At 67.2% G+C, this 54,355-nt stretch carries 58 protein-coding genes and 1 pseudogene (1 of these 59 cut by a window edge); 25 read left to right on the top strand and 34 right to left on the bottom strand.

What is annotated here, in order from left to right; translation table 11 throughout:
• From rpoN to ACLJK8_RS09655, 3 genes are all read left to right on the top strand, one after another.
• Positions 1 to 984, top strand: partial view of an RNA polymerase factor sigma-54 gene (gene rpoN, locus ACLJK8_RS09665; RefSeq protein ID WP_413149999.1) — the 3' portion only. 336 nt of this gene lie to the left of the window's left edge; the window shows 984 of its 1,320 coding nt (coding positions 337–1,320); the start codon falls outside the window, past its left edge; its stop codon occupies positions 982 to 984.
• A 130-nt stretch (positions 985 to 1,114) separates the two neighbouring features.
• A complete protein-coding gene (gene hpf, locus ACLJK8_RS09660; protein WP_413149998.1) occupies positions 1,115 to 1,696 on the top strand; it encodes a ribosome hibernation-promoting factor, HPF/YfiA family in 582 nt (193 codons plus the stop codon).
• A gap of 30 nt (positions 1,697 to 1,726) precedes the next feature.
• Positions 1,727 to 2,191 (top strand): PTS sugar transporter subunit IIA, encoded by a 465-nt coding sequence (locus ACLJK8_RS09655; RefSeq protein WP_413149997.1) that lies wholly within the window; start codon positions 1,727 to 1,729, stop codon positions 2,189 to 2,191.
• Between the two features lie 581 nt (positions 2,192 to 2,772).
• Here ACLJK8_RS09655 and galU read toward each other — a convergent pair.
• The 3 genes from galU to cysQ form a co-directional block, all read right to left on the bottom strand.
• Positions 2,773 to 3,684 carry a UTP--glucose-1-phosphate uridylyltransferase GalU gene (galU, locus tag ACLJK8_RS09650; RefSeq protein ID WP_413149996.1) on the bottom strand — a complete coding sequence of 304 codons (912 nt, stop codon included), beginning with the start codon at positions 3,682 to 3,684 and terminating at the stop codon, positions 2,773 to 2,775.
• A gap of 141 nt (positions 3,685 to 3,825) precedes the next feature.
• Entirely contained in the window at positions 3,826 to 4,626 is an 801-nt protein-coding gene (locus ACLJK8_RS09645; RefSeq protein ID WP_413149995.1) for a 3-deoxy-manno-octulosonate cytidylyltransferase, read from the bottom strand.
• A gap of 17 nt (positions 4,627 to 4,643) precedes the next feature.
• The gene (cysQ, locus tag ACLJK8_RS09640) at positions 4,644 to 5,444 is read right to left on the bottom strand and encodes a 3'(2'),5'-bisphosphate nucleotidase CysQ (RefSeq protein ID WP_413149993.1); all 801 of its coding nucleotides are present in this window, start codon (positions 5,442 to 5,444) and stop codon (positions 4,644 to 4,646) included.
• A 149-nt stretch (positions 5,445 to 5,593) separates the two neighbouring features.
• On the opposite strand from cysQ, the gene yciA reads away from it, so the two are divergent.
• Complete coding sequence (gene yciA / locus ACLJK8_RS09635) at positions 5,594 to 5,977, top strand: acyl-CoA thioester hydrolase YciA (RefSeq protein WP_413149992.1); 384 nt, start codon at positions 5,594 to 5,596, stop codon at positions 5,975 to 5,977.
• Between the two features lie 40 nt (positions 5,978 to 6,017).
• Entirely contained in the window at positions 6,018 to 6,653 is a 636-nt protein-coding gene (locus ACLJK8_RS09630; RefSeq protein WP_413149991.1) for an SH3 domain-containing protein, read from the top strand.
• Positions 6,654 to 6,682: 29 nt separating this feature from the next.
• Here ACLJK8_RS09630 and ACLJK8_RS09625 read toward each other — a convergent pair whose 3' ends face one another.
• Positions 6,683 to 7,297 carry an alpha-ketoglutarate-dependent dioxygenase AlkB family protein gene (locus tag ACLJK8_RS09625; protein WP_413149990.1) on the bottom strand — a complete coding sequence of 205 codons (615 nt, stop codon included), beginning with the start codon at positions 7,295 to 7,297 and terminating at the stop codon, positions 6,683 to 6,685.
• Complete coding sequence (locus tag ACLJK8_RS09620) at positions 7,294 to 8,544, bottom strand: DUF2254 domain-containing protein (protein ID WP_413149989.1); 1,251 nt, start codon at positions 8,542 to 8,544, stop codon at positions 7,294 to 7,296. The genes ACLJK8_RS09625 and ACLJK8_RS09620 overlap by 4 nt, the downstream gene beginning before the upstream one ends.
• Positions 8,545 to 8,798: 254 nt before the next feature.
• Between ACLJK8_RS09620 and dnaK the strand changes: the two genes are divergently transcribed.
• Both dnaK and dnaJ read left to right on the top strand, forming a co-directional pair.
• Complete coding sequence (gene dnaK, locus ACLJK8_RS09615) at positions 8,799 to 10,715, top strand: molecular chaperone DnaK (protein WP_413149988.1); 1,917 nt, start codon at positions 8,799 to 8,801, stop codon at positions 10,713 to 10,715.
• A 74-nt stretch (positions 10,716 to 10,789) separates the two neighbouring features.
• A complete protein-coding gene (gene dnaJ, locus ACLJK8_RS09610; protein ID WP_413149987.1) occupies positions 10,790 to 11,932 on the top strand; it encodes a molecular chaperone DnaJ in 1,143 nt (380 codons plus the stop codon).
• A gap of 48 nt (positions 11,933 to 11,980) precedes the next feature.
• On the opposite strand, the gene ACLJK8_RS09605 is transcribed toward dnaJ, so the two are convergent.
• The 3 genes from ACLJK8_RS09605 to ACLJK8_RS09595 form a co-directional block, all read right to left on the bottom strand.
• Positions 11,981 to 12,406 (bottom strand): VOC family protein, encoded by a 426-nt coding sequence (locus tag ACLJK8_RS09605; RefSeq protein WP_413149986.1) that lies wholly within the window; start codon positions 12,404 to 12,406, stop codon positions 11,981 to 11,983.
• Between the two features lie 86 nt (positions 12,407 to 12,492).
• On the bottom strand, positions 12,493 to 12,708 hold the full coding sequence (locus ACLJK8_RS09600; protein ID WP_413149985.1) for a hypothetical protein: 216 nt from the start codon (positions 12,706 to 12,708) through the stop codon (positions 12,493 to 12,495).
• Position 12,709: 1 nt separating this feature from the next.
• Positions 12,710 to 13,027, bottom strand: coding sequence for a hypothetical protein (locus tag ACLJK8_RS09595; RefSeq protein WP_413149984.1), 318 nt, complete (start codon positions 13,025 to 13,027; stop codon positions 12,710 to 12,712).
• A 398-nt stretch (positions 13,028 to 13,425) separates the two neighbouring features.
• Here ACLJK8_RS09595 and mutS point away from each other — a divergent pair, with 398 nt between their 5' ends.
• Both mutS and ACLJK8_RS09585 read left to right on the top strand, forming a co-directional pair.
• On the top strand, positions 13,426 to 16,059 hold the full coding sequence (gene mutS / locus ACLJK8_RS09590) for a DNA mismatch repair protein MutS (RefSeq protein WP_413150043.1): 2,634 nt from the start codon (positions 13,426 to 13,428) through the stop codon (positions 16,057 to 16,059).
• Complete coding sequence (locus tag ACLJK8_RS09585; protein WP_413149983.1) at positions 16,056 to 16,673, top strand: DedA family protein; 618 nt, start codon at positions 16,056 to 16,058, stop codon at positions 16,671 to 16,673. Before mutS ends, ACLJK8_RS09585 begins: the two co-directional genes overlap by 4 nt.
• Positions 16,674 to 16,727: 54 nt before the next feature.
• Here the strand turns inward: ACLJK8_RS09585 and grpE are convergent, their stop codons facing one another.
• Together grpE and hrcA are read right to left on the bottom strand one after the other, a co-directional pair.
• Entirely contained in the window at positions 16,728 to 17,315 is a 588-nt protein-coding gene (grpE, locus tag ACLJK8_RS09580; RefSeq protein ID WP_413149982.1) for a nucleotide exchange factor GrpE, read from the bottom strand.
• Positions 17,316 to 17,326: 11 nt separating this feature from the next.
• Positions 17,327 to 18,373 carry a heat-inducible transcriptional repressor HrcA gene (gene hrcA / locus ACLJK8_RS09575; RefSeq protein ID WP_413150042.1) on the bottom strand — a complete coding sequence of 349 codons (1,047 nt, stop codon included), beginning with the start codon at positions 18,371 to 18,373 and terminating at the stop codon, positions 17,327 to 17,329.
• Between the two features lie 248 nt (positions 18,374 to 18,621).
• On the opposite strand from hrcA, the gene rph reads away from it, so the two are divergent.
• From rph to hemW, 3 genes are read left to right on the top strand one after another with little or no spacing between them, the layout of a single operon-like run.
• Positions 18,622 to 19,335 carry a ribonuclease PH gene (gene rph / locus ACLJK8_RS09570; RefSeq protein WP_413149981.1) on the top strand — a complete coding sequence of 238 codons (714 nt, stop codon included), beginning with the start codon at positions 18,622 to 18,624 and terminating at the stop codon, positions 19,333 to 19,335.
• Positions 19,332 to 19,949: an RdgB/HAM1 family non-canonical purine NTP pyrophosphatase gene (gene rdgB, locus ACLJK8_RS09565; RefSeq protein WP_413149979.1), complete on the top strand. Its 618-nt coding sequence runs from the start codon at positions 19,332 to 19,334 to the stop codon at positions 19,947 to 19,949. The genes rph and rdgB overlap by 4 nt, the downstream gene beginning before the upstream one ends.
• A gap of 38 nt (positions 19,950 to 19,987) precedes the next feature.
• A complete protein-coding gene (hemW, locus tag ACLJK8_RS09560; protein WP_413149978.1) occupies positions 19,988 to 21,205 on the top strand; it encodes a radical SAM family heme chaperone HemW in 1,218 nt (405 codons plus the stop codon).
• Positions 21,206 to 21,262: 57 nt separating this feature from the next.
• Here the strand turns inward: hemW and ACLJK8_RS09555 are convergent, their stop codons facing one another.
• From ACLJK8_RS09555 to hemJ, 7 genes are all read right to left on the bottom strand, one after another.
• The gene (locus ACLJK8_RS09555; RefSeq protein ID WP_413149977.1) at positions 21,263 to 22,153 is read right to left on the bottom strand and encodes a ParB/RepB/Spo0J family partition protein; all 891 of its coding nucleotides are present in this window, start codon (positions 22,151 to 22,153) and stop codon (positions 21,263 to 21,265) included.
• Positions 22,154 to 22,164: 11 nt separating this feature from the next.
• Positions 22,165 to 22,953, bottom strand: a complete 789-nt coding sequence (locus ACLJK8_RS09550) for a ParA family protein (RefSeq protein ID WP_413149976.1) — start codon at positions 22,951 to 22,953, stop codon at positions 22,165 to 22,167.
• Positions 22,954 to 22,975: 22 nt separating this feature from the next.
• Positions 22,976 to 23,590, bottom strand: a complete 615-nt coding sequence (gene rsmG, locus ACLJK8_RS09545; RefSeq protein ID WP_413149975.1) for a 16S rRNA (guanine(527)-N(7))-methyltransferase RsmG — start codon at positions 23,588 to 23,590, stop codon at positions 22,976 to 22,978.
• Positions 23,587 to 25,455: a tRNA uridine-5-carboxymethylaminomethyl(34) synthesis enzyme MnmG gene (gene mnmG, locus ACLJK8_RS09540; RefSeq protein WP_413149974.1), complete on the bottom strand. Its 1,869-nt coding sequence runs from the start codon at positions 25,453 to 25,455 to the stop codon at positions 23,587 to 23,589. The genes rsmG and mnmG overlap by 4 nt, the downstream gene beginning before the upstream one ends.
• A 3-nt stretch (positions 25,456 to 25,458) precedes the next feature.
• Positions 25,459 to 26,754 (bottom strand): tRNA uridine-5-carboxymethylaminomethyl(34) synthesis GTPase MnmE, encoded by a 1,296-nt coding sequence (gene mnmE / locus ACLJK8_RS09535; protein WP_413149973.1) that lies wholly within the window; start codon positions 26,752 to 26,754, stop codon positions 25,459 to 25,461.
• A gap of 30 nt (positions 26,755 to 26,784) precedes the next feature.
• Positions 26,785 to 28,068 (bottom strand): transcription termination factor Rho, encoded by a 1,284-nt coding sequence (rho, locus tag ACLJK8_RS09530; RefSeq protein WP_413149971.1) that lies wholly within the window; start codon positions 28,066 to 28,068, stop codon positions 26,785 to 26,787.
• A 116-nt stretch (positions 28,069 to 28,184) separates the two neighbouring features.
• Positions 28,185 to 28,637 (bottom strand): protoporphyrinogen oxidase HemJ, encoded by a 453-nt coding sequence (gene hemJ, locus ACLJK8_RS09525; RefSeq protein WP_413149969.1) that lies wholly within the window; start codon positions 28,635 to 28,637, stop codon positions 28,185 to 28,187.
• Between the two features lie 565 nt (positions 28,638 to 29,202).
• On the opposite strand from hemJ, the gene ACLJK8_RS09520 reads away from it, so the two are divergent.
• The 4 genes from ACLJK8_RS09520 to dnaQ are packed head-to-tail and all read left to right on the top strand — an operon-like array spanning position 29,203 to position 31,958.
• Complete coding sequence (locus tag ACLJK8_RS09520) at positions 29,203 to 29,820, top strand: Maf family protein (RefSeq protein WP_413149968.1); 618 nt, start codon at positions 29,203 to 29,205, stop codon at positions 29,818 to 29,820.
• A complete protein-coding gene (locus ACLJK8_RS09515; RefSeq protein ID WP_413149967.1) occupies positions 29,817 to 30,656 on the top strand; it encodes a shikimate dehydrogenase in 840 nt (279 codons plus the stop codon). The genes ACLJK8_RS09520 and ACLJK8_RS09515 overlap by 4 nt, the downstream gene beginning before the upstream one ends.
• Positions 30,653 to 31,276, top strand: coding sequence for a dephospho-CoA kinase (gene coaE / locus ACLJK8_RS09510; RefSeq protein WP_413149966.1), 624 nt, complete (start codon positions 30,653 to 30,655; stop codon positions 31,274 to 31,276). Before ACLJK8_RS09515 ends, coaE begins: the two co-directional genes overlap by 4 nt.
• Positions 31,269 to 31,958 (top strand): DNA polymerase III subunit epsilon, encoded by a 690-nt coding sequence (dnaQ, locus tag ACLJK8_RS09505; RefSeq protein WP_413150041.1) that lies wholly within the window; start codon positions 31,269 to 31,271, stop codon positions 31,956 to 31,958. The genes coaE and dnaQ overlap by 8 nt, the downstream gene beginning before the upstream one ends.
• Positions 31,959 to 31,995: 37 nt before the next feature.
• Here dnaQ and secB read toward each other — a convergent pair whose 3' ends face one another.
• Entirely contained in the window at positions 31,996 to 32,496 is a 501-nt protein-coding gene (gene secB / locus ACLJK8_RS09500) for a protein-export chaperone SecB (RefSeq protein ID WP_413149965.1), read from the bottom strand.
• Positions 32,497 to 32,681: 185 nt separating this feature from the next.
• Entirely contained in the window at positions 32,682 to 33,248 is a 567-nt protein-coding gene (locus tag ACLJK8_RS09495) for an FxsA family protein (RefSeq protein WP_413149964.1), read from the bottom strand.
• A 134-nt stretch (positions 33,249 to 33,382) separates the two neighbouring features.
• Here ACLJK8_RS09495 and ACLJK8_RS09490 point away from each other — a divergent pair, with 134 nt between their 5' ends.
• The 5 genes from ACLJK8_RS09490 to ACLJK8_RS09470 all read left to right on the top strand — a co-directional run bounded on the left by ACLJK8_RS09490 (position 33,383) and on the right by ACLJK8_RS09470 (position 37,261).
• Positions 33,383 to 34,045, top strand: a complete 663-nt coding sequence (locus ACLJK8_RS09490; protein WP_413149963.1) for a Tim44/TimA family putative adaptor protein — start codon at positions 33,383 to 33,385, stop codon at positions 34,043 to 34,045.
• A 91-nt stretch (positions 34,046 to 34,136) separates the two neighbouring features.
• Positions 34,137 to 34,703, top strand: coding sequence for a Smr/MutS family protein (locus ACLJK8_RS09485; protein ID WP_413149962.1), 567 nt, complete (start codon positions 34,137 to 34,139; stop codon positions 34,701 to 34,703).
• A gap of 27 nt (positions 34,704 to 34,730) precedes the next feature.
• Entirely contained in the window at positions 34,731 to 35,522 is a 792-nt protein-coding gene (locus ACLJK8_RS09480) for an inositol monophosphatase family protein (protein WP_413149961.1), read from the top strand.
• Complete coding sequence (tsaA, locus tag ACLJK8_RS09475) at positions 35,519 to 35,974, top strand: tRNA (N6-threonylcarbamoyladenosine(37)-N6)-methyltransferase TrmO (protein ID WP_413149960.1); 456 nt, start codon at positions 35,519 to 35,521, stop codon at positions 35,972 to 35,974. The genes ACLJK8_RS09480 and tsaA overlap by 4 nt, the downstream gene beginning before the upstream one ends.
• A gap of 6 nt (positions 35,975 to 35,980) precedes the next feature.
• Entirely contained in the window at positions 35,981 to 37,261 is a 1,281-nt protein-coding gene (locus ACLJK8_RS09470) for a hypothetical protein (protein ID WP_413149959.1), read from the top strand.
• A 15-nt stretch (positions 37,262 to 37,276) separates the two neighbouring features.
• Here the strand turns inward: ACLJK8_RS09470 and ACLJK8_RS09465 are convergent, their stop codons facing one another.
• Together ACLJK8_RS09465 and ACLJK8_RS09460 are read right to left on the bottom strand one after the other, a co-directional pair.
• Positions 37,277 to 37,675, bottom strand: coding sequence for a DUF305 domain-containing protein (locus tag ACLJK8_RS09465; RefSeq protein ID WP_413149957.1), 399 nt, complete (start codon positions 37,673 to 37,675; stop codon positions 37,277 to 37,279).
• Positions 37,676 to 37,833: 158 nt separating this feature from the next.
• Positions 37,834 to 38,232, bottom strand: coding sequence for a hypothetical protein (locus ACLJK8_RS09460; RefSeq protein WP_413149956.1), 399 nt, complete (start codon positions 38,230 to 38,232; stop codon positions 37,834 to 37,836).
• A gap of 345 nt (positions 38,233 to 38,577) precedes the next feature.
• Between ACLJK8_RS09460 and ACLJK8_RS09455 the strand changes: the two genes are divergently transcribed.
• A complete protein-coding gene (locus ACLJK8_RS09455) occupies positions 38,578 to 39,624 on the top strand; it encodes a LacI family DNA-binding transcriptional regulator (protein ID WP_413149955.1) in 1,047 nt (348 codons plus the stop codon).
• Positions 39,625 to 39,705: 81 nt separating this feature from the next.
• On the opposite strand, the gene ACLJK8_RS09450 is transcribed toward ACLJK8_RS09455, so the two are convergent.
• From ACLJK8_RS09450 to ACLJK8_RS09420, 7 genes are all read right to left on the bottom strand, one after another.
• Entirely contained in the window at positions 39,706 to 40,074 is a 369-nt protein-coding gene (locus ACLJK8_RS09450; RefSeq protein ID WP_413149954.1) for a PRC-barrel domain-containing protein, read from the bottom strand.
• Between the two features lie 358 nt (positions 40,075 to 40,432).
• Complete coding sequence (locus ACLJK8_RS09445; protein WP_413149953.1) at positions 40,433 to 40,969, bottom strand: hypothetical protein; 537 nt, start codon at positions 40,967 to 40,969, stop codon at positions 40,433 to 40,435.
• Between the two features lie 20 nt (positions 40,970 to 40,989).
• Positions 40,990 to 41,259: a hypothetical protein gene (locus ACLJK8_RS09440; RefSeq protein ID WP_413149952.1), complete on the bottom strand. Its 270-nt coding sequence runs from the start codon at positions 41,257 to 41,259 to the stop codon at positions 40,990 to 40,992.
• 164 nt (positions 41,260 to 41,423) lie between these two features.
• A complete protein-coding gene (locus tag ACLJK8_RS09435; RefSeq protein ID WP_413149951.1) occupies positions 41,424 to 44,561 on the bottom strand; it encodes an efflux RND transporter permease subunit in 3,138 nt (1,045 codons plus the stop codon).
• Between the two features lie 118 nt (positions 44,562 to 44,679).
• Positions 44,680 to 45,834, bottom strand: a complete 1,155-nt coding sequence (locus ACLJK8_RS09430) for an efflux RND transporter periplasmic adaptor subunit (RefSeq protein WP_413149950.1) — start codon at positions 45,832 to 45,834, stop codon at positions 44,680 to 44,682.
• A gap of 359 nt (positions 45,835 to 46,193) precedes the next feature.
• Complete coding sequence (locus ACLJK8_RS09425) at positions 46,194 to 46,586, bottom strand: DUF2934 domain-containing protein (protein WP_413149949.1); 393 nt, start codon at positions 46,584 to 46,586, stop codon at positions 46,194 to 46,196.
• Positions 46,587 to 46,673: 87 nt separating this feature from the next.
• Entirely contained in the window at positions 46,674 to 47,564 is an 891-nt protein-coding gene (locus ACLJK8_RS09420; protein ID WP_413149948.1) for a transglutaminase family protein, read from the bottom strand.
• A 263-nt stretch (positions 47,565 to 47,827) separates the two neighbouring features.
• Here ACLJK8_RS09420 and ACLJK8_RS09415 point away from each other — a divergent pair, with 263 nt between their 5' ends.
• A complete protein-coding gene (locus ACLJK8_RS09415; RefSeq protein WP_413149947.1) occupies positions 47,828 to 48,013 on the top strand; it encodes a hypothetical protein in 186 nt (61 codons plus the stop codon).
• 72 nt (positions 48,014 to 48,085) lie between these two features.
• Here the strand turns inward: ACLJK8_RS09415 and ACLJK8_RS09410 are convergent, their stop codons facing one another.
• The 3 genes from ACLJK8_RS09410 to ACLJK8_RS09400 form a co-directional block, all read right to left on the bottom strand.
• A complete protein-coding gene (locus tag ACLJK8_RS09410; protein ID WP_413149946.1) occupies positions 48,086 to 48,346 on the bottom strand; it encodes a hypothetical protein in 261 nt (86 codons plus the stop codon).
• 121 nt (positions 48,347 to 48,467) lie between these two features.
• The gene (locus ACLJK8_RS09405; RefSeq protein WP_413149945.1) at positions 48,468 to 49,544 is read right to left on the bottom strand and encodes a sensor histidine kinase; all 1,077 of its coding nucleotides are present in this window, start codon (positions 49,542 to 49,544) and stop codon (positions 48,468 to 48,470) included.
• A 187-nt stretch (positions 49,545 to 49,731) separates the two neighbouring features.
• Positions 49,732 to 50,526, bottom strand: a complete 795-nt coding sequence (locus ACLJK8_RS09400) for a response regulator (protein ID WP_413149944.1) — start codon at positions 50,524 to 50,526, stop codon at positions 49,732 to 49,734.
• A gap of 174 nt (positions 50,527 to 50,700) precedes the next feature.
• Between ACLJK8_RS09400 and ACLJK8_RS09395 the strand changes: the two genes are divergently transcribed.
• Together ACLJK8_RS09395 and ACLJK8_RS09390 are read left to right on the top strand one after the other, a co-directional pair.
• The gene (locus ACLJK8_RS09395; RefSeq protein WP_413149943.1) at positions 50,701 to 50,883 is read left to right on the top strand and encodes a NepR family anti-sigma factor; all 183 of its coding nucleotides are present in this window, start codon (positions 50,701 to 50,703) and stop codon (positions 50,881 to 50,883) included.
• On the top strand, positions 50,873 to 51,427 hold the full coding sequence (locus ACLJK8_RS09390; RefSeq protein ID WP_413149942.1) for a sigma-70 family RNA polymerase sigma factor: 555 nt from the start codon (positions 50,873 to 50,875) through the stop codon (positions 51,425 to 51,427). Before ACLJK8_RS09395 ends, ACLJK8_RS09390 begins: the two co-directional genes overlap by 11 nt.
• A gap of 104 nt (positions 51,428 to 51,531) precedes the next feature.
• Here ACLJK8_RS09390 and ACLJK8_RS09385 read toward each other — a convergent pair whose 3' ends face one another.
• From ACLJK8_RS09385 to ACLJK8_RS09375, 3 genes and pseudogenes are all read right to left on the bottom strand, one after another.
• Positions 51,532 to 51,861, bottom strand: coding sequence for a hypothetical protein (locus ACLJK8_RS09385; protein ID WP_413149941.1), 330 nt, complete (start codon positions 51,859 to 51,861; stop codon positions 51,532 to 51,534).
• A 60-nt stretch (positions 51,862 to 51,921) separates the two neighbouring features.
• Positions 51,922 to 53,589, bottom strand: coding sequence for a CHASE domain-containing protein (locus ACLJK8_RS09380; protein ID WP_413149940.1), 1,668 nt, complete (start codon positions 53,587 to 53,589; stop codon positions 51,922 to 51,924).
• 665 nt (positions 53,590 to 54,254) lie between these two features.
• Positions 54,255 to 54,355: pseudogene (locus ACLJK8_RS09375) on the bottom strand (IS5/IS1182 family transposase); the annotation flags it as partial.

Here is a 54,355-nt window from a genome sequence, read left to right as displayed (position 1 = left end):
GACGGCTATCTCAGGGTGAGACCGGAAGAACTGATCGCCCGGCACCGCCTGCGCCCGTCGGAGATCGCGCGCGGCCTCGCGCTCGTGCAGGCCTGCGAGCCCGCGGGCATCGGCGCGCGGTCGCTCTCCGAATGCCTCGCGCTCCAGCTCCGCGAGCTCGACCGGCTCGATCCGGCGATGCAGGAGCTTCTGCGGAACCTCAAGCTCGTCGCCACCGGCCATCACGCTGAGCTCCTGGCGATCTGCGACGTGGACGAGGAGGACCTCGCCGAGATGCTCGCCGAGATCCGCGCGCTCGATCCGAAGCCGGGGCTCCGGTTCTCGCCGCCCGCCGTGGAACTCGCCGTGCCCGATGTCTTCGTGACCGAGGCGCCCGGCGGCGGCTGGCAGGTCGAGCTGAACGGGGACACGTTGCCGCGGGTGCTGACCAACAACCAGTACGCCGCGGAACTCGGAGGCGGCGACGCCGCGGCCCGCGCCTTCATCTCGGAATGCGGCGCCAATGCGAACTGGCTCGTCCGCAGCCTCGAGCAGCGGGCCCGCACGATCCTGCGGGTCGCAACCGAGATCGTGCGGCTGCAGGAGGAGTTCCTCAGCTTCGGCATCGGCCGGATGCGGCCCCTGACCCAGCGGGCCCTCGCCGAGCGGCTCGGCCTTCATGAGTCGACGATCAGCCGGGTGACGGCGAACAAGTACATGGCCTGCGCGCGCGGGAATCTGGCGATGCGCTTCTTCTTTTCCTCCGCGCTCGAGGCGCTGGACGGGGAGGCCAGCTTCTCCTCCACCGCCGTGCGGGAGCGGATCAGACAGCTCATCGAGGCCGAATCCGCCACCCGCGCGCTGTCGGACGACAGGATCGTTACCCTGTTGCGCGCCGAGGGGATAGATATTGCACGGCGGACAGTTGCGAAATACCGTGAGGGGATGGGTATTCTGTCGTCTGTCGAGCGCCGGCGCCGGAAAGCCAATCTGGCCCGGGTGTGAAACCCCCGGTTTTCAAGGCCTCCGCGCGGCGCGTTGACAAGGGCTGCGTACCCGTCCTAAGGCTCCGCCCGGTTGTGGCGGACCCGTCCGGAATCCGTCGGGAGTGACCGACGTAAATAAGGGGCTAATCATGCGCATTCAGGTCAGCGGGAAGCACATCGACATCGGGGACGCGCTTCGCACCCATGTCGAGGACCGGCTGTCGGAGTCGGTCGGCAAGTACTTCGATCGTCCCGTGGACGCGGTGGTAACCTTTTCGAAGGACCGCCACGAATTCGTTTCTGACAGTTCCGTACACCTGCCGACGGGCCTGATCGTCCAGGCCAAGGCCCGGGCGGGGGAAGTCTACGCCTCCTTCGAAGGCGCGCTCGACCGGATGGAAAAGCAGCTTCGCCGCTACAAGCGCCGGCTCCGCGACCATCACCGCTCGCGGGAGGAGCCGATCACCGCGATGGAGGCGCCGACCTACATCCTCGACGGTGGACCGGACCACGGCCCGGACTATGACGAGCCGGAGAGCCTGCAGCCGGTGATCGTGGCCGAGATGGAGACCAAGGTTCCCCATCTCTCGGTCGGCGAGGCGGTGATGCAGATGGAACTCGCCGGCGCGCATTTACTTGTCTTCAGGAACGACGCCCACGGCGGCGTGAATGTTGTGTACACTCGCGATGATGGAAACATCGGCTGGATCGACCCGCGCGGGACCCAGTAACCACACGTCATCGTCTAGGGAGACCCCGTTGTGGAGCTTTCTGAGATCATTAGCACCGACGCCGTTCGGGCGCCGGTGAAGGCGACCAGCAAGAAGCGTCTGCTGCAGGACCTCGCCGACATGGGGGAGCAGGTCTACGGGCTTCCGTCGGCGCTGGTCTACAAGTCACTGATGGACCGGGAGGCGCTCGGGCCAACCGGTGTCGGCCGGGGCGTCGCTATCCCGCACGCGCGCTTCGCGGGCGTCGAGCGCATGGTGGGCCTGTTCATGCGGCTGGAGAAGCCGGTGGATTTCGATTCGATCGACCGCCAGCCGGTGGACCTCGTCTTCGCCCTCTTCGCGCCCGAGAACGCGGGCGCGGAGCATCTGAAGGCCCTCGCACGCGTGTCGCGGACGCTGAAGAACGAAGCGATCTGCGCGAAACTCCGCTCGACCTTCGATCCGTCGGCGATCTACGCGATCCTGACGGAAGGAAAGACCGAGAAGGCGGCCTGAGCCGCCGCGGACCGACCCCTCCGGGGCGTCCGCGGCGGCGCCCGCGCGCAAGCCGCGCCTCCCATCGCTCGGGGCAGTTCCATCAGACGGATCAACTGGCCTTGGGCGGACTCCGGTGTCTCGGAACCGCGCACCTGAACCAATCATCGAGCGGCCCGGTCCAGCGATCCGGCGGAATCAGGGTCCGCAGAGGGCCGAGCGACCCGCGGACACTCAGGGGCGCGGGTCGGCGGCTCACGGCCGGCCAACTCTCGGCAACCGGCAGGATTCCGGTCCGGTTCGCACGATCGCTCGCCTCGCACTTCGCATCGACAGGCGCCCCGGTGGGCCCGGTGCGATCATCTCAAGCTGAGAACGGAACGATGGTCTCGGTCGGGGACGGTACCTTCAGGCCTGCGAGCAACGCTCTCCGGCGCGCCGTTCGTTCGCGGAGCCTCGCCCCGCAGGGCTGACCGCCGCCCGCGAGGCGCGCGCGTCGGGACGAAAGATCCCCGCCGGTCGATTGTCGTCAAGAGCAGGTCGCGCGCTCGCACGCATCGGGGAACGGCCCCGAACCAGTTCGGAGCCGTTCCCCGGAGTGATCAGCCGCCGGCCGCGACCTTGTTCGCCGGGAGTTCGGGCTCCAGGAAAGAGCGCAGGAATTCGAGGAATTCGCCGCGCAGATCCTGCCGCGCGAGGCCGAAGGAGACCGTCGCCTGCAGATAGCCCGCCTGCGAGCCGCAGTCGAAGCGGCGGCCCTTGAAGCGGAAGCCGTGAACGTTGTCGTTCTTGGCGATCTCGGCGGCTATGGCGTCGGTGAGCTGGATCTCGCCGCCCGCGCCTTCCTTCATGTTGTTGAGGTTGTTCAGCACCTCGGGCGACAGGATGTAGCGGCCGATGACCGCGAGATTGGACGGCGCCACATCGGGCTTCGGCTTCTCGACCATGCCGCGCACCTTCATCGCGGAGCCGGTCTCGCCGCCGACATCGAGGATGCCGTAGGAGGAGACATTGGCCGCGGGAACTTCCATCGCGGCGACCATGTTGCCGCCAAGCTCCTGATAGGCCTCGACCATCTGCTGCAGGCAGGGAGTCTCGGCATCGATCACGTCGTCGGGCAGCAGCACCGCGAAAGGCTCGTCGCCGATCAGCCGCCGGGCGCACCAGACCGCGTGTCCGAGGCCGCGGCGCTCCTGCTGCCGGACATAGGCGACGGCGCCGCTGTCCATGTCGGTCTGCCGCAGGACGTCGAGCAGGTGGGTCTTCTTGCCTTCATGCAGCGCGGTTTCAAGCTCGGGGGCGCTGTCGAAATAGTCCTCGAGCGCGCTCTTGCCGCGGGAGGTGACGAAGATGAATTCCTTGATCCCGGCCGCGCGCGCCTCGTCGATCGTATACTGGATCAACGGGCGGTCGACGAGCGGAAGGATTTCCTTCGGCACCGACTTCGTCGCCGGCAGAAACCGCGTTCCAAAGCCAGCCACTGGCAGAACCGCCTTGGTGACCTTGTTCTTCATAGAGATCCCCATACCACACCTGATACCCGGAGTTGCGGACCCCAAGGTCCGCGTGAAAACCTGCTCTGTCCTACCACAGATTTTTCCGTGGCGACAATTCCTTCGCGATTAGGCTAACGGCGGCCTTTCGCCGGGCGGGCCTCAGTCGACGCCCATCTTCCGCAGAATCGCCTCGATCCGGGGGATGTCCGACGGGTTGTTCAGCTCCCAGAACGCCTGCCCCCGCGCCTCGACCTCGACACAGCGCACGGGCAGCCCGTTCTCCATGAAGCGGAGCTGTTCGAGCCCCTCCCAGGTTTCGAGCCGGCCCATCGGCCAATCGAGATAGGCCGCGAGCGCCGAGGGCCGGTAGGCGTAGACGCCGACATGGTGGAAGACCGGGATCTCCTCCTCCGGGCCGATCGGCCGCCCGGTATAGGGCAGCACCTCCTTGGAGAAGTAGAGCGCGCGCTCGGCGACGTCGAAGACCGCGGTCGTGGCACCGACCCGGCCATGACGCCGGTCGTCCAGAAAGCCCTCCAGCGCCTCCGCGTCGCAGCGGAGCACCGGCGTCGCCACCTGCGCCCCGGGATCGTCGCGCATCGCATCGACCAGCGCCGAGACGAACCAGGGCGGCGTCAGCGGCGCGTCGCCCTGGAGATTGACGATGATGTCGTAATCGTCACCCAGTTCCTCGATCACGGCGGCGCAGCGCTCCGTGCCGTTGCGGCAGGTCGACGGCGTCATGACCACCTCGGCGCCGAAGGCTTCGGCGGCCTCGGCGATGCGGGTGTCATCGGTGGCCACGACGACGCGGTCGATGCCCTCGACCTGACGCGCGGCGTCCCAGCTGCGTTGGATCAGGCTGCGCGGCACACCCGAGGCGCCCCGCAGCTCGGCGAGCGGCTTGCCCGGGTAGCGCACCGACGCATAGCGCGCCGGGATGACGATCAGGACCGGCATGTGTCAGTTGCCCTCTGTCAGTTGCCCTCGGCGAGCTTCACGCCCGGAACATGGGCGATGAAGAACGGATTCTCGAATTCCGGCTTGCCGTAGACCAGCGGCCTCAGATCGTCGAAACGGACGACTTCGCCGCCGGCGCCCATCAGCACCGCCTGACCGGCCGCGGTGTCCCATTCCATCGTCCGGCCGAGCCGGGGATAGAGGTCGGCCTCGCCCGCGGCCACCAGGCAGAACTTGAGCGACGAGCCCGCGGAGCGGAAATCGCTGACCGGATAACGGGCGATGTAGTCATCCGTCGCCTGATCGCGATGCGACTTCGACGCGACGACCACCAGACCGTCCGGGTCCGGCACGGAGACCTTGAGCGGCGCGAGGTCGCCGACCGCCTCGGCGACAAAGGGCCCCGCCTCCTCGACCGAGCGCCCCCTGGCGTCGGTATAGAAGAGCCGGCCCTTCGCCGGCGCGTAGACCACGCCCCGCGTCGGCACGCCATTTTCGATCAGAGCGATATTGACGGTGAAATCGCCGCGGCGCTGGATGAATTCCTTGGTCCCGTCGAGCGGGTCGACGAGGAAGAAGACCTCCGCGGCGACCTTGTGGCTCTCGCTCTGCTCCTCGGTCACGGCCGGGATCTCGGGGAAGGCCTTGGCGAGACCGGCGGCGATCAGCCTGTCGGCGCGCTCGTCCGCCTCCGTCACGGGCGAATCGTCGGACTTCGACTTCACCTCGAAGTCGGGGCCATCGTAGACGGTCATGATCTCGGCGCCCGCTTCCAGCGCGAGCGACCGCAATGTCGCGGTGATCTTCGCGTAATCCATGTACTCTATGTCTCCAACACCGGGGCGCGGTCCTCGGGCGCCCCGGTGATCGGATATGACCCCGGCCCCGCGGCTTGTAAACCGCGACCCGCTTGAAATCGACGCCGTGATCGGGTGCATGATCGGATAGCAGCCGAGGGAGAGGGGCCATGCAGGACAAACCGAAGGGTACGCTCGCCCTCCAGACGATCGCGATGCCCGCGGACACCAATGCCAACGGCGACATATTCGGCGGCTGGCTGATGTCGCAGATGGATCTCGGCGGCGCCGTGCTCGCCTGGGAGCGGGCGCGGGGGCGGGTCGCGACCGTCGCGGTCGAAGCCATGACCTTCCTCGGCCCCGTGCGGGTCGGCGACATCGTCTCGTTCTACGCGACGATGGCACGGGAGGGTACGACATCGATGACCATCGAGATCGAGGCCTGGGTCCGGCGCCATCCGATGGAAACGCTCACCAAGGTCACCGACGCGCGGTTCATCTATGTCGCGATCGATGACTCCGGCCGCAAGCGGCCCCTGTCCCCGGTCGAGTGAAATCCGGACCGGATCGGGACAACAGCCTCGGAGGAAACGCATGCGCCGGCTTCTCACCACGATCACTCTCGCCGCGGTCGCGCTCATCGCCGCCAACCTGCCCGCCGCCACGCCGCGCGCCCGGGCGCAGGACCTGCCGCCCGGCCTCTACGACGTCGCCCGCGTTCAGACGCGGCTGAACGTCCGCGCCGCGCCGGCGCTCGATGCGCCGGTGATCGGCTGGCTGGCGCGGGACGCGGCGGGGATCGAGGTGGTGGCCCGCGACGCGGCCGGAGCCTGGGGCCGGGTCAATCTCATCGAACGATCCGGCTGGGTCAGTCTCGACTACCTCGATGCGCGGGAGGATGATCTCTGGGCGGCCAACGCGCTTCCCGCGACGCTGCGCTGCTTCGGGACGGAGCCGTTCTGGGACCTAAGCCACGAGGGCGAGCGGCTGATCGGCGACGGCGTCGACGAGGCGGCGAAGCGCGAGTTCATGATCGACGGGGTGGCCGGCGCGGCGGGGGCCGCCTCCCGCGTCGTCGTCGCACGCGATCAGCACGGGACGGTCACGCTCGGGATCGCGCCCGAGGAATGCGGCGACGGCATGTCGGAACGGGTCTACGGTCTCGGCGCGCGGCTGAGCGAGGGCAACGCGCCGACGCGCACGGGTTGCTGTTCGATCGCCGCGCGCTAGCAGGATTGCCCGGTCCCGGAAATTCCGCGTCAGTCGACGACCCGGCAGGTGAGGTTGATCCGCCCACCCTTCGGAAGCAGCGTCGAGCCCATGAAGCGGATGCGGTCCACGCCGTGATAGCAGAGGCGCGCGGCACCCCCCATGACCACGACATCGCCGCTTTCGAGCGGGACCGAACGGGTTGGATCGCCCCGCTCCACCCCGCCGACGCGGAAGACGCCCGGGTCGCCAAGGCTGATCGAGAGCACGGGCCAGGAGAAATCCGCCTCGTCCGCGTCGCGGTGCAGCCCCATCCGCGCCTTCTCGCCGTAGAAGTTGACGAGGCAGCAGTCGGGCATCCGATCGTCGGGCACGAAGGCCCGCCAGACATCGAGCACCGAACGCGGGATCGGCGGCCATTCGCTTCCCGACGGATGCCGGGGCGCGTAGTGATAGCCGCCCTTGCCCGTCATCCAGCCGTATTTGCCGGCGGCGGTCATCCTCACCGACATCGGCTTGCCCCAGGGCGTCATGGGCTGGAAGAACGGCGCCGCCTCGGCGACGCGGCGGATGTCGGCGGCCATCGCCTCCTGGCCCGCGCGGTCGAGCCAAGCCTTGTGGATCTCGACGCCGTTGAGAATGATCGCGCTGCTGGTCCCGGTCACGCGGGCATCTCCTCCAGCCCGATCCCGCGACGGGCGAGCGTCAGGGCCTCGCGGTCGGAGGCGTGTTCCATCGCCTCCCGCGCGCGCTCGGCGCTTTCGTCGGCCATGTCGAGGAAGACCTTCGGGTCCGGCGCGAAGGGGGCGAGCGCCGCCAGCGTCTTCTGCAGGCGGATCTGCACCTCGATATTGCCGGCGCCGTCGCGCGCGATCGGCCGATAGGCCGCCTCGACGAGTTCCTCCAGCGTCAGCTCCGGCACGAAGAGCCGCGGCGAAGGCTCGGCGCGGTCGGTCTCGTCGGGATCGAACAGCGCGAGGAACACGCGCTGCGTCGCATTCAGCACCGCGATCGCGGTTCCGGGGTCGTTCACCGCCGGCGACAGCGCCCGCGAGGCGATCTCCGAGAGCGCGATCAGACCGAGCCGCGGGTCCTGATCGAAGTCCCGGTGCGGCTCGATGGTGAAGGCCGAGATCAGCCCGTCGCGCGCCGCCGCGTCCACCGCGCCATCGACCCAGAGCAGTGGCCGCCCCGGATGCACCATCGCCCCGGGCAGCGCCTCGACGTGGAGGTAGAGGTCGTAGCCCTCGGCGAGCCGCGCCAGTTTCGCGCTGTCGATCAGCGTCACATAGCCCGTCTCCCGCGGCCGCACCGGGACCGCGTCCGGCTCCGGCGGCCGCGCCGGCATCCCGCCGAGCCGGGGCTCCGCCGCCTGGCCCCGCATCGCATCGGTCGCCGCCTCCTCCACCCGGTCGATCACGTCGTTCATCCGCCCGAACCCCGTGACATGCGCGATCCAGCGCAGGAGCGTGATGGCTATGATCGCGATCACGGCGACGGTGCCGAGAAAGAGGATGGTCCGCGCCTTGGGATCGTAATAGCCGGTCGAAAGCGCGACGATGCCGACGATCGAGAACAGGAATCCGCCGAGAAAGGTCGAGAGCGCGTTCTGCGACGTGTTGTCGGCGAGCATGAGCTGCGTCGCCCGCGGCGTGCCCTGCGTCGTCGCCGAGGAATAGGCCTGCACCATCGCGGTCAGCGAGAAGGTCGTGACGGCGAGCATCGAGGAGGCGAGGATCTCGAGGATCTGATCGACCGAATCCTGCCCCATGTTGCTGGAGAAGACATCGGGCATGATCGGCGCCAGCACCCGCGCGGCGAGCGCGAGCAGCACGGCCCCGAGACTGAACAGGGCCGCCCGGAACCAGATCTTGCGCGCGGCCCGCCGCAGGACATGACGCCACAAACTCATGCTTCGCTCCCAGCCTTCGGCCCCGCCCGCGTAGATCCGGTACCGGGGAGTTCTCACCCGTCGCGGAGCGGCCCGGAACTCCCGGAGAACGCCGCTTTTTATCCCCAACGGGCTGCTTGCAGGGCTTTGGCCCGCTCCCTATATAGCTGCCAAAGTCGCGACGGCCAGAACTTCGGGCTGCCGCGACAGGGATCAGAGGCCGGGGGCCTTGTCATGGACCCGGCATGGAAAATCGCCGCTTGAAAGGAAACTTCATGTCCAAAGTCATCGGTATCGACCTCGGCACGACCAACAGCTGCGTCGCCATCATGGACGGCAGCCAGGCGAAGGTCATCGAGAACTCCGAGGGCGCCCGAACGACTCCGTCGATCGTCGCCTTCACCGACGACGAACGCCTGGTGGGGCAGGCCGCCAAACGGCAGGCCGTCACCAATTCCGAGAACACCCTCTTCGCCATCAAGCGCCTGATCGGCCGCCGCTACGACGACCCGGTGACCGCCAAGGACAAGGAGATGGTGCCCTACAAGATCGTGCCGGGCGCGAATGGCGACGCCTGGGTCGAGGTGAAGGGCGAGAAATACTCCCCCAGCCAGATTTCCGCCTTCATCCTGCAGAAGATGAAGGAAACCGCCGAATCCTACCTCGGCGAGAAGGTGACGCAGGCCGTCATCACCGTCCCCGCCTATTTCAACGACGCCCAGCGTCAGGCGACCAAGGACGCCGGCAAGATCGCCGGTCTCGAAGTTCTGCGCATCATCAACGAGCCGACCGCGGCCGCGCTCGCCTATGGGCTGGAGAAGACCGGCACCAAGACCATCGCGGTCTATGACCTCGGCGGCGGCACCTTCGACATCTCGATCCTCGAGATCGACGACGGCCTCTTCGAGGTGAAATCGACGAACGGCGACACCTTCCTCGGCGGCGAAGACTTCGACATGCGCATCGTCGAATACCTCGCGGCCGAGTTCAAGAAGGAGAATGGCGTCGATCTGACCAAGGACAAGATGGCGCTGCAGCGGCTGAAGGAAGCCGCCGAGAAGGCGAAGATCGAACTGTCCTCCGCGAGCCAGACCGAGATCAACCAGCCGTTCATCTCGATGGACCCGAAGACGCATCAGCCGCTGCACCTCGTGCTGAAGCTGACGCGCGCCAAGCTCGAATCGCTCGTCTCCGACCTGATCGCCCGTTCGATGAAGCCCTGCCAGGCCGCGCTCAAGGACGCCGGTCTCTCCAAGGCCGACATCGACGAGGTCGTGCTCGTCGGCGGCATGACCCGCATGCCGAAGGTCTTCGAGGAAGTGGCCAAGTTCTTCGGCAAGGAGCCGCACAAGGGCGTCAACCCCGACGAGGTCGTCGCCATGGGCGCCGCGATCCAGGCCGGCGTGCTGCAGGGTGACGTGAAGGACGTGGTCCTGCTCGACGTGACGCCGCTCTCGCTCGGCATCGAGACGCTCGGCGGTGTCTTCACGCGCCTCATTGACCGCAACACGACGATCCCGACGAAGAAGAGCCAGATCTTCTCGACCGCCGAGGACAACCAGAACGCGGTGACGATCCGTGTCTTCCAGGGCGAGCGCGAGATGGCCGCGGACAACAAGCTGCTCGGCCAGTTCAATCTCGAACAGATCCCGCCCGCGCCGCGTGGCGTGCCGCAGATCGAGGTGACCTTCGACATCGACGCCAACGGCATCGTCTCGGTCAATGCCAAGGACAAGGGCACGAACCGCGAGCAGAAGATCACGATCCAGGCTTCGGGCGGGCTGAGCGACGCGGACATCGACAAGATGGTGCGCGAAGCCGAGGAGAACGCCGAGGCGGACAAGGAGCGGCGCGAGCTGGTCGAGGCCAAGAACGAGGCCGAAAGCCGCATCCACTCCACCGAGAAGGCCGTCACCGATCACGGCGACAAGGTCGACCCGACCACGGTCGAGGCGATCCAGCTGTCGATCAAGACGCTGAAGGAAGCGATGGAAGGCAACAGCGCCGAGAAGATCCGCGCCCGGAGCCAGGATCTGGCCGAAGCCGCGATGAAGCTCGGCGAGGCGATCTACAAGGCGGAGCAGGAAGCTCAGGCCGCGAAGACGCAGTCCGACGATGCCTCGCCGAACCAGGACGACGATATCGTCGACGCCGATTTCGAGGATCTCGGCGGCGGCGACAAGAAATCCTGAGGACGACGCAGCGCTGAGTTGGATGGCCCGCCCGCAGGCGGGCCATCCGCCGTTTAGAGAGACACGGGGCTCGGATGGCCAAACGCGATTACTACGAAATGCTCGGCGTCGGACGCGAGGCATCGGACGCGGAGATCAAGAAGGCCTATCGCAAGAAGGCCATGGAGCATCATCCGGACCGGAACGCGCAGGATCCGAACGCGGAGGCGCGCTTCAAGGAAGTCAACGAAGCCTATGATGTGCTGAAGGACTCGCAGAAGAAGGCGGCCTATGATCGCTTCGGCCACGCCGCGTTCGAGAACGGGCATGGCGCCGGCGCGCGCGGCGGCTTCCAGGGCGGCGGCGGCGATTTCGCATCGGCCTTCTCGGACGTCTTCGAGGACCTGTTCGGCGATTTCATGGGCGGTCAGGCCCAGGGCCGGACGCGGCGGGCCCGCGGTTCCGACCTGCGCTACAATCTCAAGATGTCGCTCGAGGACGCGTTCAACGGCAAGAAGGCGACGATCGACGTTCCCGGCAGCGCCGCCTGCGAGGTCTGCTCGGGCACCGGCGCCGAGGGCGGCGCCGAACCGCTGACCTGCCCCACCTGCTCCGGCCATGGCAAGGTCCGCGCGCAGCAGGGATTCTTCACCGTCGAGCGCACCTGCCCGACCTGCTCCGGCCGCGGGCAGATCATCAAGAACCCCTGCCACGCCTGCGGCGGCTCGGGCGTGGTCCGCAAGGCCCGCACGCTCAACGTCAATATCCCCGCGGGCGTCGAGACCGGCACGCGAATCCGCCTCGCGGGCGAGGGGGAGGCCGGGTTGCGCGGCGGCCCGCCGGGCGATCTCTACATCTTCGTCGAGGTCGAGGCGCATCCGATCTTCCAGCGGGAGGCCCAGGATCTCTACTGCCGGATTCCGGTCTCGATGACGACGGCCACGCTCGGCGGCGAGATAGACGCGCCGACGATCGACGGCGGCCGCACGCGGGTCAAGGTTCCGGTAGGCGTGCAATCGGGCAAGCAGCTGCGCCTGCGCGGCAAGGGGATGCCGGCGCTGCGGGCGACGACCACGGGCGATCTCTACATCGAACTCGCGGTCGAGACGCCGGTGAACCTCTCGCACAGACAGAAGGAACTGCTGCGCCAGTTCGATGAGGAAGGGCGCGACAACAGCCCGGAAACGCAGGACTTCTTCTCCCGCGTGAAGGGATTCTGGGACGGGATGAAGGGCTGAGTCCGTCTCCCCTGCCCCGGACGACTGCCCGGAGGCGCTACCTGAGGGTCACCAGTCCGCTTCGCGATCGCCGCCGGTGAACTGCGCGCTCTCCGGCGTATACTCGAAAAGCTCGATCCTCACCCCGTCCGGATCGGCGGTCCAGGCCTGCCAGGTATTGTCGCAGCCCTTGTGCTTGTCGGTCACCGCGACCCCAGCCGCGCGGATATGCGCGACCGCCTCGTCGAGGCTTTCGACCTCCAGGCAGAGATGATTGATGTTCTGGCTCTCGGCGAAGCCGCTGGCGCCGTTTTCGAACACCTCGATGTTCGTCCGCCCGCCAGCGTCGAGATAGAAGCCGAAGATCCGGCCGTCGCGGGTGAAGTTGAACCGTGTCTCCATGCCGAGAACGTCACGATAGAACGCCCTCGTCGCCTCGAGGTCACGCGCCAGGATACAGACATGCGCGACCTGCCTGACCTTCATCGCCGCCATCTCCCAGCCTCCAGAACGCCCGAACGGCTGGAGTCTATCGCGGCCCTCGCCCGTGTCGAGATGTCTTTCGGCGCCGGTTCCGACTGCTACGCGACGGCCAGGCGCCGCGCGTCCCGGCGACGGATCGAACCGGTCATAACGGCGATGCTCCCGAGGACGAGGAAGACGGCGGGCAAGGCACCCTCCGCGCCGATCTCCGGCACCTGGACCGGCGACAGGCTGCCGGTGAAGGTGACACCGGTCGCGTGCTGAGCCGCGGCGTCGAGGTAATAGATGATCGAGAACGGGGCGGAAATGCTCACGTCATTGATCACGCCGCCCGCGAAAGGAGATGGGCGAGGTTCCCGAATAGAAGCCGTAGGAGGTATCCGCCACGTCGATTCCGAACCGCACGCGCGACAGATCCTCGCCTCCGCTGAATCCCGTCCCCGAGAAGGCGAGGTCGAGGACGAACCTGTCCGGCGCGTTCACGGTATAGGAGGTCGTCCAGGTCTCGCCCGGACGCAGGATCTTCGCCTCGAAGAGCTGCGTCTCACCGGAGATGACGGTGGCTGCGAGGCCCGAGACCGGCATCAGCGAAGCGGCGCCCATCAGGAGCGCGGCTGCGAAGGACTTCATCATACTCGATACTCCCTTGGTACGAGCGGACACGAACCGACCCCTCCCGACTTCGCCGGTTGTTTACTCCGAGTCAACGAAGATTCTACCGGGAGGCTGTGTTTCTGGCTTCAGCTTGCATGTTCTGCCCGATTTTTACGCGAAGGACGAGTATGATCCAGCGGGCGAGGGCATCCGACGCGCCCCCGCGGCTGAATCGCGCCGGGGATGACGCGGCGCACAAGCGTGACCGGGTGAGGTTTCCGGACGACACTCCGCCCGATCGCCGCCCGATCGCCGCCCGCGCGGATCGGACGACCCGCGACCCCTGTCGGCCCCTTTCCAAGCGTCGCGCCAGCCGGTAGACGGATCTCTCCAAAGTCCGGAGGAACTTCGTGACCGCCGAGAGCCCCGTCTCGCCGATGATGGCGCAGTATCTCGCCATCAAGGCGGATCATCCCGACGCGCTGCTCTTCTACCGGATGGGCGATTTCTACGAGATGTTCTTCGAGGATGCCGAGGCCGCGGCCGCCGCGCTCGATATCGCACTGACCAAACGCGGTCAGCATCTCGGGCGCGACATACCGATGTGCGGCGTCCCGGCGCATTCGGCGGAGGGCTACCTGCTCACGCTGATCCGGAAAGGCTTCCGGGTCGCGGTCTGCGAGCAGATGGAGGACCCCGCCGAGGCGAAGAAGCGCGGGTCGAAATCGGTGGTCCGGCGCGAGGTGACGCGGCTCGTGACGCCGGGGACGCTCACCGAGGACAGCCTGCTCGATTCGCGGCGCAACAATTTCCTCGCCGCTTTCGCGGAGATCCGCGGCGAGGGGGCGATCGCCTGGGTCGATGTCTCGACCGGCGATGTGACCGTGGCACCCTGCGCGCGCGTGACCCTCGGGCCGATGCTGGCCCGGATCGCACCGCGCGAGGTGCTGGTGCCCGATCATCTGGAGCCTGATCTCGACGGGCTCATCGCCGAGGCGGGCGCGGTGACGACGCCGCTCGCGCGCGCGAGTTTCGATTCCACGGCCGCCGAGGCGCGGATCGGCGCGCTTTACGGCGTCGCGTCGCTCGAAGGCTTCGCGGCTTTCGAGCGCGTGGAGATCGCGGCGCTCGGCGGGATCATCGACTATCTCGAACTGACACAGAAGGGCCGGCTGCCGCTCCTGCGCCCGCCCGCGCGGGAGACCGCCGGGGGCCTGATGCGTATCGACGCCGCGACGCGCCGCAATCTGGAGCTGACGCGCGCTCTCTCGGGCGGCCGTGACGGATCGCTGATCGCGGCCATCGACCGGACGGTGACGGGCGGCGGCGCGCGGCTGCTCGAGCTTCGCCTGAACGCGCCTTCCGCGCATGTGCCGACCATCCGCGGGCGGCAGGCGGCCGTCGCATTCTTCGTGGAGGCGCCCGAGACGGCGCGGGCGGCGCGCGAGCGGCTGCGGCGCGTGCCCGACATCGAACGCGCGCTGTCGCGGCTCGCGCTCGACCGGGGCGGTCCCCGGGATCTCGGCGCGATCCGCGACGGGCTGGCCGAGGCCGGGAAGCTCATCGGCACTCTCTCCGCGGCCGATCTGCCCGAGACGCTGGGCAGGGCGGTCGCCGCGCTCGGCGGGCATGAGGAGCTCGCGCACCTTCTCGCCGCGGCGCTCGTCGCCGAACCGCCGCTCCTGCTCCGCGACGGCGGCTGTGTCGCGGCGGGGTTCGAGCCGGAACTCGACGAGACGCGGCGGCTCAGGGACGAGGGCCGCGGCGTGATCGCCGGGCTCCAGACCGAATATGTCGGCCTCTCGGGCATCAACGCGCTCAAGGTGAAGCACAACAACGTCCTCGGCTATTTCGTCGAGACCCCGGCCACGCACGCCCAGAAGATGCTCGCGGAACCGCTCAGCGAAACCTTCAAGCACCGGCAGACCACGGCGAATGCGGTCCGGTTCACGACGCTCGCGCTCGCGGAGATCGAGACGAAGATCCTGAACGCCGGCGGCCATGCGCTCGATCTGGAGCGGCGGATCTTCGCGGATCTCCGCCGCGCGGTGCTGGAGCGCTCCGGCCCGGTCGCCGAGGTGGCCCGGGCGCTCGCCGAAATCGACCTGGCGGCGGGGCTCGCCGATCTCGCGATCGACCGCGACTGGGCACGTCCGGAGGTCGATGAGAGCCGGGGCTTCGAGATCACGGGCGGCCGGCATCCGGTGGTCGAACAGGCGCTGGCCCGCGAGGGAGCGAGCTTCGTCGCCAATGATTGCGATCTCGCGGCGGATGGGCCCGGGGCGCGGCCGATCTGGCTCCTGACCGGGCCGAACATGGCGGGCAAATCCACCTTCCTGCGCCAGAACGCGCTGATCGCGCTGTTGGCACAGGTCGGGGCCTATGTGCCGGCGGCGCGGGCGCGGATCGGCGTGGTAGACCAGCTCTTCAGCCGCGTCGGCGCGGCCGATGACCTTGCCCGCGGCCGGTCGACCTTCATGGTCGAGATGGTGGAGACGGCGGCGATCCTGAACCAGGCCGGCGAACGCGCGCTCGTCATCCTCGATGAGATCGGCCGCGGCACGGCGACCTATGACGGGCTCTCGATCGCCTGGGCGACGCTCGAACACCTGCATGACACAAATCGCTGCCGGGCGCTCTTCGCCACGCATTACCACGAGCTGACCGCGCTGGCGGAGAAGCTCGCCGGGCTCCGCAACGCCACGGTCGCGGTCCGGGAATGGGAGGGCGAGGTCATTTTCCTGCACGAGGTCCGGGAGGGCGCCGCCGATCGGTCCTACGGCGTGCAGGTCGCCCGTCTCGCCGGGCTCCCGAAGGCGGTGGTGAACCGCGCGCGGGTGGTGCTCGACGCGCTCGAACAGGGTGAGCGCGAGCCGGGCGGCAAGGCGAAGGCGCTGGTCGACGACCTGCCGCTCTTCAGCCTCGCGGCGCGGTCGCCCGCCCCGGAGCCCGCGCCAGAGGTGCGCGAAGGCTCGCCCGCGGAGGAACGGCTGCGGGCGGTGCATCCGGACAATCTCACGCCGCGGGACGCGCTGGCACTGGTCTACGAGTTGAAAGGCCTGCTCGGGTGAGCGGGTTCCTGGCGGGATTCGAGCAGCTGCTGGCCGAATACGGCGTCGCGGCGCTGTTCGTGACCGTCACGCTCGAATCCCTCGGCGGGCCTCTGCCCGGGGAATCGGCGATCGTCGCGGCGGCGGCCGGGGCCGCGCTCGGCAAGGTCTCGATCGTGCACGTCGCGCTCGCCGCCTTCCTCGGGTCCGTGCTCGGCGACAACATCGGCTATCTGATCGGTCGCAAGTTCGGACGGCCGGTAATCCTGCGCTACGGGAGACGGTTCGGCATCACCGAGGCCGCGGTCGCCAGGGCCGAGGACATCATGCGCCGGCGCGGGCCGATCATCGTCGTCGTCGCGCGCTTCGTCGTACTGCTGCGGCAGTTGAACGGCCTTGTCGCCGGCACGAGCCGGATGCCCTGGACGCATTTCCTCGCCGCGAATGTCGTGGGCGCGGCGCTCTGGGTCGGGGTCTGGACCACGCTTGCCTACCGGCTGGGCCGCGAGGCGGACGCGCTGCCCTGGATCTGGCACCACCTCGGGCTCATCGCCGCGGTCGTGGTGCCAGGGCTGATCCTCGTCCTGCTGCTCGCCTGGGCATTCGGGTGGGCATTCGGGCGCGGGCGGCGGTGAGGGAGAAGGCGGACGGAAACGTCCGCCTCCTTGCGTGGCGCTACTCGGATCGGGCTACTTGGGCGGGACGGCGGGCCCTCCGGAGGAGACGCCGACCTGGGCGGGGCGGAGCAGCCGTTCGCCGATCATGAAGCCCTCGCCCATCACCTGAATGATGTCCCCGGCCTTGGTGCCGGGCACCGGCGCCTCGAACATCGCCTGATGCAGCTTCGGATCGAACCGGTCGCCGGCGGCGGGGCTGATCTTCACGATCTTGTTCTTCTCGAAGGCCGAGAGCAGGCCGCGCTGCGTAAGCTCGATCCCCTCGATCAGCCCGGGCGCCGCCTCGCGCACCGCGTCGGTCACATTGCCGAGCGCCCGGTCGAAATTGTCATGCACGCCGAGGAGATCGCGCGCGAGACGCGTCGCGCCATAGATCTCGGCGTCGCGCCGCTCCCGCTCGGCCCGCTTGCGGAGGTTCTCCGCCTCGGCGAGGCTGCGCAGCAGCCGGTCCTTCAGCTCGGCCACCTCGGCGCGAAGCGCGCTCGTCTCGTCGGCCGCGATTTCCTCGGCGTCCGGCTCGTAATCCTCTTCCTCGAAGAGATTTTCCGGATCGTCGAGAAACTGCTCCTCGAGATCATGCTTGTTCTTGTCTTTCGCCATGTTCTTCCGTCCTAGCCCTTGCTCCGGCTCGAAACCAGCCGGCCGACCAGTTGCGCCGTGTAATCAACGATCGGCACGATCCTGCCATAGTTGAGCCGCGTCGGCCCGATGACCCCTACCGCGCCGATGATCTTTCGGTCCGCATTCATATAGGGAGACACGACGAGAGAGGAACCGGAAAGTGAGAAAAGCTTGTTCTCCGAGCCGATGAAGACCCGGACGCCGTCGCCGCCCTCGGTCAGTTCGAGAAGCTGGGCCAGATCGCGCTTGCGTTCGAGATCGTCGAAGAGGCCGCGGATGCGTTCGAGCTGCTCGGCGTCGGGCGTTCCTTCGAGCAGATTGGCCCGGCCCCGCACGATCAGCCGGTCGCGCGAGCCGTCGCCCTCGTCGGTCGCCCAGACCGCCGTGCCGTCCTCGACCAGATCCGCGGCGAGCGCGTCGAGTTCCGCCCGGCGCCGGGTGATCTCGGACGCGACGACGCCGCGCATCTCGCCGAGCGTGCGTCCCTGAAGGATGGCGTTCAGGAAATTCGCCGCCTGCCGCATCGCCGCTGGGGTGAGACCCATCGGTGGCTCGAAGACCCGGTTCTCGACCTGGCCGTCGCCGGTCACCAGCACCACGAGCGCGCGGTCATTCCCGAGCGAGACGAACTCGATATGCCGGATCGGCGCTTCCTGCTTCGGCGCCAGCACCAGGCTCGCACCGTGGGTCAAGCCCGAGAGCATGTCGCCGGCGCGGTCGAGGATGGTCGGCAGGTCGGAGTCGCCGCGGCCGAGCCCCCGCTCGATCTCCGCCCGTTCCGACTGACCGATGTCGCCGACCTCGAGGATGCCGTCCACGAACAGCCGCAGACCCATCTGGGTCGGAATACGGCCGGCCGAGACATGCGGACTGTCGAGCAGCCCGAGCATTTCGAGATCCTGCATCACGTTGCGGATGGTCGCCGCCGATACGTTCTCGGAGACGCTCCGCGACAGGGTGCGGGAACCGACGGGCTCCCCGGTCTCGAGATAGGCTTCGACGAGCCGGCGAAACACCTCGCGGCCGCGGTCGCTCATCTGGCTCAGGGGAGAACGGTTCTTCGGGACCGCGGGCACCTGTCTTCCTTCGCTGCGGCGGCCGCGGCCGGGAGGCGGGCCGGAATCTTCATCGCGGGATCTCGTCGCTGTCCCATGCAACCAGGCTCGCGGCCCGGCCTGCGACCCCACCGGCGCTGGACGCGACCCCGTCCACGGGATATGAGGCGCGAATTGCGATCCGGCAAGATCCGATGGCCGGACCTGTGACACTTGCAAGGAGAACTGCCATGCGTCCCTCCGGCCGCGCCACCGATGCCCTGCGCCCGGTTGCCATCGAGACCGGGATTTCCCGGCACGCCGAGGGCTCCTGCCTGATCCGCATGGGCGACACGCATGTTCTCTGCACCGCATCGATCGAGGAGAACGTGCCGCCGTTCCTGCGCAAGACCGGTCTTGGCTGGGTCACCGCGGAGTACGGCATGCTGCCGAGGGCCACGACCACGCGCAACCGCCGGGAGGCGGCTTCGGGCAAGCAGTCGGGGCGTACCCAGGAGATCCAGCGGCTGATCGGCCGAAGCCTCCGCGCCGGCGTGGACCGCGTGGCACTCGGGGAACGCCAGATCACCGTCGATTGCGACGTGATCCAGGCCGATGGAGGAACCCGATGCGCCGCGATCACCGGGGGCTGGGTCGCGCTGAGACTCGCGGTCAACAAACTCCTGAAGGCGGGCGATGTTAAGACCGATCCGATCACCGCCCATGTCGCGGCGGTCAGTTGCGGGATCTACGGCGGGCAGCCGGTGCTCGATCTCGATTACGCCGAGGACAGCGTCGCCGGCACGGACGGCAATTTCGTGATGACGGGCAGCCTCGGCCTCATCGAGGTCCAGGGCAGCGCGGAGGGCGCGACCTTCTCCCGCGCGGAACTCGGCCTCCTGCTCGACCTCGCCGAGAAGGGCGTCGGCGAACTGGTCGCGGCGCAGAAGGCGGCGATCGCGTGACCCGGCGACTGACCGAACCGAGGATCGTCGTCGCCACCCATAACGCCGGCAAGCTCGCGGAGATCCGGGCCTTGCTGGCGCCGTTCGGAACGGAGGTGGTCTCGGCGGCGGAACTCGGGCTGCCCGAACCCGAGGAAACGGAACAGACTTTCATCGGCAATGCCCGGATCAAGGCGCACGCGGCCGCCCGCGCCGCGGGGCTGCCCGCGCTCGCCGACGACAGCGGCATCGCGATCGACGGGCTCGATGGCGCCCCCGGGGTCCATACCGCCGACTGGGCCGAGACGCCTGCAGGACGCGACTTCGTGCTGGCGATGACGAGGGCCTGGGAGGCGCTGGAGGCGGCGAAGGCGCCGGAACCGCGGACGGCGCGGTTTCTGTCCACGCTGGTGCTGGCCTGGCCCGATGGGCATGACGAGGTGTTCGAAGGGGTGCTGGAGGGTCGCTGTGTCTGGCCGATGCGCGGCGCCGAGGGTCACGGCTATGACCCCATGTTCCAGCCGGATGGGTATGAGACCACGCTCGGCGAGATCGGATTCGCCGAGAAGAACCGGATCAGCCATCGCGCCCGCGCACTGTCGAAACTTGTCGAGGCTTGCCTCGCACCTGCCTGAGCCATTCGGTTCGGGCTCTGTCGGGGAGGCCTCCCGCGGTGACTCTCGCTTCCATCAACCCGCGGACTTCCGCCGCTGAAGGCGAAGCGGCCGCCGAGGATTGGCGCGCGGGCGGTTTCGGGATCTATGTTCACTGGCCGTTCTGCGCGGCCAAGTGCCCCTACTGCGACTTCAACAGCCATGTTCGCGCGGGGATCGACCAGTCGCGATGGCGCGAGGCGCTGGTCCGCGAACTCCGGCGCGAGGCCGAGGTGACCCGCGGCCGGCGGGTTTCGAGCATCTTCTTCGGTGGGGGGACACCGAGTCTCATGCCCCCGGAAACGGTCGCCGCGATCATCGACGCGGCCGCGGTCGAGTGGGATCTGGACGCGGGCGCGGAGATCACGCTCGAAGCCAATCCCACATCGGTCGAGGCCGAGCGGTTCCGCGGCTATCGCGCGGCGGGCGTCAACCGGCTGTCCATGGGTATCCAGGCCTTGAACGACGCCGACCTGAAGGCGCTGGGGCGGATGCACAGCGTCGACGAGGCCCTCGCGGCGTTCCGGATCGCGCGGCGGACCTTCGAGAGGGTGAGCTTCGATCTGATCTATGCCCGCCAGGGGCAGGGTCTCGCCGATTGGCGGCGCGAGTTGCGAAGCGCGCTCGATCTGGCCGCGGACCACCTGTCCCTCTATCAGCTGACGATCGAGGACGGGACCCGGTTCGGCGAACTCGCGAAACGCGGCCGGTTGCGCGGACTCCCCGACGAGACACTGGCGGCGGATCTCTATTTCGCAACTCAGGAGATCTGCGACAACGCCGGACTGCCCGCCTATGAGACCTCCAACCACGCCGTGCCGGGCGCGGAGGGACGGCATAACCTGACCTACTGGCGCGCGGGCGACTACGCCGGTATCGGGCCAGGCGCGCATGGACGGCTGACGCTCGAAGGCGCGCGCTGGGCAACGGAAACGGAGCTGGCCCCGGAGCGGTGGCTGTCGGCGGTGGAGACAGGTGGCGGCGGGACTGCGCTCCGCGAGCGGATCGAGCCCGGCGATCGTGCGATCGAACTGCTGTTGATGGGCTTGCGGCTTGCCGAGGGGATCGATCCCAGGCGATTCAGGCGGCTGGCGGGACAAGATCTCGACCCGGCCCGATTGAAGAACCTGAGCGATGATGGATATCTTGAGGTCGCGCCTGATCGCGTTCGTGTGGCTGCGAAAGGTCGCCCCGTCCTGAACGCGATCCTTGAAAATCTTTGTTTAACAATCAGTTAGATCGCAACGGGCCGACTCTTAGAACCTGCCGGGTCGATTGATAGCCCGTCGCGAACCTCATCCCGCCGACAGTAGCTGGCAGAGCCCGTCGAGCTCCTCCAGGTTGCGATAGCGGATTCTGACTTCACCCGCCTGCTTCCCCGCCTTTTGTTCGATCGAGACCTTCAATCGCAGGGCGGCCATCAGATCTTCTTCGAGCGCGCGGGTGTCGGCGTCCTTGGTCCGTGCCTGAGCCATGGCCTTGCCCGGGGCCGGGGCGCCCAGGACCGAACGCGCGAGTTGCTCGGTCTGGCGAACCGAAAGATCCTTTTCGATCACCTGACGCGCCAGAGCTTCCGGGTTCACAGCCGTGACGAGAGCCCGGGCATGCCCAGCGGTGAGCTTCCCGGTCCGGACGAGATCGAGCACCGGTTCTGGTAGCGTGAGCAGACGAAGCAGATTGGCGATGTGACTGCGGCTTTTACCGAGACCCTCGGCGAGACGTTCCTGCGTATGGCCGAAGCGGTCCATCAACTGCCGATAGGCCAGGGCTTCCTCGATGGCGTTGAGGTCCTCGCGCTGAATGTTCTCGATGATCGCGATTTCGAGAACCTGGGTATCGTCGAGATCCCGGAGGATCGCCGGCAGTTCATGCAGCTGTGCGATCTGCGAGGCACGCCAACGGCGCTCGCCCGCGACGATCTCGTAGGTATCGGGCTCCGACGGATGCGGCCGCAGAATCAGCGGCTGGATCACGCCCTGTTCCCGGATCGAGGCCGCGAGATCGTACAGGTCCTTGTCCGGGAAGTCCCGTCGCGGCTGATTGGGATTGGGCTTGATCCGTTCGATCGGAATCATGCGCTGGCCCTGAACAGCGGGCGCAGTCGGCCCAGCACCCGGCCGGGACTCCTGCGGGGCCACGTCGGCGAGCAGCGCCGACAGGCCACGGCCCAAACCCTTTCTCTCCATTCGCCGCTCTCCTATGCCGCCGGTTCGATGAGCGTTTGACCGCCTCGCATGCGCGCCAGCACTTCTCCGGCCAGCCGCTGATACGCGATGCTCCCGGATGAGGTGTAATCATAGATCAGAGCCGGCACCGCATGGGAGGGCGCCTCGCTCAGCCTGACGTTTCGGGGAATGACGGTCTCGTAGACCAGGCTGCCGAGGTTGTCCCGAACATCGGTCGCGACCTGACCGGACAAGTTATTGCGTCTGTCATACATTGTTAACACAATACCTTGTATCCGAAGCGTCGGATTCAGCGCGCTGCGTACTGACTGAACCGTCCGCATCAGCTGTGACAGTCCCTCCAGGGCGAAGAACTCGCATTGAAGTGGAACCAGCACGGAATGCGCCGCCACCAGCGCGTTCAACGTCAGGAGATTGAGTGACGGCGGGCAGTCGATGAGAACGTAATCCAGGCCCTCCGGCAACGCGTCAGGGATGGCCAATGCGTCACGCATTCTCTGCAACCGCCGCGGATCAGCGACAAGATCCACGTCGGCGGAACTGAGGTCCGAGGTCGCGGGAACGATGTAGAGGCCCGGGACCATCGTCTCGACCGCGAACTCGCGCGGCTCGTCGGCGACGAGGAAGTCATAGGCGGTCAGGCCGCGAGAGGCCACCGGCAATCCCAGACCTGTCGAGGCATTGCCCTGCGGATCGATGTCGATCAGCACTACACGTTTTCCGAGCGCCGCCAGAGCGGTGCCCAGATTGATCGCGGTGGTGGTCTTGCCAACACCACCTTTCTGGTTCGTGATGGCCAAAACGTGAGGTTTCGCAGGCCTGTCAGACACGGGAAAAGGCTCCGATCTCAACAATCGCCGCTTTCTGTTCTGTGCGGCTTGGATGAATACTGCACTCGAAGTTCCATTGCCGCTTCGCGTCGGCTATTTCCTTATGCACCGTCTCGCCCTTCGGAAACAAGCAAATACCCTCGGGCCGGCGGAGTTTTTCCGCATGTGCCAACAGATCAGGCAGTGGCGCCAATGCTCTGGCTGAAACGACATCCGCTAGCGGCGGACGCACACTTTCGATGCGTTCCGGGTGGACCTCCGCGACTACGCCACATTCCCGGACAACGGTGCTCAGGAACGCGCATTTTCGCGTGTCGCTCTCGACAAGATGGACGCGCGTACCGGGGCTCCTTTCCGACGCGAGAATCGCGATGACGAGGCCGGGAAACCCTCCTCCGGAGCCGAGATCGACCCAGACCGGTGGGGCGTCCGGGGCCAGATCCCAAAGCTGGGCCGAGTCTTCGATATGCCGACTCCACAGGAGTGGCAGTGTCGTCTTCGACACCAGGTTTATGCGTGGGTTCCATTTTCGGAGGAGCCCGGCATAGATCTCAAGGCGCTCGCGTGTTTCACGTGAAACATCCAACGCCGCACTGCTCCCACTCACGATACCATCCGTGCCTGACGTGCCCGCATCAGGATCAACGTCAACGCCGCGGGCGTCATCCCCTCGATCCGCCCCGCCTGGCCGAGGGTCCGGGGCCGGATCAGGGAAAGCTTTCCACGCAGTTCATTGGAGAGTCCCGGCATGGCCGTATAGTCCATCGCGTCTGGCAATGGCACGTTCTCATCCCGGCGCAGCTGCTCGATCTCCTGCGCCTGCCGCGCCATGTACGGTTCGTATACCGCCTCGCGTCGCAACTGCCGCAACGTCGCTTCATCAACATCAGCGAGTTCAGGGAACGCCATCCGCGCGCGGTCGGTGTCGATCTCTGGCAGAGCAAGCAGTCGAAGCAGACTCCTGCGTGCCCCGTCCTGATTGACGGTTACGCCGCGAACAGCCGCTTCGGGCGGCGTAATTTCGATGCCTTCTGCGAGCGCCCTCGCCGTGTCCAGATTCTCCATCTTTCGCGCAAACGCCTGGAACCGCTTATCCGAGACTGCTCCGAGATCCCTCCCCAGCGGCGTCAGGCGCTGGTCCGCGTTATCCGCGCGGAGCTTCAAGCGAAACTCGGCCCGGGACGTGAACATACGATAAGGCTCAGTGACCCCGAGCGTCACCAGATCGTCGATCATGACGCCAATATAGGCGTCCTCTCTGTTCAGGATGACGGGTTCTCGGCCAAGAACCTTCGCCGCGGCGTTGAGCCCTGCGACAAGACCCTGACCAGCAGCTTCCTCGTAACCTGTGGTGCCATTGATTTGTCCGGCGAAAAACAGGCACCCAAGCGCCTTCAGCTCAAGCGTCGGTGTCAGCGCCCGCGGATCGATATAGTCGTACTCTATCGCGTAGCCAAGCCGAAGAATTTTTGCGTTCTCAAGACCTTGCATGGAGCGGACAATGCCTTCCTGAACGTCCGCGGGCAGAGACGTCGAGATCCCATTGGGATAGACCGTGCAATCCGTGAGGCCTTCCGGTTCGAGAAAGACCTGATGGGACTCCCGCTCACCGAAACGCACCACCTTGTCTTCGATCGACGGGCAGTACCTCGGTCCCCTCCCCTCGATCTGACCTCCGAACATCGCTGACCGTTCCAAATTCCGGCGGATGAGGTCATGGCTGGAAGGCGTTGTGTGAGTGATCCCGCATGCGATCTGCCGCGGTATCGGGCCTGCGGTCAGGAACGAGAGCAGCTCCGGATCACTGTCGCCAGGTTGCGTCTCGACTTTGCTCCAGTCGATGCTGCGACCGTCCAATCGCGGGGGGGTTCCCGTCTTGAGGCGCCCCAGCGGTAGGCCCAAAGATTCGAGTCTCTGAGCCAAGAGCTCCGCAGCGGGATCGTCAACACGTCCGGCCGGCCATCGCTGGTCGCCCAGATGGATCATCCCTCGCAGAAATGTTCCGGTTGTCAACACGACCGCTCGGCATCCTACTTCCGCCTGGTCACGCAGAACGACCCCACGTACCGCCCCCTGCTCGGCGATCAGGTCCACCACCTCACCCTCGATGACAGGTGTACCTCTCGTCCGGAGCGCGCACTGCACCGCTGCGCGGTATAGCGCTCGGTCAGCCTGCGTCCTCGGGCCTTGGGCGGCCGGGCCCTTTCGGCGGTTGAGGAGTCGATACTGGATGCCGGCCTGATCAGCGGCCCAACCCATCAGACCGTCCAAGGCATCGATCTCTCGGACGATATGCCCCTTCCCGACGCCTCCGATAGCCGGATTGCACGACATCTCTCCGAGGCGATCGAACCGGTGGGTCACCAATGCCGCCCTGACGCCCAGTCTTTCCGCGGCGAGAACCGCCTCGGTCCCGGCGTGACCGCCGCCCACAACTACGACATCGTAGTCCAGATGTTTCACGTGAAACACTCCCTACTTGCCAAGACAGAAACTCTGAAAGACTGTATCGAGGATCGTCTCCACGTCCACCTTGCCCAGCAAGAAGTCAAGCGCCCTGGCAGCATTGCGCAGCTCCACGGACCCCACTTCGGGTAGCCCGGAGTCGATCATCGCCCGTGCGCGCCCCACCGCGTCCGCGGCGCGCGCGATAGCATCGGCCTGTCTCCGGTGTGAGACCCCGGTCGCCGTCCCGGCGCGAGTTTCCAACTGCATCGCCAGAGCATCAAGCACCTCGCTGATCCCCTCACCCGTCGTACCTGACACCGAGAGCCCAGCCGGGCTCCGTACCAGATCCCGCTTCGCACCAACCAGAAGATCTCCCTCCTGCCAGCCAACGCCGAGCATTCCGAGGTCCTCAACCGCGTCCACCAGAAAGAGCCGCAGGTCGGCTCGTTCCGCACGCCCTCGGGCCTTCTGCACGCCGATCTGCTCGATCAAATCACTGCTCTCGCGCAGACCTGCCATGTCCAGCAGCGTGACCGGCAGACCTCGCAGATCCATCTTGACCTCGATAACGTCCCGTGTCGTGCCTGCGACCGACGAGGTGATGGCGGCGTCCCGACCGGCCAACGCATTCAGCAGCGTCGACTTTCCGACGTTCGGCGCACCGACCAGGGCGATCTCGAATCCCTCCCGCACGCGTTCCGCGATAGCCGAACCGGCCAACGCCGTCCGCAAGTCCGCCTCAAGATCCGCAAGTTGTCTGACAACTTGGATATGGACATCATCCGGGACAGAATCGTCAACGAAGTCGATTGACGCTTCCACGTAAGCCAACGCCAACAGGAGTGCTTCGCGCCATCTGCCGGCCTGGGCCGACAGAGACCCCGTCATCAACCGGGCCGCTTGCCGCCGCTGAGCCTCTGTCTCCGCGGCGAGCATGTCACCGAGACCCTCGACCTGAGCGAGGTCCAGCCGGCCGTTCAACAAGGCCCTTCGCGTGAACTCGCCCGCCTCGGCGAGCCGATTGCCCGGGCATTGCGAGAGAAGATGGAGAACCGCGGCGCAAACCGCTGGCCCCCCGTGCACGTGGAGTTCGGCTACATCCTCACCGGTAAAGCTCCGCGGTCCAGGAAAACACAGTGCCAAGGCATGATCAACCATCTCGCCATCCGGCGCGCGGATCGTTCTCAGGAGCGCCGTACGATCCGCCGGCCTCGGACCGGTCAGAGCTTCCAATGTCGCAAAGGCGCGGGGACCAGAAATCCGGATGACCGCCACGCCAGCCCGCCCCCGGGCCGAGGCCTGGGCGAAGATCGTATCGGTCATCCGTCCAAGTAAATCCTCTACAATAAAGGATCAGCTGTTCATTGAATCGAAGAACTCGGAATTAGACTTGGTCTGCTTGAGTTTTCCGATCAGGAATTCGATCGCATCCGTGGTCCCCATGGGGTTAAGGATACGTCGCAATATGAACATCTTCGTGAGGTCTGTCTTGTCGACGAGAAGATCTTCTTTGCGGGTACCCGATTTGAGGATGTCGATGGCCGGGAAGACCCGCTTGTCCGCGATCTTCCGGTCGAGCACGATCTCGGAGTTGCCTGTACCCTTGAACTCCTCGAAGATCACCTCGTCCATCCGGCTTCCGGTATCGATCAGCGCGGTAGCGATGATGGTCAGCGACCCGCCTTCCTCGATATTTCGCGCCGCGCCGAAGAAGCGCTTCGGTCGTTGCAACGCATTGGCATCCACGCCACCGGTGAGCACCTTGCCCGAGCTTGGAACCACGGTGTTGTAGGCACGGCCGAGGCGAGTGATCGAATCGAGCAGGATCACGACATCCCGCTTGTGCTCGACAAGCCGCTTCGCCTTCTCGATCACCATTTCGGCGACCGCGACATGCCGCGTCGCGGGCTCGTCGAAGGTCGAGGCGATCACTTCGCCTTTGACTGACCGCTGCATGTCCGTAACCTCTTCCGGACGCTCATCGACCAGAAGCACGATGAGATAGCATTCCGGATGGTTCTTCTCGATCGAAGCGGCGATGTTCTGCAGGATCACGGTCTTGCCCGACCGCGGCGGGGCGACGATCAGGCCGCGCTGGCCCTTGCCGATCGGCGCCACCAGGTCGATGATCCGCGCCGTCCGGTCCTTGTTGGTCGGATCGTCGAGTTCGAGCTTGATGCGCTCATCGGGATAGAGCGGCGTCAGGTTGTCGAAATGGACCTTGTGCCGCGCCTTCTCGGGATCCTCGAAGTTGATCTTCGAGACCTTGACGAGGCCAAAGTACCGTTCACCTTCCTTCGGCGCGCGGATGACACCTTCGACAGTGTCCCCGGTACGCAGGGAGAACTTCCGGATCTGGTTCGGGCTTACATAGATGTCGTCAGGCCCGGCGAGATAGTTCGCTTCCGGAGAGCGAAGGAAACCGAAGCCGTCCTGGAGGACTTCGAGAACACCGTCGCCGGAGATCTCGACGCCTTCCGCGGCCATGTCCTTCAGGATGGCGAACATCATGTCGCCCTTGCGCATGTTCGAGGCGTTCTCGATTTCGAGTTCCTCGGCCAGGGTCAGCAGGTCGGCAGGGCTTTTCGCTTTCAGCTCGGCGAGCGAAAGCTGCTGAAAATCGGAGGATAGATCCATCGGAGCAGTCAAACGTCCTTGATGGTAGGGGAAATCAGGGAGGATGGTCAGCTGGGACCGCGACCTGTGTTTCCACCCCTTTGCACAAATGCCTGTGGCTGTCAAACCCGTAAAGGTCAGATTGGCCTGACAATTACCATGATGGCGATCACAATCAACGCGATCGTGGGAATCTCGTTCACGAGCCGATAGGTTCGGCCGCCGAACCGGTTCTCGTCGGCGGCGAAATCACGGCACCGCGCGGTCAGCCAGCCTTGAAAACCTGTGAGGGCGAGAACGCAGGCGAGCTTGATATAGAACCAGCCGGCCGCCCAATCAACCACCCCCGGGATGCCAGCGAGCAGGATGCCCAGAAGCCACGTGACGAGCATGGCTGGATTCATGATGTATTTCAGGAGCTTGTACTCCATGATCTTGAGGGTTTCATTGAGGCTTTTGCTCTCTTTCCCGCGTTCGGAGTGATAAACGAAAAGTCTGGGAAGATAGAAAAGCCCGGCCATCCAGCTCACCATCGCCACGATATGGAAGGCCTTGATCCAGGGGTAGGCGGCGGTGAGCAGGTCGCGCATGGGGTCGGTCCTTCGAGGCAGTGGGGATTGTCTTAGCAGGTGCCGGATGGGACGCAAGATGGCCCCCGTCCCACTTTCCCGAGGGTTCATTCCTTGAAATTTGATTGAGAAGGTATGCGGGTGAATCCTGGGGATTAAAGTTCAGGATTTCTTTCCCACATAGTTTTCCACAGGTCTGTGAAAAACTCGACGGATCGAGCGTATCAACCATAAGTTGTGTGCCTTCAAAATTAACCGTTCTGTTTCAATTCCTTACATAACCAACCCGCGGCAATCCACAGGCTGTGAATCACGGGTTGAAGCGGCCGATGCCGGGCCTGCCCTGAGTTATCCCGATTCCGGGAAAAGTTCGTCGGCGTCGGTCGTGGCCTGTGGGTCGCTTCGGGCTACGCGGTGATCGATCGGAGCTGTCCTCGACTCTCCCGGTCGATACCGGGCGAATTACCCGGGTTATCCCCAGAAGCGTCCCCGGGATTCCGCGGCCTCGCTCCCGGATGCCGCCTCTTGCGTTCGGAATCGCGACGCTCCAGAACTCGATCCGAGCCGAACGGAGGCCGCGCCGCGGATGCCAGACCCAGCGATCCTGCCATTGATTCTCGCGTCCCGCTCCGAGGCGAGGGCCGGAATGCTGCGCGCGGCGGGTGTGTCGGTCGAGGTCTTCCCGGCAGCCGTCGACGAGACGGCGATCAAGGAAGGGCTTCTCGCCGAAGGAGCGCCGCCGCGCGATGTCGCCGATACCCTGGCCGACCTCAAGGCGCGTCGCGTGGCCGTCCGTACCCAGGGGCGCGGCCTGAGGGTGCTGGGCGCCGATCAGGTCCTGGTCTCCGAGGGCCGGTTCTTCGACAAGCCGGCCTCGGTCGGGGAAGCCCGGGACCAGCTCGCGCGGCTCCGTGGCCGGACCCATGAACTCCTCTCCGCCGCCGTGATCTATGAGGATGGTACGCCGGTCTGGCGGCACATCGGCAAGGCGACGCTGCGAATGCGACCCTTCAGCGATGCTTTCCTCGACCACTATGTCGCGGGGCAGGGTGCCGCTCTGCTGTCGACCGTCGGCGCATATCGGCTCGAGGCGGAAGGCGCGCAGCTTTTCTCCCACGTGCAAGGCGACTATTTCACCATTCTCGGGCTGCCACTGCTCGAGGTTCTCGGATTCCTTCGCAGCAGAGGGATGCTCATCGAATGACCGCGCATTCTCCGCCTCTCGCCGGGGTGATCGGCTGGCCGATCGGCCATTCCCGTTCGCCCCGGCTGCACGGGCATTGGCTGAGCCGCCACGGTATCGATGGCTTCTACATCCCGATCGGTCTCGCACCGGAGGATTTCTCGCGGGGCCTCGCAAGCCTGCCGGCGCTCGGGTTTCGCGGCGTGAACGTGACCATACCGCACAAGGAGGCGGCGCTGGCGGCGGCGAGCGAGGCGACCGACACCGCTGTCCGGATCGGGGCCGCGAATACGCTGACGTTCCTTCCCGACGGTGGCATTCACGCCGACAATACCGATGGCTACGGCTTCATCGAGAACCTGCGTCAGGGGGCGCCCGGCTGGACGGCGGAGCGGGGGCCGGCGCTCGTCCTTGGCGCCGGTGGGGCGTCGCGGGCGGTGATCGCCGCCTTGATCGACGCGGGCGCGCCCGAGATACGGCTCGCGAACCGGACCCGTTCCCGCGCCGAGCAACTGACCGAGCATCTCGGCGGCCCGGTCGTTGTGATCGACTGGGACGAGGCGTCGGAGGCGACGGATGGCGCGGCGACGATCGTGAACACCTCCGCGCTCGGCATGGTTGGCCAGCCGCCGCTCGACATCCGGCTCGACGCGGCGCCGGCGCATGCGCTGGTCAGCGATATCGTCTACGAGCCGTTGATCACTCCGATCCTCGCCGCGGCGGCGGATCGCGGCCTGCGCGTGGTCGATGGCCTCGGCATGTTGCTCCATCAGGGGGTGCCGGGCTTCGCGCGGTGGTTCGGGGAGACCCCGCGGGTCGACGCCGATCTGCGCGCCGCGGTATTGGGCGGGACATGACCGGACGGCCGCGTCCATTCCTGCTTGGCCTGACCGGCTCCATCGGCATGGGGAAGTCGACCACGGCGGAGATGTTCCGGGCCGAGGGCGTTCCGGTCTGGGATGCCGACGCGGCCGTGCATCGGATCTATGGCGCGGGCGGGTCGGGGGCCGTTGCCCTGTCGCCGCTGGTTCCCGGCGTCGTCACGCCAGATGGCGGGGTCGATCGCGCGGCGCTTCGCGCCGCGATCGGCGAGGACCCGGCGCTGCTTGGCAGGGTCGAGGGCTTGATCCATCCGCTCGTGGCCGAGGATCGGGCCGCGTTCCTCGCCGCGGCCGAGGCGGGGCTTGTTGTCTGTGACATTCCGCTCCTGTTCGAGACCGGCGCCGATGCCTGGCTCGACGCGGTGCTGGTCGTCACCGCGCCGCCGGAGGTTCAGCGGGCGCGCGTGATGGCGCGGCCCGACATGACGGAGCAGGATTTCGCCCGCTATCTCGCCCGGCAGACCCCGGATGCCGAGAAACGCGCGCGCGCGGATCACGTGATCGACACCTCGCTCGGCATCGAACACGCCCGGGGCCAGGTCCGGTCCCTGGTCGCGCGGTTGAATGGAAGCAGGAATGGCGGAAACGATGCGTGAAATCGTGCTCGACACCGAAACCACGGGTTTCGATCCCGACTCCGGGGACCGTATCGTCGAAATCGGGGCCGTCGAACTCCTGAATCATCTGCCGACCGGCCGGGTGTTCCACGTCTACATCAATCCCGAGCGGGAAGTGCCGGAGGAAGCTTTCGCCGTTCACGGGCTGAGCACGGCGTTCCTCTCGGACAAGCCGGCCTTCGCGAAGATCGCCGCCGATTTCCTCGCCTTTGTCGGCGAGGCTCGGCTGGTGATCCACAACGCCGCCTTCGACGTGAAGTTCCTGAACGCCGAGCTTCGCTGGGCCGGGCATCCGGAGATCGCTCCCGCGCGCGCCGTCGACTCGCTGGAGATGGCCCGGCGCCGGTTTCCGGGGGCGAACAATACGCTCGACGCGCTGTGCCGCCGCTTCGGTGTCGACAATTCGGCGCGCGAGAAACATGGCGCGCTGCTCGACTCCGAACTGCTGGCCGAGGTCTATCTGGAACTGGTCGGCGGGCGCCAGCCGGGTCTCGTGCTCACGGTGGGTGGGCTGGGGAGCGCCCGGACCGTCGAGGCGATCTACGTTCCGCCGCCCCGGCCGCGGCCACTGTCGCCGCGGATCACCCCCGGGGAACGGGCGGCGCATGCCGCCTTTGTCACGGAACTCGGGGAGGCGGCGCTCTGGTCCCGGTCCGGTTGAGCCCGGAACCTCGCGCTGCCTGATCAGGCTCTCGTGATCACGCCTGGGCGGGCGTCGAGGTCTGCGCCGCCTGGCGGCGGGCGATCTCGGCGCGGTAAAGGCCGAGGAAGTCGATCGGCTCGAGGTTGAGCGACGGAAATCCGCCGTCCCGCGTCACATCCGAGATGATCCGCCGCGCGAACGGGAAGATCAGCCGCGGGCATTCGATCATCATGAGCGGGTGCAGCTGCTCCTGCGGCACGTTCTGGATCAGGAAGAGCCCGGCGTAGTCGAGTTCGATCAGAAAGACCGGCTGGCCCTGGATCGAGCTGTTCACATTGAGCTTGATCATGACCTCGTAGCGGTCCTCGGCGCGGCCCGCGGCCTCGACATTGACCTTGACCGAGATTTCCGGCTGGCTTTCGGGCGATGCGACGCCCTTCTGGGCCGCGATGTTCTCGAAGGAGAGATCCCGGATATACTGGGTCAGGATGCTCAGCCGCGCCTGGGGCGCGTTCTGTTGGGCCGCGTTCTCCTGGGCCCCGTTTTCCTCGGCCATGACAATATCCTTTCCGGCGCGACTGCTCTGGGTCGCGCCGGGTCTAGCACGCGGATCTGGCCGTCACAACGCGCTCCGGGGCCAGTGGTGAGGGCTCTCGCCGCGGCCGGATGGCACGATTCGGCTCGGCGCGCGGGCCGGTCGCCCCCCGTGGGCGATCAAAGCGGAAGATCTCGTGCTGACGGTCAGTGCGAACGGGTCCAGCCAGACCCGCCGCGGCGGGGCGTATCGCCATCTCTGGCTTCGGACGCGCCGTCCTCGATCACCTCGTATTCGGCGTCGATCGGCCCTTGCGGGCCCTTGCGGGCCATGCCGGGGCCGGAACCGGGGCGGGACGATGCCGGGCCGGGGCGGGGGGATTGCCGGGGGGATTGCTGGCCCGCTCGACCGAACCGCGTCGCGCGAACCGTCATGACCCCGGCGCCCCGCCCGATCATCCAGCGCCGGATCGGCGGGATCAGCAGGAGAATGCCCCAGGCGGAGGTGAAGAACCCCGGGACAAGGAGCAGGACGCCCGCGATCATGATCAGCGCGCCATGCGCGAGCGGCCCGGTCGGATCGCCGCCCTTCTCCATGCTCTCGTTCAGCCGCATCAGCGCCCGGGTGCCCTGACCGCGCATCACCAGAAGCCCGGCGAGGCTCGATGCGATCACAAGCGCGAGTGTGGGCCAGAGCCCGATTTCGCCGCCGATGGTGACGAAAAGTGCGATCTCGATCAGCGGCAGGCAGACGAGTATAAGCAGAAGCGGCATGAACTCCGTCTCCCGTCGGGTTGCAAGAGGGTGGCGCATCGGTGGACTTGGCGCCTGGCAGTCCCTACATAAGATCGGGACGCCGCCGGTGCCACGCCCTGGCGACGAATTTGAACGAAAGGTCAGTTACCCGGATGGGTTCGCAGATGATCCAGATCATAATCCTCGCAGCCATCGCGCTGTTCCTCGTGCTGCGGCTGCGCAGCGTGCTCGGAACGCGTGAGGGTTACGAGAAGCCGACGGAGAACCTGCCGAAGCCCGCTTCGCGGGAGCGCCCGGCCTTCGACGTGATCGAGGGCGGCGGGCCGGATCGCGACATCTCCGATTTCATCGAACCCGACAGCGACGCCGGCAAGGCGCTCGCGGAGATGAAGCGGGTCGATCGGTCCTTCACCGTGGCCCAGTTCACCCACGGTGCCCGGCAGGCCTATGAAATGCTCGTGATGGCCTATGAGAAGGGCGATCTCGACACCCTGCGCCCGTTCCTGTCGCCGGAGGTCTTCGAGAGCTTCGAAGCGGCGATCAAGGAGCGCGAGGCCAAGGGCTATGTCGTCGAGGCGAATTTCCAGGGCGTGAGCGAGGTCAAGCTCGCCGACGCGCGCTTCGATCCGGCCACGGGCGAAGGCGAGATCGCGATGCGCTTCCTCGGCGAACTGACCTCGGTGGTCCGCGATGCCGAGGGCCGGATCGTGGAAGGCTCACCGACCGAGCTTCGGCGCCAGCGCGACATCTGGACCTTCAGCCGGGTGATGACCTCGGACAATCCGAACTGGCTCCTGACCGGCACCGCCGGCTGATCCCGGAATCGCGAGTTTGGGGCGCCGACGCCGCAACTTGACGGAGGGCGAGCGGGCTCTGTGGGAACAGGTCGCGGCGAGCGCACGGCCGTTGCAATCCACGGTGAGCCCCGCGGCGCTCGAAAGCCGCGATGCGATGCCGCTCGCCTCGCCGCCAACGAGTTCGCCACTCGCCGACCAGCCCGCGGCTCAGGCGGTGGTTCCCGCCGCGCTGCCGCGACTCATGCCGGAGCGCGCGCCGGCGCGACCCGCGGCGCCCTCGATCACCTTCGATCTCGCCTCCGATCCCCATGTCGCGCTCGACCGGGCGCATCCGCATATGGACCGGCGCCGGTTCGAGAGCCTGCGCCGCGGCCGGCTCAGTCCGGAGGCCCGGCTCGATCTGCACGGGATGACCGCCGAACGGGCGCACGCGGCGCTGATCTCCTTCATCCTCGGCTCCCATGCCATCGATCTGAGGCTGGTCCTCGTGATCACCGGCAAAGGGCGGCCGCCGGAGGAAGGGTATTTCCCGGCGCGTCACGGGGTGTTGCGACATAATGTGCCGCACTGGCTCGCCGCCGCGCCGCTGGGCCCGCGGGTGCTCCAGGTCGCGCCAGCGCATCGCAAGCATGGCGGAGCGGGTGCCTATTATGTCTATCTGCGCCGGCGGCGGTAAGCCGCCCGCGATTCTCGGAGTGCTGAAATGATCGACGACGCGCTGGCCGAACGCTACATGCAGGCTCGGGAAATCGCCGCGCGCGCGGGCGCGCTCGCGCTCGTCTACTGGCAGACCCGCGACCAGCTGGTGATCGAGTCCAAGGCGAGCCTGCAGGACATCGTCTCGGAAGCGGATCGCAACGTGGAGCGCAGAATCCGCGAGGAAGTGGAGCAGAATTTCCCCGGCGACGGGTTTCTCGGCGAGGAATTCGGCGAGACGCCCGGTTCCACCGGCTTCACCTGGGTGATCGACCCGATCGACGGGACCTCGCCCTATCTGCACGGCATGCCCAACTGGTGCGTCGCGATCTGCCTGCTGAGAGACGGCGAGCCGGTCGCCGCGGTCATCTCGGCGCCGACGCATCGCGAGGATTTCGCAGCGGTGGCCGGGGGAGGGGCGCTCCTGAACGGGGCGCCGCTCCGGATTCCGGCGGATGTGACCATCGGCAATACGACGACCGGCGTCGGCACCAGCCAGTACAGTGAGCCAGAGCGGACCGCCGAGATCGCCCGCGACCTGACGGCCCGGGGCGGGATCATGTTCAACAACGGCTCCGGCGCGCTCATGCTCGCCTATGTCGCGGCGGGGCGCCTCGCAGGCGTCATCTCGGAATACATGAACGCCTGGGATTGCCTCGGCGGCCTCCTGATCGTGCGCGAGGCCGGCGGCCAGACCGCCAAATTCCGCGACGACGGGGATTTCTCGAAGCCCGACCGCGTACTCGCGGCCGCCCCGGCCGCCTGGGACGCGCTCTCGGCGATCATGGCGCCGCGATGAGCGACGCGCCGCGGCCGGGAGAGGCCATCGCGGAAACATCACTCGCGGAGGATGCACGGCTGACCTTCATCGGCCGGCTGAGCACGCCCTGGCGTGAGCGGGGCGACTGCCCGCGGCAGGGATCGGTTGATGGGCCGGAATGTCGCGTCGAGGTGTTTCCGCGCTGGCAGGCCGCGCTCGATGGGCTGGAGCGGTTCGAGGAACTGGAGCTTCTCTACTGGATGGACCAGGCGCGGCGGGATCTCCTGACGCAGTTCCCCGCGCATCTGAGCGCGCCACGCGGGACTTTCGCGCTGCGCTCGCCCGCGCGGCCGAATCCGATCGCCACCTCGCGCGTTCGCCTGATCGGGATCTCCGGGCGGATGCTGACCGTCCGTGGACTCGATTGCGTCGATGGCACGCCGCTCCTGGACATCAAGCCGGACCGCTGCGCCTTCATGCGCCGGGGCTGAGAACCGATGGCACGGTTGCTCGCAGGACTGGTTCTCGGGGCCGTCGCGGCGGTGATCCTCGCGCTGGCGCTCGCGCTCTCGATCCGTCCGGCGCTGCCGGAGCTGGAGGTCGCGGATGCCGCGACCGCGGCGCGGACGCGGGATCTCGCGCGCACGGCGCAGGATCTCCTGTCGCTCGAACCGGCCGCGGGTGAGCTTGCGCTGCCGATGGAGCAGATCCGGGCGCTCATCGTCTCGGCGCGGCGCATCCAGCCCGGGGTGAGAGCGCGGGCCGAAGTCGAGGACGGGCGCCTGGTGCTCCGTGGTGCGATCGGCGCCCCGGCGCTGCCCTCGCGGCTGTTCTGGGTCAATCCGACGCTCGTGATCGCGCCGTCCGACAACGGGCTCGTCATCGAACGGGCGGCGATCGGCCACCTTCCGATCCCGCCCGTTCTCGTGCGCTGGGCATTGTCGGAGGCGCTCGACCGCTTTCTCGGACCGGACTTCGGCGGGATCGCGCTCGGGGCACTCCGGGAGGTCCGGATCGCCAGCGACCGGATCGATCTCGGCTACGCGCTCGACGAAGGCGACCGGGAACGCTTCTACGAGGGCTTGAAGAGCCGGGTCCGGGGGCTCGCGGGCGGGACCGACAGGGGCCGGATCTACACGCATCTCTGGTTTCTCGACCGGGCGGGCGACCGGCGCGGGCTGCCCAGAACCGGATCGGTCGTACCCTATCTGCGCCATGTGGTCGCCCAGGCCGAGGGGGGCGAGGACATGAAGGCCGCGCTGCTCGCGCTGACGCTCTATTGCGGCGAGGAGGCGTTCGGGCCGGCGATCGGCGCAAGTCTGGGAGAGGGGATGCGGGGCAGGCGCAACCATTGCGAGCGCACGACGCTCGGCGGTCGCGATGACCTGAAGCGGCATTTCATCGTCTCGGCCGGGCTCTACGCGGCGCGGAGCGGGCAGGTCGCCTTCGGCATGGGCGAGCTCAAGGAGCTGCTGGACAGCAACGAAGGCGGCAGCGGCTTCAGCTTCGACGACATCGCAGCCGATCTCGCCGGCGCCCGGTTCGCCCAGCTCACCCTGATGACGCCGGAGGCGGAGCGGCCGGCGCTGCTCGACCGGATCGGCTCCGAGGCCGATGTGCTTCCGCCGCTCGACGGATTGCCGAGCGGCCTGCGGGACGCGGAATTCCGCTCCCGCTACGATGACGTGGAAAGCCCCGCCTACCGGGAGCTGATCGCCGAGATCAACCGCCGGATCGATGTGATGCCGCTCTACGCCGGCACGTCCGACGACGGTTGATCCGCGGAGGCCAGCTTACTGCCCGTTGGCTTCCAGCCATGCCTTCAGTTGGGCGATTTCCGCTTCCTGCGCGGCGATGACCGCCTCCGCCATCCGCCGGAGCGTGGGATCGGTGCCGTGTTCCAGTTCGATCCGGGCCATCTCGACCGCCGCTTCGTGATGCGGGATCATGCCGCGGGCGAAATCGACATCGGCGTTTCCGGTGTAGTCGATCGACATGTCGCGGTGCATCTTGTCCGCGGCGTCGATGAAGGCCTGGGTCGAGGCGCTCGCCTCGGCTCCGCCTTCGGAGGCTCCTTCGGACATCCCGGAATGCTCCGAGCCGTGGTCCATCTTCATCTGCGCGAGCGCGGGCCATCCGAAGGCCGCCGCGACGAGGCCGGCGATCGCGGCCGCTGCCAGTGTCGTTCTCATCGGTGTTCTCCACTCAATAACCAGTGGCCGGGCTCCTAGGAGCCTCCGGCGCGGGAAGGTCAAGGGGGAGGGGGACCGGGGGTGCGCGGCTCGCCCGATCGTGTTCCGGTCGTGTACGACGGGATCGTTTTCGGGACAGCGGCGTTCCCCGGCGCCGGTCAGCCCTGTACCGCCACGCTGTCGCCGAGCCGGGCGAGCAGGGTTTCGTAGGCCGACATGACGGGACCGAATCCCGGATCGAAATAGTCGCGGTAGAAGTAGGGGACCGGATAGAGCCGGCCGGAGCAATCGTCCATCATTTCATTGATCCGTTCGTCCAGCTTCTCCGTGTCGGGCAGCCGGACGTAGATCGTATCTTCGTCGTCCTGAACGAAGACCACCTTCTTCACGGGACGGCGAATCACCGCGATTCCCGCGAGCTGGCGGTTCAGGTCGGCGGCGGAGGCGGGGCGAGTAGAGGGGTCGCGGGCCCATTCGGTCACGAGCCTGCCAAGCTCGATATAGTCCGCCACTTCCATCGCGTCGCGCGCGGGTTGTTTCGCATTGATGTCGAACACCGAGAATACACTCCATTTCAAGAGATTACTGTGTGTCAGAGCCTTGAGGTCCGGCCTGGGACCGAGGGGCTGGCGCCGCTCTCGCGGGTCGCGCCGCGCTGGCTCTGGTCCGGGCTCACCGCGACCGATGCTTCGCCGGCGCGGTCCTGATTCATGTTCGAGGTCTCCTTCGTCCTTCGAGATCAGGAAACCATGGGTGGCGTTACAGCGACGTGACACGTCCCTAAGCGCGTAAATCACGCGATGACGGGAGGGAGATTGCGCCCGCCTTCGTGATGATCCATATTTCCGGATAATAAAATCGAAAGCACCGGGTCTCACCGGTGACCTTGGGGAAGAACGCAAATGGGTATCCGCACACTCGCGCGGGAGCTGAATCTGTCCATCGGGACAGTCTCCCGCGCCCTCAACGACAGACCGGACGTCAACGAATCGACACGCGCGCGGGTGAAGGAGGCGGCCCGGCGCTCCGGCTATGTTCCGGACCAGTCAGGGCGCAGTCTGAGAAAGGGGCGCACGGGAATCGTCGCCGCGATCGTGCCGACGAGCGGGATCGGCGGGCAGGCGGACAGCGGCTTCTTCCGTATCCTCGAAGGATGCCGCCGGGGGCTCCTGGAGCGGGAGCTCGATCTCATCGTGCTGTTCCGGGGCGCGGAGGAGGACCCGCTCGAACATCTGCGGCGGATCGTGTCGCGCCGGCTGGCCGACGCGGTGATCGTCAACCAGACCAAGCCGGACGATCCGCGGCTCGACTACCTGCGCGCGGCGGGGGTCGAGCACGTCGTGCTGGGCCGGAGCGGGGCGCATGACCTCGGAAACTGGGTGGACTTCGATCACGCCGGGGCGGCGGCCGAGGCGGCGCGGCTTTTCCTGCGCGCGGGGCATCGGGAACTCGCGCTGGTGCTGAGCGCGCTGGAGATGAACTACGAACTCCTGCTCGCCGATGCCTTCCGCGCCGAGGTGGCGCGCTACGGTCTGGGTCCGGACGCGGTGCGGGTCATTCGCGCGGGTACCAACGGCCGGCTGACCGAGGAGGGGCGGGCGCTCTTCACCTCGGGCCGCCGACCCTCGGCGATCCTCGCGGGCCATGAAAGCATCGCCGCGGCGCTCTACGCCGATCTCGGCGGGCTGGGACTTCGCCCGGGTCTCGATGTCGGTCTCATCAGCGCCTCGCCGACGGAGGAGAACAAGTCCCTCGCCCACAGCCTGACGCATTTCGAGACCGATCTCGAAGCGGGTGGCGCGGCGCTCGCGGACCGGATCGTGGCCCTCCTGCCGGAGCCGGGCACGATGCGGAAGCCACTGCCGCCGTCGCTGATCCCGATGTTGCTTCAGGTGCGGACAAGCCATCTCGGCGAACTCGACGCGCGCCGTTTCGCGCACAGCGCCTGAGTTCAAGCGCGCAAGGCTGAAACGAAACTGGCGCCGGAAGTCCGGCGCCAGCACCCGTGGTGGTCTGTCCTGCCCGTCCGGTCAGAGATACGGAAAACCGTAGTATCCAGCGATCCGCTTGTCGAATTCCGGATCGTTCCAGTCCGGGTCCGTGCCGCGCTGGTAGCTCGGCGCGTCTTCCAGCTGGTCCCGCGAGACGTTCACGACATAGCCCGAGAGCTGGTCGTCATAATGGAGGCTCGCCCAGGGCAGCGGATGATACTTCTCGCCAAGCCCGAGAAACCCGCCGAAGGACAGGATGGCGTAGACCGCGTTACCTTTCCGTTTCGACAGGACGATATCGTCGATGTGACCGACCTTCTCGCCATCGGCGTTGAAGACATCGGTCCCGTTGACGGTCGTCGCACGGATATGGTCATGCGCGTTGGTCAGGGAGACTTCTTCCGGCATGAGAACCGCTCCATTCGTTGTACGTGACTGAAACGCCGGGGCTCGGGAAGGAGTTCCAGCCCGGGCGCGGGATCGGCGCCGATCGGCTGTAGTGCCGGAGGTGTGGTGGTGATCGGCGGGCGCCGGGTTGCCGCGTGACAGCTCGGCCGCGAGACGGCCGCCCTTCAATACGGGCGCGTTTCGTGGAAGGTCCCGGCGCCCGCCTTCGTCGGCTGAGCCCCTGCCACCCCGAAATGCGAGGCAGCCCGTGAAATCGACTGGTCTGAAATGAGAAAGATAGGCTCAGTCAATGGCGGCGGCGCGAGCTTGTTTGGGGACAAGAGAGGCAGACGCGCCGCCGCCATCGCGGGAGGCGGTATCAGGCGTGATACGGCGCTCCCGCGGGGCGTCGGCCGCGATCGGCCCGGCCATGATCGGCCAGAACCTCCGGATCGCAGCTGAGCCCCTTGGCCGCGAGGTCGCGGGTCGCGGTGTCGCGGCCGTAGAGCTGGAGCCGCTTCAGCGCTTCGCACTGCGCCGCGCACCTCGTCTGAAGGATGGCAAGTTCCGCTTCCAGCACCGCGAGCGCCGAGTCGAGCGCCACGGCATGGGTGCCGACGACCGAGTCATAGGCGGCATGGGCGTTCGCGCGCCGCCGCTCCCGGGCGATCTTCGCGGCGCGCGAGCGCAGGCTCGCCTCGTCCTCCGGTGCCGGGGTCGACTCCGAAGCCCAGTCGGGATCGAGACCGTGCAGCGCCAGCGGGTCGGGAAGCAGACCCATCCCCTGGCTCGCGGCCAGATCCGGCGTGCCGAGACGGCCTACCAGGGCGCGCAATGTCGCGCGGATACCGGGATGCTCCAGCGGGACGGGGCGGGAGGCTGCTTCGAGGATCACCATGTCGGACTGAGCTTGCATGATGGATGGATCTCCAGCTGTCAGTGGATCTCGCGGCCAAGCGCCGCGCGCAGTCGGTCGGCGAACCGGGTCAAGGCGCCGCGCGGGGGTTCCGCGAGGTCCCGCCGGGGCGGGGTGCAATCCACCACATCCGGCAGGATCGCATCCGACCAGGCGCCGGCCGGCAGGTTCAACCGTTCCGAAGCGAGGGTCCGCGCCCGGTATCCGACGGACGGGTCGCGGTCCCGCGCCGCCATGATCGGCAGCGAGGCTTCGGGAAAGGACCCCGCGTAGCGTTCGTAGCTTTCCATGTTCGGTCATTCCTCGGCGGTTTCATTACCGATTAATACGACAGAGTTTATCGTGATTCACAAGGGGAAAAACGCGGGCCGCCGATTTTCCCCGACCCGCGCCGTTGCGATGATGATTTCGTGGGCATTTTCGCCGCGCGGGGTGGCCCGCGCGGCGGTTGCTCTCAGGCTTTGACGGTCGGCGCCGGCTCGGCTTCGACGCGCCGCTGGCCGCGGCCGAAGATCCGGGTGACGAGCACGAAGAAGGTCGGAACCAGGATGACGGCGAGGAAGGTGCCGGTGATCGTGCCGCCGAGCGTCGCCACGCCGATCGCCGTCCGCGCGCCCGATCCGGCGCCCGACGAGAGCACGAGCGGCAGCACGCCGAGCGAGAAGGCCATCGACGTCATGAGGATCGGCCTGAACCGCATTCGCGCCGCGTGTGTGATCGCATCGAGCACCCGCGCCCCGGCGTCGACCTGCTCCCGTGCGAATTCGACGATCATGATCGCGTTCTTGCCGGTCAGGCCGACGACGGTGAGAAGCCCGACCTGGAAGTAGACGCCGTTCGCCGAACCGCCCAGGAGCGCGCCGAGAAGCGCGCCGAGGATACCGACGGGCAGGGCGAGCAGCACGGCGAAGGGGATCGACCAGCTCTCGTAGAGCGCGGCGAGGCAGAGGAAGACCGCGGCGACCGACAGCGCGTAGAGCATCGGCGCCTGATCGCCCGATTCCCGCTCCTCGAGCGAGAGGCCGGTCCAGGCGATGTTGTAGCCCGGCGGCAGTTCGGCCGCGAGCCGCTCGACCTCGGCCATCGCCTCGCCGCTCGACACGCCATCGACCGGCGTGCCCTGCAGTTCCATCGCTGGGAGGGCGTTGTAGCGGTCGATGCCCTGCGGGCCGGAGGTCCAGTCGCTGGTGGTGAAGTTCGAGAAGGGCACCAGGTCGCCCGACTGGTTCGGAATGCGCCAGCGGTTGATGTCCTCGGGCAGCGCGCGCGCCCAGGGCTCGCCCTGCACGATCACCTGCTTGATCCGGCCGCGGTCGACGAAGTCGTTGACATAGGTCCCGGCCCAGGCGGTGGAGAGGAAGTCGCCCACATCAGCAGCCGTCACGCCGACCGCCCCGGCCTTTCGCCAGTCGATGTCGAGCTGGTACTGGGCCGCGTCCTCGAGCCCGTTCGGGCGAACCGACTGGATGAGCGGGCTCTGCGACAGAAGGCCGATGAGCTGATTGCGCGCGGTCAGCAGCTGCTCATGCGTCTGGCCGCTGCGGGCCTGCAGGAAGAAGTTGAAGCCGCTGACATTGCCAAGCTCGGTCACGGCGGGCGGCACGACCGGGAAGACCATCGCGTCCCGGATCTGGCTCAGGGCGCCGAAGGCGCGGCCGGCGATGGCCTGCGCCGACTGGCTCGGGTCGGGCCGCTCCTCCCAGTCCTTCAGCTTCACGAAGGCGAGGCCCATGTTCTGGCCGGAACCGGCGAAGGAGAAGCCGGTGACGCCGAAGACCGATTCGACGTTCTCTTCCTCGGCGGTCAGGAAGTAGTCCTGCACGTCGCTGACCACCGCGCTGGTCCGCTCGGCCGTGGCGCCGGCCGGGCCCTGGATCAGCGTCATCAGGATGCCCTGGTCCTCGTCCGGCAGGAACGAGGTCGGCGTCCGGATATAGAGCCAGCCCATGGCCACGACCAGCAGCAGGTAGATGATCATGACACGGAACGGCCGGCGGACGGTCCAGATATTGGTCCAGGCGTATTGCCGCGTCAGCCATTCGAAGAAGGTGTTGAACCAGCGGAACGGCGCCAGCGGCTGATGGTCGTGCTCCTTCGGCTTCAGGATCGTCGCGCAGAGCGCGGGCGTGAGCGTCAGCGCGACCAGCACCGAGAGCGCCATCGCCGAGACGATGGTGATCGAGAACTGCCGGTAGATGACGCCGGTGGAGCCGCCGAAGAAGGCCATCGGGACGAACACCGCCGAGAGCACCATCGCGATGCCGATCAGCGCGCCGGTGATCTGGTCCATCGACTTCCGGGTGGCTTCGAGCGGACCGATCCTCTCCTGCTCCATGATCCGCTCGACATTCTCCACGACGACGATGGCATCATCCACGAGAAGGCCGATCGCCAGCACCATGGCGAGCATGGTCAGCGTGTTGATCGAGAAGCCGAAGGCCGCCATCACCCCGAAGGTGCCGAGCAGGACGACCGGCACGGCGAGGGTCGGAATGATCGTCGCTCGGATGCTCTGCAGGAAGAGAAGCATCACGAGGAAGACGAGCACGATCGCCTCGACCAGCGTGCGAACCACCTCCTCGATCGAGATCGAGATGAAGGGCGTCGTGTCATAGGGGATCACATATTCGACGCCTTCGGGGAAGAACGGCTCCATCTCGGCGATGCGCTGCTTCACCAGTTCGGCGGTGTCGAGCGCATTGGCGCCGGAGGCGAGCTGGATCGCCATGCCGCTCGCCGGATTGCCGTTGAACCGGGCGATGGCGTCGTAGCTCTGCGCGCCGATCTCGACCCGCGCCACGTCCCGGACCAGCACGAGCCCGCCGTCGGTCTCGGCGCGGACCACGATCTGTTCGAAATCCTGCGGGGCGGAGAGCAGGGACTGGGCCTTCACGGTCGCGTTGAGCTGCTGGCCCTCGGGCGCGGGTAGCGAGCCGAAGGAGCCGGCGGAGATCTGCTGGTTCTGCTCCGAGACCGCGTTGATCACATCCGAGGGCGCGAGATCGTAGGCGGCGAGTTTCGAGGGATCGAGCCAGATCCGCATCGCATATTGCGAGCCGAAGACCTGGACCTCGCCGACGCCGGCGATCCGGCTGAACTCGTCCACCATGTTGGAAACGAGATAGTCGGCGAGGTCGGCCTGATCGACGGTTCCGCTGTCGGAACTGAGGCCGATGACCATCAGGAAGCCCTGCGAGGATTTCTGCACGGTCACGCCCTGGCGCTGGACGGATTCCGGCAGCAGCGCGGTCGCCTGCGAGACCTTGTTCTGCACCTGGACCTGGGCGATGTCGGGATCGGTGCCAGTCTCGAAGGTCAGCGTGATCGTCACCTGGCCTGCGGAGCTCGAGCTTGAACTCATGTAGCGCAGGCCGTCGATCCCGGTCATCTGCTGTTCGATGACCTGGGTGACGGTGTTGGTCACGGTCTCCGCCGAGGCGCCGGGATAGGTCGCGCTGATCCGGACCGAGGGCGGGGCGATCGTCGGATATTGCGAGATCGGCAGGGTCACGATCGAGAGCAGGCCGGCGCCCATGATGATGATCGCGATCACCCAGGCGAAGATGGGTCGGTCGATGAAGAAGCGGGCCATCGGTCACTCCGGGTTCGGGTTCGGGCCTGAAGCTGGGTTTGGGCCGGGGGTCTCGCTCGGAAACCGGAATGCCCAGAGGGTCGTGCGGGGGCCCCGGGGGGAGGCCCCTCGGGATCATTCAGGGATTGGCGGGCGCGGAGGCTTCCGCTTCCGCGACCTCCTCCCGTTCCGTCGGCTCGACCGTGGCGCCGGTCGCGATGCGCTGGACGCCTTCGACCACGACACGGTCGCCGGGATTCAGGCCGGCGGTGACGATCCACTGATTGCCCTGCGTGCCGTCGATGGTGAGCGGCCGGCTCTCGATCACGTTGTTCTCGTCCACGACATAGGCGAGCGGCTGGCCGCGGGTATCCCGGCTCACGCCTTCCTGCGGTGTCAGGATCGCGCCCGCGGCGACGCCGAGCGGGATCTCGACCTGGACGTACATGCCGGGCAGGAGCAGGCCATCGGGATTCGCGAACTGCATCCGCAGCACCACGACACCGGTGCTTTCATTGACATAAGGCTCCGCGGCGTAGAGCTCGCCGGTCACCGGATACCTCGATCCGTCCGCCAGCGTCAGCGAGACGTTCGGATTGGGCTTGTCGCCGGTTTCGGGCCGGTGACCGCGCCGCCACCGCAGGACCTCCGCCGCCGATTGCGTCACATCGACATTGACGGGGTCGAGCTGGCGGATCGTTGCCAGCGCGTCGGTCTGCCCGGCGGAGACCAGCGCGCCCCGCGTGGTCTGCGAGAGTCCGATCTCGCCGGCGAGCGAGGCGCGGATCGTCGTGCGGTCGAGATCGATGTTCGCCCCGATCAACTGCGCCTTGGCCAGTTCGAGCGCGGCCGCGGCGGCGTCGCGGGTCGCGACGCTCTCGTCCCGGGTCTGCAGGCTGATCGTATTGCGCGACAACAGCTCCTCGTTGCGCCGCGCATCCTGTTCGGCGGTCCGGAGCTCGGCCTCGGCCTGGGCGACCTGCGCCTCGGCTTGGGCGACCTGGGCACGGTAGGTGGCATCGTCGATCTGATAGAGCGGATCGCCGAGTTCGACGCTCGTGCCCTCGGTGAAGAGCCGCTCCTTGATGATGCCATCGACCTGGGGCCGCACTTCCGCGACGCTCGATGCGACGACGCGGCCCGGAACGATGCTGGTGAGCGTGACATCGGAGGCTTCGACGGTGACCACGGTCACGGGAACCGGCCCGCTGGCCTGCTGCGCGGCCGCGGATGTCGCCCCGGCGACGAGGAGACCCAACGCGCCGGCGAGGAGGGGTTTCAGGCGGAATGGCATGCGGCGGGCTCCCCTGGCGCGCGGACTCGATGGTTGACGAAACTGATCGGTTTCATAGCCGCGCTCCGCTTCTGACTTCAAGGCCTTTCGACGCGGCCTCTCGGGACTCGACCGTACCGGAGCGAGCGGGAAAGGGAAGGGGTTCAGGCGCGCCCGCGCCCGAACCGCCGGCTATCCGGGCGGATCATCGCTGGCGGTTGGCTATGGAGCGGGTGCCGTCCGGGTCCGGGCGCGCCGACCCCCGCGGCCAGCGCCCTGGCGGTCCGCGCCGGACGATCACGCGCCCGGACAATCACGCGCCCGGACGACGGGGCGCGGGCGGCTGCGCGCCGCCCGCGCGCTCCGGGTCCGCGCGAGGATCAGGTCGGCGAGGTCGTCTTCCGGGCGCGGGTGGCGCGTTTCTTCGGCGCCGCGGCGGCCTCGGTATCGGCGGCGGCGGTCTTCCGGGCGCGGGGCGCGCGCTTCTTCGGGGCGGGCTTCGCATCCTCGGCCACCGGAGCCGCCGAAGGGGCCTCGGCCGCGGGGGGCTCCACCGCGGGCGCCTCGGGGAGGGTCTCGGGGGGCGTCTCGGCCGCCGCGGTCTCCGCGGTCTCCGTCTCGGCGGGCGTCGGCATGGCCGCCTCGGCGTCCTCCGCCTCGATCGCGGCGGTCGCCATGTCCCAATGCCTTGTCTCGGACCCTTCCGGCTCCCCTTCGCTCAGCCAGATCTCATGAGCCTTCGCACGAATCCGCTCTTCCCTGTCGCTCGCCATGTTCCTCTCTCGGGTCACGATTGTCTCAGGCGGGTACCTTGCGCGCAAAAGCAACCCGCGCCAAGCCACCAACGGCCTTGTTGCTTGTCATTTCGCCGGGACGCCAACCGCCGGCTCCGTCGTCACGCTGACCGCCACGTCCATCCCGAGAAAATCCTCCGCCGCGCCCGTATAGGTCCCCGAGAGCGGGATCGCCTGCGCGGGGTCGCGCGCCACGGCGACGCGGATCAGGTCGCGGTTGCCGATGATCCCGTTCGTCGGGTCGAACTCGATCCAGCCGGCTCCCGGCAGATAGACCTCGCACCAGGCATGTGTCGAGCCGCCGCCCCGGATCGTCACGTCGTCGCGGCCGGGCACATAGACATAGCCCGAGACGAACCGCGCCGCGAAGCCGAGCACGCGCAGGCATTCCATCATCAGGAGCGCGAAATCGCGGCAGGTGCCCCGGCGGAGCGCGAGCGTCTGGGCGGGCGGCTGCGTGCCGCGTTCGTTCCTGCGGGCATAGGCGAAGCTCTCGTGGATCGCGTAGCAGAGCGTCATGAGCAGATGCCCGGTCTCGGTCTTGCCGTCCGCGCGCACGAACCTCAGCGCCCAGCGGGTGACGGTGTCGTCGGGATAATGCGGGCGCATCGTGCTCGCGAGATCCGGCAGTTCATCGGCGGGGTAGGCGAACGGATAGCGCAGCGCCGCGCGATCGGTATCGAAGACAAGCTCCGCTCTCGGCGTGTGGTCGAGGCGTATCCGGGTCTCGAACAGCAGCCCGGGCGCGGGACGGTCGAAGCCGAGGATCGCGACGCAGTTGCCGAAAACGTCGTGAATCCAGCGCGATCGCGCGGGGGCCGGGTCGGTCGCGAGTTCCGCGCCGAGCAGAAGCTGGTCGTGGCTGTCCCTCGGCCGGAACAGCAGGCGATGCTCGCCGAATTCCACCGGCCGTCGGTAGCGGTAGGTCGTGCTGTGGCGAACGTTGAATATGGGCATGGTCGTGGGGCTTGATCGACTGGCCGAAGGTAGCCGGGCGTGGGACGCGACGCCAGCGGCATCGACGCGCGCCGGTCGGGACGCGCGCGGCCGTCGCCGATGAATCCGGAAAACCCGGTGCCCGGCCGCGTCCGACTTCATCCCGGCGACCTCATCCCGGCGCCCGTGGCCGCGGTGCAACATTCCGCGGTAACCGGGGCGAAGAATGGGAACCGCCGGCATGTCTCGGGCATTGGTGTCCTGGAAGGAGGAGAGCCCGCGTAATGAGTTACAACCAGGACGACAAGCACATGGATTCAGGATTGAGCGAGGACACCGCCGCCCAGATCGGGGCGCGGCTGCGCCGATATCACGACGAATCCTCTGAACGGGGACTGTCTTCCGACCTGAGCGAGTTGCTGGCGCGGCTCGAAACATCGGAACGTCGGATCAATCCCACCGCCGGATAGAACGAGAGCGAGACGCCAGGCATCTCGCTCTCGCTTGTGTCACGGTTTCGTTCGCGAGCTTCGCGGGCTCCCTCAGCGGGTGATGACCGCGAAGAGATAGCCGGCCGCGAAGGCCACCGCGAGCGTCTGGATCGGCTTCGCGCTCAGCCGGGCACCGAGATCGTCGTCCACATCGGCCATGTTGGCACGGACCCGATCGATCTGGTTGCGGCCCGCCGCCGTGAGATCCGCCTTCAGCATGTCGATATCGGCGCGCAGCGTCCGCAGGTCCGATTTCAGCTGCGCGGCGTGCGAGTCGATCTCGTCATTGGCCATGGGGTTGCTCGTCTCCATCTTCTTCAGACTCCGTCGTGGGTTACCCGGGCACGTCGCTCGGGCGCTCTGCCTCGATGTGCACCCTTTCAATGCCCGGGCCCGGGAGCGGTTCCATCGAGCGGTTCCATCGTGGAGCGTTTCAGACGATCACGGTTTCGGGCCAGTCGATCCGGTAATGCACCCGGTCCTCGGCGATTTCGAGTTCGACCGAGCCGTTCAGGGCCCGCGGCACGATCTGGCCCAGGATCGCCTGGCCGAACCCGCGGCCGGGTGGCGCCTCGCGCGGCACGTTCAGGTGCTCGTCCCAGCACATCGCCTGCCCCTCGCCCGTGGTCTCCGTGCGGATCACCACCTCGCCCCGCCCGCGTCCGAACGCGCCGAAGGTGACCGAATTGACCGCGAGTTCATGCAGCGCGAGGCCGAGATGCAGCGCGGTGTTCGGGCCGACCAGCGGGTCGGGTCCCACCATCATCGGCGGGGCGATCCCGCGCCCGAGATGGCCGGAGATCTGGTTCAGCGCCAGTCGCTGGAACCGGATGCCCTGCCAGTTCGACCGGGTGATGAGATCCTGGCTGTGCGCGAGCGCCGCGACCCGTCCGCGGAACTTCCGCTCCAGCTCCTCCACGGTCTCGGCGTTGCGCGCGGTGTGGCCGAGCACGCTCTGCATGATCGCCAGCAGGTTGCGCGACCGGTGATTGACCTCGAAAAGCAGCGAGCGGAGCGTTTCCTCGCGGGTCTTCAACTCGGTGATGTCGTTGGCCGAGACGAAGAGCCCCCTGGCACCATCGCGGCTCTCGCCCTCCGCCGGGGGCAAGAGATCGGCCTCGATATGCAGTTCATACCAGGCGCCGCCGCGGTTGCGCTCCTTCCGCGCCACTTCGAGCCGGGCGGGCTTGCCCGTCGTCAGCACGTCGCGCTTGGTCTCGATCACCCGGGCCGCGGTCTTCTCGTCGAAGATCGCGACGTCGCCCTCGGCGAGGATCACATCGGCGGTCGGCCAGCCCGGAGGGGGGTTCTCGACCAGGCGGACGGCGAGATCGGCGTCGTGATAGAGAATGCAGAGCCCGCTGTTGCGCAACCCGCGAAGCAGGGTCTTGATCCGATCGACGGAAATCTCGCGTGTCATTGGCGCGGTGCCCGTTCGGTGCGACGATCCCTTCAGGCCGGCACCGATGCCATCGACCGGGCTCATCGCCTCGCGGGCGCTCCGTGCCAACCCTTCGTTCAAACCGTCGCGGGCTTCCTGAGTTCCAACCCGTGCTTCGACCGGAATCCCGCCCCGTGGTTCGCCGCGTGCTTCGACCGGAACTTCGACCGGCGTTCCGACGGGGACTTCGACCGGTTCTTCAACCGGTGTCGCGGGCGGAGATCCAAGCGGCTCGGGCGGTTGGGTCACGGAACCCTCATGCCGCCGCGCTCGCCGCTTCGTTGAAGAACAGCGCCTGGCCGATCAGCGCCTTGACCATGTTCTCGTCGAAGGGCTTGGTGACCAGGAAGGCCGGCTCCGGCCGTTCCCCGGTCAGCAGATGCTCCGGGAAGGCGGTGATGAAGATCACCGGCAGGACGGAGGTCTTCAGGATATCGTTGACTGCGTCGATCCCGGAACTGCCGTCGGCGAGCCGGATATCGGCGAGGACCATGCCCGGCGGGTCCGCGCGGTAGAGCGCGAGCGCCTCGGTATGGGTGCGCGCGACCCCGGTCACACGATGGCCGAGCGAATGCACCATCTGCTCGATGTCCATGGCAATGAGCGGCTCATCCTCGATGATGAGGATCGAGGTCGCGACCTGCCGCGAGATCTCCTCGGCGGCCTTGGCCATCAGGGCCCGCGTCTCCTCCTCCTCGAGTCCCAGCACCTCGGCGACCTCGTGTTCCTCGAACCCCTCGACGGCGCTCAGCAGGAAGGCCTGACGCGCGAGCGGCGAGACGAAGGCGAGATTGCCGGCCGCGCGCTGTTCCCAGGCGAAGGGCGAGGAACTGCCGTCGATATTGACCTGCAGGCTCGAATAGAGGCCGGCGAAGAGCTTGTAGATGCCGATCCGGTCGCTGCTCGCGTTCGGAAAGATCTTCACATCGGCGATCAGCGCCTGAAGCATGGCGGCGACATAGGCGTCGCCCGAGGTCTGGGAGCCGGTGATGGCCCGGGAATATCGCCGCAGATAGGCAAGATGCGGGGCGATGCGGGTAGAAAGGCTCATCCTTGAGGCTCCTGGTCGGCGAGCTGAAGACTAAATCTGGCGCAAACGCGCAGGCGTGAAAAAAGTTCCTATCTTGGCGGAACTTTTTCTGTCGGGCGGAATTGACTTCGGTGACGCCAATACCATCGCCGCAACCATCGTACGAGAGTTCGAACCATTCAAGAGTATCTCAGAATGACCAAACCCCCCCGGCACCGCGGGCCCGCGGAGGGCCTGCTGGACCCGCACGGAGAGATCGCCGCGCGCCTCAGGGCGCTCTACGCCGAAGTCGAACGCGAGCCGATCCCGGCGGAACTCATCGACCTCCTCGAACGGCTCGACGAAGCCGAGGCGAAGAGTGCCCTGCATGAAAAGTGAAACGCCGACGTTCAAGCAGGCCATGCTCGCGGCGCTGCCGTCCCTGCGCGCGTTCGCGCTCTCGCTGAGCGGCCGCGCCGACCGGGCCGACGATCTGGTGCAGGAAGCGGTGATGAAGGCCTGGGCGAAGCAGCAGGACTTCAAGCTCGGCACCAACATGCAGGCCTGGCTCGTCACGATCCTGCGCAACACCTATTACAGCCAGATGCGCAAGCGCGGCCGCGAGGTGCAGGACAGCGAAGGGACCTTCACCGCCCGCCTCAGCGTCGCCCCGGCGCATGACGGCGTGATGGACATGGCCGATTTCCGCCGCGCGCTCGCCAGCCTGCCGGACGACCAGCGCGAGGCACTGCTCCTCGTCGGCGCCTCGGGCTTCTCCTACGAGGAGGCGGCGGAGATCTGTGGCTGCGCCGTCGGGACGATCAAGAGCCGGGTCAGCCGCGCGCGGAGCCGCCTGCAGGACATCCTGAAGATCTCCGGGCCCGGCGATTTCGGACCCGACCGCATCAGCGCCGGCGCCGTCGCCAAGGCTTTCGCCGAGTAGCGGCCCGAGCAGCCGGAGACGGACCGGAGACGGAAAGGGCCCCCGGGAGAGGTTCCCGAGGGCCCATGTGGTCTTCGCGTCGCGATCTTCGCGGCGCTCGCGGGTCAGCGGCGCCAGAGCAGCGCAACCAGAAGGCCGATCCCGACGAGCGCGACGGCGGCGGTCTGCGCCGGATGATCACGTACGGTGTCGCGCGCGCGCCGCTCGGCGAGACGCAACTCGCGGCCGAGATCGCCGAGCAGCGCCTCGCCATCGGCATAGAGCTCGTTCGCGCGCCCCGCGGCGCGGTCCCTCAGGCCTCGCCCGTCCCGGAGCGCCTGGCGCGACATCTTGTCGATCTGGCGGCGCAGAAGCGCGATCTCGTCACGAACCTCGGTGAGATCCGGAAGGTCGGAAATGGCGTCGCGGGTCTTGTCCCGAAGCGTGCTGGCCATATGGGTACTCCTGTGGCTGTTCCGTGTCCGGGAGCGATCCCGCGCTCCCGGTTCAGTCGCCTAACGTGCCTTTCCACCGATGGTTCCGCCTGGCCGGCCGCCGATCACGCCGTCGCGAAGCGGGATCGTCAGCGTGACGCGCAAGCCGGTCTCGGCGTAGTTGCGCTCGATCTCGCCGCCAAGTTCGTGTCGGATGTTCATGTCGATGAGCCGCGTGCCAAAGCCGGTGCGTTCCGGCTGTGCGACCGGCGCCACCGCGCGCTCCTGCCAGTGCAGGACCAGTTCCTCGGCGCCCGCGGGGCTGGGCGCGGCGTGCCAGGACACATCGATGTCCGGAGCGCCGCCCGAATACTTGAGCGTATTGGTCGCAAGCTCGTGGATCGTGAGGCCCAGCGCCTGCGCCGAGCGCTCGTCGAGTTCGATCGGCGGTCCGCTCAGCCGGCCATCGTCGAAGCCGTGGCCGAAGACCTGCGCCAGTTCCTGCCGCAGAAGCTCGCCCAGGTCCGCGCGCAGGTAGCGCGAGCGCGTGAGCACGTCCTGCGCGTTCGACATCGCCTGCAGCCGCTGGGTGAAGGATTGCAGGAACGCGTCCATATCCGCCGAGTTCGACGCGGTCTGCCGCGCCATCGCGAGTATGCGGCCGATGGCGTTCTTGATCCGGTGCTTCATCTCCTGAAGCATCAGATCCTTCTCCTCTAGGTTGCGCTGGCTCGTCGTGGCCAGCGCCTCGGTGGCCGCGTGGGCGCGCGCCTGCTCGCGCAGCGTCGCCGCCACGGCGCAGGCGAGCAGGACCGACAGGACGCCGAGCGCGAGCGCGAAGGGGGCGGCGCTCGGCGCGCGGAAGTCGATGCTCGGCCGGGCGGTCACGATCCATGTCCGGCCGCCGAATTCGAGCTCGTCGCGGACCACGAAAGCCTCGCTGAAGCGCGGATCGGCGGGGGCCCCGACCTCACCGAGCGGCAGGTTCGGCCTGGCGGCATCGGCGACGACGATATGCGCGCGCGGCGCGGCGCGCTCGAAGGCCGCGTCGATGAAGGCGCCCGCGCGGAAGACCGCGGAGACGAAACCCGCCGGCCGTCCCGTCGCCGATCCGTTTGTCCCCGGGGTGGCGTCGATGCCGAAGAGCGCCGCGTGGACGGGAAGATAGACGACGATCGTGAGCGGTCCCTTGCCGGGGCCGCGGACCGGCTCCAGCGGTCCGGTCGCGCTTGGTTCGCCCCGGGCGATGGCGCGGTCGATCGCCTCGCGACGGTCCGGCTCGGAATAGCTGTCGAAGCCGCTTGCGCGCGCGTCCTGCCCGTCCACGGCCTCGAACAGCACCGCGACCGCCATCCGGGGCGCATTGGTATCCGGCCAGAGGTCCAGTTTTGCCCCGTTGTTGGCGGCATAGGCGGTCGAAAGCTCGGGAAGCTGCGATCGGTCGGCGAAGACGAGATAGCCGAGGCCGACGCTGCCCGGCGCGCGTTCTGGCAGGACGAGACGATCGACATAGGTCCGGAACTCCCGCGCGGTGATCCAGCCATGGGCGGATTCGAAATGCGCCGCCGTCGCCGCGAGCAGGAGCATGTGCCGGCTGGTCTGTTCCCGGAGCCGGTTCAGCCCCTGTTCGGCGACCGCCTCGAAGGCGAGCCGCTTGTTGCTCTGATCGAGCCGGAGGACGACGGCCGCTGCGACGAGCCCGGAGGCTGCGATCAGGAGCAGGGCGAGGAGCGGAAGGAGTCGTTTCATCAACCTTGTGGCGCGAGGTCTCGCCGAGGCCGCGGCGACCTTGCCCACTGTTGCGAAACCCGGGCACCGGGGCAAGCCAAAGGCGCGCGGCCGGTCGAGGATGTTTTCACGAAATATGTCAATGCGTCGCCGCCGGGTCGTGGTTCGCGGGCCTGCGGGACCGCGGGCCCGATCATCGCGACGCGATCTACTCCGGCTCCGCCGCGCGCGGCGCGTTGTCGAGTCGCCGCCGCGCAACGGTCATCCGGCCGTCGCGGAAATAGCTGGCAGGCCGAGAAAAATGGGGCGCCGATTGGCGCCCCAGTTGGGACAGACCTCTGAGATGAAGCCTCGCCGCGGGCGAGACAGGCGGGAGCACCGACTCCCCGCCTCAACTCCCCGCATGGATGCGAGGGCATTCATACGTTCCCATGGCGGTCAGAGGAGCCACCATCCGATACAAACGCGATAGCCTCTTGTCGGTTCCCGATTGGGGGCCGTCCCCGGCAAAGATCGCGACGGGCCCTCGCAACATCGATCTCTACGTGGGTGAGGTCGCCAACGAGCTCCACTTAACCTGAGCAGAAACGGATCGCGGCGCCGCTCGACATGATCCGGCTCTTCACTGTTGAGATCGGATGGTACCGCGGGATGCGGGGAGGCAAATTCCGCCCTAGGGCGTCGACTCATAAACTCTGACACCAGATCCTCGCGGCTGTGAGCTTGACGGCGGCGAGGAAGTTCTCCGGGTCCTTGTCGTAGCGTGTGGCGATGCCTCGAAACTGCT

It is taken from the genome of Amaricoccus sp. W119 (assembly GCF_047275745.1).
GTDB lineage: Bacteria > Pseudomonadota > Alphaproteobacteria > Rhodobacterales > Rhodobacteraceae > Amaricoccus.
Note: the sequence above shows the minus strand (reverse complement) of the source record. Positions and strands in the feature narration are given on the sequence as shown.

Excerpts from the sequence above, each read along its gene's own strand:
- ACLJK8_RS09395 (WP_413149943.1), top strand. The coding sequence starts at position 50,701 with ATGACCAAACCCCCCCGGCACCGCGGGCCCGCGGAGGGCCTGCTGGAC.
- dnaK (WP_413149988.1), top strand. The coding sequence starts at position 8,799 with ATGTCCAAAGTCATCGGTATCGACCTCGGCACGACCAACAGCTGCGTC.
- cysQ (WP_413149993.1), bottom strand. The coding sequence starts at position 5,444 with ATGGATTACGCGAAGATCACCGCGACATTGCGGTCGCTCGCGCTGGAA.
- ACLJK8_RS09445 (WP_413149953.1), bottom strand. The coding sequence starts at position 40,969 with ATGCAAGCTCAGTCCGACATGGTGATCCTCGAAGCAGCCTCCCGCCCC.
- rho (WP_413149971.1), bottom strand. The coding sequence starts at position 28,068 with ATGGATCTATCCTCCGATTTTCAGCAGCTTTCGCTCGCCGAGCTGAAA.
- ACLJK8_RS09420 (WP_413149948.1), bottom strand. The coding sequence starts at position 47,564 with ATGCCCATATTCAACGTTCGCCACAGCACGACCTACCGCTACCGACGG.
- ACLJK8_RS09430 (WP_413149950.1), bottom strand. The coding sequence starts at position 45,834 with ATGCCATTCCGCCTGAAACCCCTCCTCGCCGGCGCGTTGGGTCTCCTC.
- tsaA (WP_413149960.1), top strand. The coding sequence starts at position 35,519 with ATGAGCGACGCGCCGCGGCCGGGAGAGGCCATCGCGGAAACATCACTC.
- ACLJK8_RS09455 (WP_413149955.1), top strand. The coding sequence starts at position 38,578 with ATGGGTATCCGCACACTCGCGCGGGAGCTGAATCTGTCCATCGGGACA.
- ACLJK8_RS09630 (WP_413149991.1), top strand. The coding sequence starts at position 6,018 with ATGCGCCGGCTTCTCACCACGATCACTCTCGCCGCGGTCGCGCTCATC.
- ACLJK8_RS09620 (WP_413149989.1), bottom strand. The coding sequence starts at position 8,544 with ATGAGTTTGTGGCGTCATGTCCTGCGGCGGGCCGCGCGCAAGATCTGG.
- ACLJK8_RS09410 (WP_413149946.1), bottom strand. The coding sequence starts at position 48,346 with ATGGAGACGAGCAACCCCATGGCCAATGACGAGATCGACTCGCACGCC.
- ACLJK8_RS09400 (WP_413149944.1), bottom strand. The coding sequence starts at position 50,526 with ATGAGCCTTTCTACCCGCATCGCCCCGCATCTTGCCTATCTGCGGCGA.
- ACLJK8_RS09415 (WP_413149947.1), top strand. The coding sequence starts at position 47,828 with ATGAGTTACAACCAGGACGACAAGCACATGGATTCAGGATTGAGCGAG.
- ACLJK8_RS09440 (WP_413149952.1), bottom strand. The coding sequence starts at position 41,259 with ATGGAAAGCTACGAACGCTACGCGGGGTCCTTTCCCGAAGCCTCGCTG.
- ACLJK8_RS09605 (WP_413149986.1), bottom strand. The coding sequence starts at position 12,406 with ATGGCGGCGATGAAGGTCAGGCAGGTCGCGCATGTCTGTATCCTGGCG.
- hrcA (WP_413150042.1), bottom strand. The coding sequence starts at position 18,373 with ATGAGCGACCGCGGCCGCGAGGTGTTTCGCCGGCTCGTCGAAGCCTAT.
- ACLJK8_RS09520 (WP_413149968.1), top strand. The coding sequence starts at position 29,203 with ATGCCAGACCCAGCGATCCTGCCATTGATTCTCGCGTCCCGCTCCGAG.
- dnaQ (WP_413150041.1), top strand. The coding sequence starts at position 31,269 with ATGCGTGAAATCGTGCTCGACACCGAAACCACGGGTTTCGATCCCGAC.
- mnmE (WP_413149973.1), bottom strand. The coding sequence starts at position 26,754 with ATGACCGATACGATCTTCGCCCAGGCCTCGGCCCGGGGGCGGGCTGGC.
- ACLJK8_RS09425 (WP_413149949.1), bottom strand. The coding sequence starts at position 46,586 with ATGGCGAGCGACAGGGAAGAGCGGATTCGTGCGAAGGCTCATGAGATC.
- mutS (WP_413150043.1), top strand. The coding sequence starts at position 13,426 with ATGATGGCGCAGTATCTCGCCATCAAGGCGGATCATCCCGACGCGCTG.
- coaE (WP_413149966.1), top strand. The coding sequence starts at position 30,653 with ATGACCGGACGGCCGCGTCCATTCCTGCTTGGCCTGACCGGCTCCATC.
- grpE (WP_413149982.1), bottom strand. The coding sequence starts at position 17,315 with ATGGCGAAAGACAAGAACAAGCATGATCTCGAGGAGCAGTTTCTCGAC.
- dnaJ (WP_413149987.1), top strand. The coding sequence starts at position 10,790 with ATGGCCAAACGCGATTACTACGAAATGCTCGGCGTCGGACGCGAGGCA.
- ACLJK8_RS09450 (WP_413149954.1), bottom strand. The coding sequence starts at position 40,074 with ATGCCGGAAGAAGTCTCCCTGACCAACGCGCATGACCATATCCGTGCG.
- secB (WP_413149965.1), bottom strand. The coding sequence starts at position 32,496 with ATGGCCGAGGAAAACGGGGCCCAGGAGAACGCGGCCCAACAGAACGCG.
- hemJ (WP_413149969.1), bottom strand. The coding sequence starts at position 28,637 with ATGCGCGACCTGCTCACCGCCGCCTACCCCTGGATCAAGGCCTTCCAT.
- ACLJK8_RS09645 (WP_413149995.1), bottom strand. The coding sequence starts at position 4,626 with ATGCCGGTCCTGATCGTCATCCCGGCGCGCTATGCGTCGGTGCGCTAC.
- ACLJK8_RS09385 (WP_413149941.1), bottom strand. The coding sequence starts at position 51,861 with ATGGCCAGCACGCTTCGGGACAAGACCCGCGACGCCATTTCCGACCTT.
- ACLJK8_RS09495 (WP_413149964.1), bottom strand. The coding sequence starts at position 33,248 with ATGCCGCTTCTGCTTATACTCGTCTGCCTGCCGCTGATCGAGATCGCA.
- ACLJK8_RS09480 (WP_413149961.1), top strand. The coding sequence starts at position 34,731 with ATGATCGACGACGCGCTGGCCGAACGCTACATGCAGGCTCGGGAAATC.
- ACLJK8_RS09435 (WP_413149951.1), bottom strand. The coding sequence starts at position 44,561 with ATGGCCCGCTTCTTCATCGACCGACCCATCTTCGCCTGGGTGATCGCG.
- ACLJK8_RS09555 (WP_413149977.1), bottom strand. The coding sequence starts at position 22,153 with ATGGAGAGAAAGGGTTTGGGCCGTGGCCTGTCGGCGCTGCTCGCCGAC.
- ACLJK8_RS09380 (WP_413149940.1), bottom strand. The coding sequence starts at position 53,589 with ATGAAACGACTCCTTCCGCTCCTCGCCCTGCTCCTGATCGCAGCCTCC.
- ACLJK8_RS09490 (WP_413149963.1), top strand. The coding sequence starts at position 33,383 with ATGGGTTCGCAGATGATCCAGATCATAATCCTCGCAGCCATCGCGCTG.
- ACLJK8_RS09390 (WP_413149942.1), top strand. The coding sequence starts at position 50,873 with ATGAAAAGTGAAACGCCGACGTTCAAGCAGGCCATGCTCGCGGCGCTG.
- ACLJK8_RS09515 (WP_413149967.1), top strand. The coding sequence starts at position 29,817 with ATGACCGCGCATTCTCCGCCTCTCGCCGGGGTGATCGGCTGGCCGATC.
- ACLJK8_RS09470 (WP_413149959.1), top strand. The coding sequence starts at position 35,981 with ATGGCACGGTTGCTCGCAGGACTGGTTCTCGGGGCCGTCGCGGCGGTG.
- rph (WP_413149981.1), top strand. The coding sequence starts at position 18,622 with ATGCGTCCCTCCGGCCGCGCCACCGATGCCCTGCGCCCGGTTGCCATC.
- yciA (WP_413149992.1), top strand. The coding sequence starts at position 5,594 with ATGCAGGACAAACCGAAGGGTACGCTCGCCCTCCAGACGATCGCGATG.
- ACLJK8_RS09595 (WP_413149984.1), bottom strand. The coding sequence starts at position 13,027 with ATGATGAAGTCCTTCGCAGCCGCGCTCCTGATGGGCGCCGCTTCGCTG.
- hpf (WP_413149998.1), top strand. The coding sequence starts at position 1,115 with ATGCGCATTCAGGTCAGCGGGAAGCACATCGACATCGGGGACGCGCTT.
- galU (WP_413149996.1), bottom strand. The coding sequence starts at position 3,684 with ATGAAGAACAAGGTCACCAAGGCGGTTCTGCCAGTGGCTGGCTTTGGA.
- ACLJK8_RS09465 (WP_413149957.1), bottom strand. The coding sequence starts at position 37,675 with ATGAGAACGACACTGGCAGCGGCCGCGATCGCCGGCCTCGTCGCGGCG.